This window comes from Streptomyces narbonensis (assembly GCF_014649015.1).
Lineage (GTDB): Bacteria > Actinomycetota > Actinomycetes > Streptomycetales > Streptomycetaceae > Streptomyces > Streptomyces narbonensis.
In genome coordinates, this window is the sequence record NZ_BMSF01000009.1 from 57,672 (window position 1) to 115,342 (window position 57,671).

The following is a 57,671-nucleotide window of genomic DNA, read 5'->3' on the forward strand; positions in this document are numbered from 1 at the left end:
GGACGACGAGTACGGCGTGCTCCGCGGCCACGTCGAGACGGTCCACTCGTTCACGAACGACCAGAACCTGCTCGACAACTACCACAAGGCCGACCGTCGCGGCCGCTCCGCGCCGCTCAACATGGTGATCACCGAGACCGGTGCCGCCTCGGCCGTCGCCAAGGCTCTGCCGGACCTCAAGGCCCCCATCACCGGCAGCTCGATCCGCGTCCCCGTCCCGGACGTCTCGATCGCCATCCTGAGCCTGCGCCTGGGCCGCGAGACCACCCGCGACGAGGTCCTCGAGTACCTCCGCGACGTCTCGCTGCACTCTCCGCTGAAGCGCCAGATCGACTTCACCACGGCCCCCGACGCCGTCTCCATGGACTTCGTCGGCTCGCGCCACGCGTCCATCGTCGACGCCGGTGCGACCAAGGTCGACGGCGACAACGCGATCCTCTACCTCTGGTACGACAACGAGTTCGGCTACTCGTGCCAGGTCATCCGGGTCGTCCAGCACGTCTCCGGCGTGGAGTACCCGACCTTCCCGGTTCCGGCGGTCTGATCCCCCGGCACCGACAGCACGACGGCGCGCCGCACTCCCCGCGTGGGGGGTGCGGCGCGCCGCGTTTCCGTCGGGCGGGTAGCATCGTGCCCGCCGCGACTGGCGAAGGTGGATCACCACCGGGGAGCGGCAGTTGGCCCCGCTCTTCCCGCGTACGCGTCGACCGCCTGGGCGCCTGCGTCAGTGATGTCCCGCTGACCCAGGAGGTCTTGAGATGGAACTGCGTTACGGCATCAATCCCCAGCAGCTGGTGGCGACCGCCTTGCCGGTGGAGTCCGGGAGGCGACCGGTCCGGGTGCTGAACGGCAGCCCGTCCTACATCAACCTCCTCGACGCGCTGAACAGTTGGCAGCTCGTACGGGACGCGGACCGCGTCCTGGGCCGGCCGGCCGCCGCCTCCTTCAAGCACGTCTCGCCGGCCGGCGCGGCCGTGGCAGGGCCGGTCGACGAGGTGACCGCCGAGGCGTACGGCGTCGACCGGGCCCGCGTCGGGACGCTCACCAGCGCCTACCTGCGGGCGCGGGACGCCGACCCGAAGTCGTCCTACGGCGACTTCGCCGCCGTCTCGCAACCGGTCGACGCCGAGCTCGCCGAGGTGCTGGCCCGGGTGGTCTGCGACGGCGTCATCGCCCCCGGCTTCGCTCCCGGCACCGTCGGGATCCTCAGCCGGAAGAAGAGCGGCCGTTTCCTGGTCATGGAGGCCGACGAGACCTTCACCCCGCCGGGTCAGGAGGCCCGGGAGGTGTTCGGCCTGCGGCTGACGCAGCAGCGCGACGACGTGCCGCTCTCCCCCGCCCTCCTGGACGACGTCGTCTGCGGCGCACTCGACGCCTCGGCCACGGAGGACCTGCTCCTCGGACTCGCGGTGCTGCGCCACACCCAGTCCAACTCGGTCTGCTACGTGCGCGGCGGGGCGACGCTGGGGATCGGCGCCGGGCAGCAGTCCCGGGTGGACTGCACCCGCCTGGCGGGCGCGAAGACCGACACGTGGTGGCTGCGCCGCCACCCCGCCGTCCGCGCGCTCGCCTTCCGGCCCGGCGTCCGCCGCCAGGACCGGATCAACTGGCGGATCCGGTTCGTCGAGGGCGATCTCACCCCGGACGAGCGCGCGCGCCTGTCCGGGGTCCTGTCCGTGCCCGCCCCCGACCTGACCGACGAGCAGCGCGCCGAGTGGCTGGCGGAGCTGACCGGGGTGGCGTTCGCCTCGGACGGCGCACTGCCCTTCCGTGACAACGTCGACCACGTGCACCGGCACGGAGTCGGCTTCATCGCCGAACCCGGCGGGTCGATCCGCTCCGACGACGTGGAGGACGCCTGCCGCGAACACGGCATCACGCTCGCGCGCACCGGACTGCGGCTCTTCCACCACTGATCGGCGCCGCATCCCCTACGGCTCTACGGAACCCAGTGGTTGCCCGAGGCCGTGATCATGACCTGGAGCTGGATGCTGGCCGAGAAGTAGCTGCTCGTGTCGACCGGCGTGGTCAGCATCTTGTTCCAGAGGGCGTCCAGCCAGGCCTGGCTGCCCGGGTCGGTCATGGCCGCCACGGCGAACGGCGCGAAGAACGCGGCCTCGCTGCCCGCCGATATCTGGGTGCCGTTGAGCTTGTAGCCGATGGCGATCTTGTTCGGGTCGCCGCCGGTCTTCGACTTGATCCAGCTGTTGAGCTTCCGCGCCGCCGCGAGCGACGTGGCGTCGCCGCTGGTCACCGCGTCGTCCGCGATGCGCCACGGGGTACGGCACGCGTTCCACCAGTACGCGCCGTCGTTCGGGTCCTCCAGGACCTGGCCGGGGGCGGGCCTGGGCGTGGTGTTCGTGTCGACGACGAAGTCGGGCAGCAGGCCCGTACCGGAGGCGTAGGTCGACTGGAGCCGCGAGATCTGCGTCTGGTGCGCGCTGCGCACGGCGTCCCAGGTGGTGTCGCCGGAGGCCGTACGGAAGGTGCGGAAGTGGTCGACCATCCAGTCCGAGGTGCGGGAGATGTAGTAGTACTGGTCGCCGGAGCTGCTCCAGTCGCCCAGCTTGAGGAGCTTGGTCGTCGGGTTGAGCTCGTCCTTCTTGATCGCGGCGATGTGCTTGAGCGCGAGGTCCTTGTAGTTGTAGGTGCCGGTGCTGCCCCACTGCTTGTCGGCGAGGAGCAGGCCGTAGGCCACGTCCATGTCGCCGTCGGTGGCGCCGTCGCCGCCGTTGACGCTCCGACAGGCGGTGTCCTGTTCGGCCGCGAGGAGGTTCGGGTTGATCGAGGACGGGTGGTCGATCTTCCACTTCACGAGGCCGTCGAAGATCTTCTTCGCGTCGGGGTCGGCACCCGCCATCGTCGCGGTGACGACCATGCCGTAGCCCTGCGCCTCGGCGACGTACGGGTGGTCGGCGTCCGGGGAGATGATCTGGTACCAGCCGTTGCCGCAGTTCTGCCGCACGAAGGCGGCCTTCCACTTGTTGTAGTACTCGACGACCTTCTGGTCGAGCGTGGCCTGGGCGCCGGAGGGCTTCAGGGTGCCCGCCGCGTAGGGCCTGAGGTGGCTGCCGAAGGGGACGGCCGGCCCGCCGGGGACACCGCCGCCGCTCGGGGCGCCGTAGACCTCGAACTCCCAGAGAGAGTAGCCGTACGGGGTTCCGCGCGAGGTCCCGTGCATGCGGAGGTACCGGCCGCTGCCGGAGACCGTGAGGTCGTCGACGCCGCCGTCTCCGGTCGTGGTCGCGTAGACGTCGGTCCAGTTCGTGCCGTCGGCCGAGGTCTGGATCCGGTAGGCCTTGCCGTAGGCGGCCTCCCAGTTGAGCTTCACGCGCGAGACGGTGTGCGTCGCGCCGAGGTCGATCCGGACCCACTGCGGGTCGACGCCCTCAAGGCTGGCCCAGCGCGTGGCGGTGTTGCCGTCCACCGCGCGGCCGGCCTCGAAGCCGGCGCCCTCGACCGAGGAGGCCGTCACCGGCTTTCCGGCGGAGACGAGACCGTCGGCGGCGGCCTGGTCCTGTGCCTGTGCGCGCGGCTGCGCCTGTACGTGTGCCTGTGCCTGCGGGATCGACGTGAGGGGCAGCACCAGCAATCCGGCGAGCCCGAGAAGCGAGACGCTTCTACGACGCATGACAACTCCCTTTCCTTCGCGGCTCATTCGTTAGGAAGTTTTCCTAACCATTGAGCCGCGAGGGTAGAGAGGGTCGGGGGCCCGCGCAAGACCCCCGGCGCCGTCGTGTGCGTCCTACGGGACGAGCCGCAGCAGGCGGTTGGGCGAACCGCTGCCCGGGCTGGTCACCTTGTTCGGGGTCGAGCCGTTCACCAGAGCGGTCGCGACCTGCGCCGGAGTGGCGGAGGTGTGGCCCGCGAGGTAGACGGCGGCGGCGCCCGCGACGTGCGGGGTGGCCATCGAGGTGCCCGAGATCGTGTTGGTGGCCGTGTCGCTCGTGTGCCAGCCCGCGGTGATCGACACGCCGGGGGCGAAGAGGTCCAGCACCGAACCGTAGTTGGACCAGCTCGCCTTGGCGTCGGTGTTGCTCGTGGCGCCGACCGTGATGGCGGCGGCGACCCGGGCGGGCGAGGAAGAGGACGCGTTGACGCCGGAGTTGCCCGCGGCGACGGCGTAGGTGACGCCGTCCGCGATGGAGTTCTTCACCGCGTTGTCGAGGGCGGTGGAGGCGCCGCCGCCGAGGGACAGGTTGGCGACGGCCGGGGCCCCCGCCGTGTGATGGGAGGTGACCCAGTCGATGCCCGCGATGACGCCGGCGGTGGTGCCGGAGCCCGCGTTGTCGAGGACCCGGACGGCGACGATCTTCGCGGCCTTGGCCACGCCGTAGGTCGATCCCGCGATGGTGGTGGCGACGTGCGTGCCGTGGCCGTTGCCGTCCTGGGCGACGGTGTCGCCGTCGACCGCGTCGTAGCCGTTCACGGCCCGCCCGCCGAACTGCGCGTGCGAGACGCGGACGCCGGTGTCGATGACGTACGCGGTGACGCCCGCACCCGCCGGGTCGGGGTACGTGTACGTGCCGTTGAGCGGCAGGTTCGCCTGGTCGATGCGGTCCAGACCCCAGGGCGCGCCGGTCTGCGTGGCGTCGGCGCGGAAGACCTGGTTCTGCTCGACCGAGGCGACGGCGGGGTCGGCGGCGAGGCGGCGGGCCTCCGTCGCTCCGAGGGTGGCCGTGTAACCGTTGAGGGCGGAGCCGAAGGTCTTGCGGACCGTGCCCCCGTAACCGGATATCAGGTCCCGGCCCTTGGTGGAGGCGGCCCTGAAGCCCGCACCCTGCTTCAGGGTGACGATGTAGCTGCCGGGCACCGCGTCGGCCGAACCGGCCGCGAGGACGACGCCCTCGGCGGGGGCCGCCTGGGCGGGGACGGCGGCGAAGGTACCGAGCAGGGCGGCCGCGGTCGCGGCGGACACGGTCAGCGCGAGCCGGGCCCTGGTGTGCTGAGGGAGTGCCATACGAGGGAGTCCTCCTCTTCGGCGTCGCGCCTCGTGTGGGGCGGCGCGACAGTGGGGGCGCGTGTGGGTCACACGCACGGCCGGGAGCCGTGTGGGGCGCTCCGGGTGATCAGCAGACTGTCCGGTCTACGGGCGTAGCTCAAGGGAGTTGGGGTCTTGTCATGCATCTGCCACACTGCCGCAATCGAACTCCCGTCGAACCCATGGAAAACGCCCACGGCCCCGCCCGAGAACACCTCCGGACCCGCCGGGAATCCACTCGGCCCGCGCCCTCATACCTGAGAGCCAGACGGGAGAATGGCTCTGCAGAGGGAGGCCGACAAACAGTGCCGCGACCTAGCCTCATGCCCGGACGAGCCGGTGTGGCCTGAGGGCGATCCGGCTTCGTTTCCGGACGATACTGAGCCTATGGACAGGGCGGAGCAGGGCGGCGTGCGCGGGGCGCTGATCACGATGGGGGCGGATCTCTTCCCGCCGGGCCCGCAGCCGATGCCGCCCATGGGCGGGCCGCGCGCCCTGCGGTGGCTGCCGCATCTGGCGATCACCGCGGTGGCCGTCTTCGCCGGGGTCTCCGCCACCGAGGACATGGCGTACAGACTCCTCGGGATCGCCCACGCGGCCCTGCTCGTCGTCGCGTTGCGCCGGCCGCTGCCGGCCTGGTGGCTGTCGCTGGTGACGCTGCCGCTGTTCTCGCTCCACCCGCCCCTTGCCCCTTATCTGGGATGGGCCTGGGCCGTCCACGCCGGGCTGCTGTTCCTCCTCGCGCTGCGCAACCCGCCGCGGGTCATGGCCGAGACGGTGACGGCGAGCACGGTGTCGCTCCTGGCCGTCGAGGTGGCGGTCGGCAGCGGGACCTGGCCCCGGCGCTTCACCGTGCTCGTCCTGCTGATGTTCGCCCTCGCGGTGGCCGCCGCGACCGGGGTGCGCCGGACGCGTGAGGTCCACGCCCGGCTCGCCCGGCAGGAGGCGGACCTGGCCCGGGAACGGGCGCGCCGCACGGTGCTCGAGGAACGCGCCCGTATCGCCCGCGAGCTGCACGACGTGGTCGCCCACCACATGTCCGTCATCTCCATCCAGGCCGACGCCGCCCCCTACCGGGTCGCCGACCCGCCCGGGGAACTGGTCGCGGCCCTGGCCGACATCCGCACGGGCGCCCAGCAGGGACTGACCGAGCTGCGCCGCCTCCTGGGCGTGCTGCGCTCCGAGGAACACCCCGACGGCACGGCCTTCGGGGCCCCGCAGCCCACCCTGGAGCGGCTCGACGACCTCCTCGCCGGGGTGCGCGCGGCCGGGCTCGACGTGACCGCGGCCCGCACCGGAGCCAGCCGCCCGCTGCCCGACGGTGTGGAACTGTCCGCCTACCGCATCGTGCAGGAGGCACTCAGCAACACGCTGCGCCATGCCCCCGGCGCCACCGCCCGCGTCGAACTCGCCTACACGGGCTCGGCTCTGCGCCTGCGGGTCCTCAACGGCCCCGGGCACGGGCCCGTCCGTCCCTCGCCAGGGGCCGGACACGGCGTCCTCGGGATGCGCGAACGGGCCGCGATGCTCGGCGGACGGCTCGCCACGGGCCCGACCCCCGACGGCGGCTACGAGGTCACCGCTCTCCTGCCGGTGCCCCCGACCGCCGGCCCCCGCGCAGACACGGACAAGGAACAGACCGCATGACGATCCGAGTGATGATCGCCGACGACCAGGCGATGGTCCGCGAAGCCTTCTCGGTGCTCCTGGGCGCCCAGCCCGACATCGAGGTGATCGCGACCGCCGTGGACGGCCTGGAAGCGGTGGTGAAGGCGGAGGAACTCCGCCCCGACGTGATAGTCATGGACATCCGGATGCCCGGGCTGAACGGCATCGACGCCACGCGGCGGATCACCGAGCAGCCCGACCAGGCCGCCAGGATCCTGGTCCTGACCACCTTCGACCTCGACGAGTACGTGTACGAGGCGCTGCGGGCGGGAGCCGGAGGCTTCCTCCTCAAGGACGCCTCCGGGGTGCAACTGGCCGAAGCCGTCCGTGTCGTCGCCGCGGGGGAAGCCCTGCTGTCCCCGGAGATCACCAAGCGGCTCGTCCTGGAGTTCGCGCGGCTGAGCACCCCGGCGAAGCCCCCCGCCCAGGTGCGGATCGAGGGCCTGACCCAGCGCGAGACCGACGTGCTCAGGCTCGTCGCGCAAGGCCTGTCGAACGCGGAGATCGCCGCCGAACTCGTCGTCGCCGAGCAGACGGTCAAGACCCACATGGGCAACGTCCTGCGCAAGCTCCAGCTGCGGGACCGCACGCAGGCGGCCGTCTTCGCCTACGAGACGGGGCTCGTCGCACCCGGCCGGACGCACCTGTGACCGCGGCGACGCGGGGAAGCGGCCCCCGGCGTCCGGGCCGGCCCCCTACCTGAGAGCCATGCCCGCGGATGGCTCCGCGGCGGGAGGTGCCGTCGGGCGTCCGGTTCCTACGGTTGTTGCTCCGTGAGCCGGTGCCTCGCCGCCCCGACGGCGACCGTCAAGTGCCCCGCTCGCAACCGCCCCTTCCCGGACGGCGGAAGCCGCCCCACGCCATCACAGGAGCCTCGTCATGACCACACGCCACGATCCCGGCGGTCCGACCACCCGGCGGGTCCGGATCCTGCGGGCCACGGCCGCCGTCCTGGCCTCCTTCCTCGCGTTCCCGACCCTCGCCGTCGTCCTCGGCGCGTACGTCCCCGCCGTTCCCAAGGCGGGGGTGATCGGACCGGTTCTGGGCGGGCAGTACCCCTTCCACATCGCCCTGATCGCCCTCGTCGCGGCCGCGTTCGCCGCGCTGGCCCGGCGCGGCGGCCTCCTTCGCTGGGGACGCGCGGTCACCGTCATCGCGGCAGTGTGCACCGTGGGCGCGCTGGTCATCGGCGCGGTCCAGTTCCGGGCCGCCCGGAAGGCCGGCACCGACATCTCCCTCGCCCAGGTCTTCACGGAACTCGGCTACCCGTCGGCCGAGCCGGACACCACGCGGACGTACGCGACCCTCGACGGCGAGACGCTCCGTGTGGACGCGTACCTGCCCGAGAAGAACCCGGGTCGGAAGGCCCCCGCCGTCGTGCTCGCCCACGCCGGCGGCTTCCACACCTTCGACAAGTCCGACCTGCGGGGCACCGGCCGCTGGCTCGCCGACCACGGCGTCGCCGTCTTCGCCGTCGACTACCGGCTGGCCCGCCCCGACCGGCCCACCTGGAACAAGGCCCCCCAGGACCTCGCCACCGCCCTGGGCTGGGTCCAGGACCACGCGGACACGTACGGCATCGACCCCTCCCGGATCTCGCTGGGCGGCATGTCCGCCGGCGGCACCCTGGCCATGAACACCGCCTACCGCCTCCACAACGGCACCATCACCCCCAGTCGGGGAACCACCCCCGAGGCTCCGGCCTCCGTGATCGGCTTCTACCCCGGCACCGACGTGAACTCCATGTGGAAGACCGACGTGGCCGGCACCCGCGACGCGGCGCGGATGTTCACCGGCGGCACCCCCCGACAGCACCCGGACCGCTACCGCGAGGTGTCCCCGACCTCCGACCTCCGCCCCGGCCTGCCCCCGACCCTCCTGGTCGTCGGCGATCGCGACCGCAGTGCCCGGCCCGAGACCGTCAACGACTTCGCCGACGCGCTCAGGAAGCACAACGTCCGCACCGACCTCAGGGAACTCCCCTTCGCCGAGCACGCCTTCGATGACGCCTACGGGAGCCTCACCTCCCAGACCAGCCGACAGATCCTGCTGGACTTCCTCACCGAGAACATCTCCTGACCCTGCTGCCGCACAGGCACCCCGAACCACCCCACAACCCTGCACCACCCGCTCAGGCTCCCGGGAGGACCAGGACCTCGACGTCCGCCCCGGCCGGCACTCCGCCGGGCGGGACGACCGCGAGGCCGTGGGCGCGCGCGAGGCCTCGGAGCGTCCTCGCCGGTTCGTCGCACGGGACCGGCCCGACCCCGTGCGCCACGCGCCGCACCGGCAGCAGCCGGGTGTCGTGCGGGTGCCCGGGGAGCGCCGTCACGGCGGCAGTCCGGTACGAGTCCGGGGCCGGGTCCGTGTGGCCACCGAGGCGGCGCAGCAGCGGTACGACGAGGGTGACCGCGCCGGCGACGGCGGCCGTCGGGTCGCCGGGCAGGCCGACCAGAAGGCGGGGCGAGCCGTCGGGGTCCGGTGACAGTTCGGCGAGCCGCATGGGGTGACCGGGCCGTACGGCGACGGAGTCGACCAGGAGGCGTGCGCCCGCGCCGAAGCCCGAATCGGTACCCGTACCCGTACCGCCGATGGTGACGACGACGTCCGCGGTGGAGCCGCGCACGGCCTCCCGCAGGAGGCACCCCGGGTCGCGCGCCACGGAACGGCGGCCGATCACCTCCGCGCCGTGGTGGGCCGCCCACGACGCGAGGAGCGGGCCGGTCCACGGGAACTCGTCGCCGAGGAGCAGGAGTTCCAGACGGGGACGGCGGTGCACGACCAGCCGGTCGTGACCCGCGGCGGCGGCCAGTGCGGCGACGACCGGAGTCACGGTCGCCCCTGCGGGGAGCAGGATGTCCGCCGACGCGGCGAGGGCCGTCAGCGGTGCGGCGAGGGCGTGCCCGAGGGCCTCGTCGAGCGCGCGGCCGACGACGGGCAGCGGCTGCCCGGCGCTGTCCCGGGCCCGGTCACGGGCCTGCTCCCACGACAGTGGCCCGCCCGCGGGCCCGGTCGCGAGAACCGGCGCGGGCGACCGTACGCCGCTCGTCCCGAGGAGCCGTTCGAGGGCGAGCTCCCCGTCCAGTTCGGCTTCGGCGGCGGCGATCCACTCGCGCATCTGGTACATCCGGCTCCCCTTCTCCCCGCGTTCTCGGGGCCCGCCCTCGTGCGGCGCCGGACCGTCGGCGGCGCCCATCCGACCACAGAACCCCTGTACAGAGCCGTGCGACACATCGGAGACACCTCTTTGACATTGCCCGGGAGGTCCCGCGAGGCTTCCCGTGACGTCTGTGCCGGAACGACGAAAGGACAAGTCATGCCCCTCGAAGGCGAGTACGAGCCCAGCCCGACGGCCTGGGTGCGCAACCAGGTCGAGCGGTACGAGTCGTCAGGCGGGACGAAGGGGACCACGATGCGGGGCCTGCCCGTGGTCCTGGTGACGAGCGTCGGCGCGCGCAGCGGCAGACTCCGCAAGACGCCGCTCATGCGGGTGGAGCACGAGGGCGCGTACGCCCTGGTGGCGTCGAACGGCGGGGCGGTGAAGCACCCCGTCTGGTACCACAACCTGGTCGCCGATCCCCTGGTCGAGCTCCGCGACGGCACCCGGACCTGGGACATGAAGGCCCGGCTGGTCACGGGCGAGGAGCGGCAGGCGTGGTGGGAGCGGGCGGTCGAGGCCTTCGCCGACTACGCGGACTACCAGCGGAAGACGGACCGCGAGATCCCGGTCTTCGTGGTCGAGCCCATCGGCTAGTCAGCCGCACTCCGCTCCACAGCGCGACGAGAACACCACCGAGTCCCGCGCGGTGACCCGGCGACCCGGCGACCCGGTGACCCGGCGTCAGCCGAGTGCCGCGCGGGCGCGGTTGAGGAGGTCGCGGAAGACGGCGCGCTCGCGGGCGGTGAAGCCGGTGAGCATCTCGTCCTCCAGGTGCTGGACGGCCGGCGCGTGGAGGGCGAGCAGCTCGCGGCCCTCGTCGGTGAGGCTGATGACGTGCCGCCGCCGGCTCGCCGGGTCCGGGGACCGGGCGATGAGGCCGCGCCGCTCCAGGGCGCCGACCAGGTCGGACATCGACTGGGGCGTGACGAAGGAGTTGCGGGCGAGCTCCGCCGAGGACATGCCGTCCCGGCGTTCCAGCACGGTCAGGGCCGTGTACTGGAGGGCGGTCACGCCCGAGGGCCTGAGCAGCTCGTCGAGCCGGGCCCGGGTGGCCAGCTCGACCTGTTTCACCGAGTACAGCAGAGACGGCGGAGCGGCGTCCGTCACATCCCCTCCCCTTCTCACCATCATCAGGAATCCTGTCGAAAATTCTAGCGCAAACCCCCTTGCGTGACGGCGGGGCGCCCTCTGATACTCAGGATTCCTGATGATTGAGGAGCCCTTCTTGAGCACGCTTTCGATCGACCGCCGCGACGGAGTGGCGGTCCTGACGCTCTGCCGCCCGGCCAAGCGCAACGCCCTCGACGACGCCACCGTCCTGCGCATCGAGGAGTTCTTCCGCAAGCCGGGCCCGGACGTCCGGGCCGTCGTCCTGGACGCCGAGGGCGACCACTTCTCGGCCGGGCTCGATCTCGGCGAGCTGACCGAGCGGTCCACCGAGGAGGCCCTGGAGCACTCGCTCATGTGGCACCGCGTGTTCGACACGATCGAGGGCGGGCGGGTGCCCGTGGTGACCGCGCTGAAGGGCGCGGTCATCGGCGGCGGTCTGGAGCTGGCGGCCGCCGCGCACCTCCGCGTGGCCGACCCGACCACGTTCTACGCCCTGCCGGAAGGGCAGCGGGGCCTCTTCGTCGGCGGTGGCGGCTCGGTCCGCGTGCCCCGGCTGATCGGGGCGCACCGGATGGCGGACATGATGCTCACCGGCCGCGTCCTCGACGCCGCCGAGGGCCAGGCCGTCGGCCTCTCGCACTACCTGACCGAGGAGGGCGGGGCACGCGCCAAGGCCCTGGAGCTCGCGGAGCGGATCGCGGCCAACGCGCCGCTGACCAACTTCGCCGTCCTCCAGGCGCTCCCCCGCATCGCCGAGGCCTCGCCCGCCGGCGGCCTCCTGCTCGAGTCCCTCATGGCCGCCGTCGCCGCCGGCAGCACCGACGCCCAGGAGAGGATGCGGGCCTTCCTCGACGGCCGCGCCGGAAAGGTCACCCGATGAGCGAGATCCTCAGCACCCCCGGTCCCCGGGTCAGGGAAGAGTCGGAGATCGGGCGCTACCTCCGCTGGCTGGAGGCGGAGCGGCAGCTGTCGTTCCCGGACTACGACAGCCTGTGGCAGTGGTCCGTCACCGACCTGGAGGGCTTCTGGTCCTCCGTCTGGGAGTTCTTCGACGTCCGTCCGCACACCCCGCCCACCGCCGTCCTGGGCCGCAGGTCCATGCCGGACACCGAGTGGTTCCCGGGCGCGACCCTCAACTACGCCGAGCACGCCCTCGGGCGCGAGGATTCCGCCGAGGACGCCGCCGCCGTCGCGGTCGTCGCCCACTCCCAGACGCGGGCGCCGGTCGAGCTGACCTTCGGCGAGCTCCGCGACCGGGTCGCCCGGGCCCGCGCCGGGCTCCTCCGCCTCGGCGTCCGCAAGGGCGACCGGGTCGTCGCCTATCTGCCGAACATCCCCGAGACGCTCGTCGCCTTCCTCGCCACGGCGAGCATCGGCGCGGTCTGGGCGGCCTGCGCACCGGAGTTCGGGCCGCGCAGCGTCGTCGACCGCTTCGCCCAGCTCGAACCGAAGGTGCTGCTCACCGTCGCCGGCTACCACTACGGGGAGCGGGACGTCGACCGCCGTACCGAGGTCGCGGAGATCGCGGCGCAGCTCCCGACCGTGGAGCGGGTCGTCCACGTCCCCTACGGCCCGCACACCGTGCCCGACGCCCTGGGCTGGGCGGAGCTGCTCGCGGAGCCGGCCACCGGTCCCCTCGTCTTCGAACCGGTGCCGTTCGACCACCCGCTGTTCGTGCTGTTCTCCTCCGGCACCACGGGCATCCCCAAGGCGATCGTCCACCGCCACGGCGGGATCCTCCTTGAGCACCTGAAGAACAACGCACTGAGCTGGGACCTGAAGCCGGGCGACCGCATGCTCTGGTTCAGCACGACCGCCTGGATGCTGTGGAACACCCTGGTCTCGGCGCTGCTCGTGCGCGCCTCGATCGTCATGATCGACGGCAATCCGGTCCACCCGGAGCTGCGGGAGCAGTGGCGGATCGCCGAGGAGACGGGGGCCACGCTCATGGGCGTCAGCCCCGGCTATCTGATGGCCTGCCGCAAGGCCGGCGTCCGGCCCGCCGAGGAGTTCGACCTGTCGAAGCTGCGGCAGCTCGGCGCGGCGGGCAGCCCGCTCGCGGCCGACGGGTTCCGCTGGGTGGCCGAGCAGTTCGGCGACCGGGTGCTCCTGAACGTCGGCTGCGGCGGCACCGACGTGTGCACCGGCATCCTCCAGGGCAGCCCGCTCCAGACCGTGCGCGCCGGGGAGATCTCCGGCCCGTGCCTCGGGGTCGCGGCGTACGCCTACGACGGCGAGGGCAAGCGGGTCGTCGGCGAGCTGGGCGAGCTGGTGATCACCGAGCCGATGCCCTCGATGCCGGTCGGCTTCTGGGGCGACACGGACGGCTCCCGCTACCGGGCCGCGTACTTCGAGGAGTACCCGGGTGTGTGGCGGCACGGCGACTGGGTGCGGTTCGCGCCCGAGGGCCACTGCATCGTCGCCGGACGTTCCGACGCCACCCTCAACCGCGGCGGGGTCCGGCTCGGCACTGCCGAGTTCTACGCCGTCGTCGAGGACCTGCCCGAGGTCGACGACAGCCTCGTCGTCCACATCGAGGACCCCGAGGGCGGCAACGGCGAGCTGCTGCTGTTCGTCGCGGGCCCCGTCGAACTCGACGACGCCCTCCGGACGAAGATCGCCCGGACGCTGCGCTCGGCGCTGTCGCCGCGGCACGTCCCCGACGTGATCGAGCGGGTGCCGGCCGTCCCGCGCAACCGCACCGGCAAGAAGCTGGAGGTGCCGGTCAAGCGGATCCTCCTCGGCGCGGCCCCCGAGGCCGTCGCGAGCACCGACGTCCTCGCCGACCCCCGCTCCCTCGACACCTTCGTCGCGTACGCCGCCACCCGCGGCGGCACGGTGGAGCCCGGGAGCGCGTCGTGAAGGTCGCCGTCGTCGGGACCGGCGTCATCGGGGCCTCCTGGACCACCCTCTTCCTCGCCCACGGGCACGAGGTCGTCGCCACCGACCCGGCGCCCGGCGCGGAGGACCGGCTGCGCGCGGCCGTCACCGCCGACCAGACCCGGCTGACGTTCACCCCGGACCTCGCCGAGGCCGTCGCGGACGCCGGTTTCGTCCAGGAGAACGGCCCCGAGCGCCCCGACCTGAAGGACGAGGTCTTCGCCGCCCTCGACGCGGCAGCCCCGCCGGAGACGGTCCTGGCGAGCAGCTCCTCCGGGCTGCTCCCGTCACGGATCCAGCGGGCCTGCGCGGCCCACCCCGAACGGGTCCTCGTCGGGCACCCGTTCAACCCGCCGCACCTCATCCCGCTGGTCGAGGTCGTGCCGGGCGAGCGGACGGGCGAGGCCGCCGTCGAGGCCGCCATGCGGTTCTACCGCGGTCTCGGCCGGCGGCCGATCCGGCTGCGCCAGGAGCTGCCCGGGCACGTCGCGAACCGGCTGCAGGCGGCACTGTGGCGCGAGGCGTACTCCCTGGTCGACCGGGGCGCGGCCACCGTCGCCGACATCGACACGGCCATCGCGCACGGACCCGGCCTGCGCTGGGCGCTGCTCGGGCCGTTCCTCAACCAGCACCTCTCGGGCGGCGCGGGCGGCATCGCGCACGTACTCGAACACCTCGGCCCGCCCATGGAGGAGTGGTGGGCGGACCTCGGCTCGCCGCGCCTCACGCCCGAGCTGGCCGACAAGATCACCCAGGGCGTCGCGGAGGAGCTGGCGGGGACCGCCGAGGCCGGACTCGTCGCCGACCGCGACGCGCTCCTCGCCCTCCTGCTCGACGCCAAGAACCGGACCGACCACCTGTGAGCACGCCGATGAACCCCCAGACCCCCCTGAGCCCCCGGACCCCGCTCGACCCCACCGGGCTGACGGCGATCGACTTCCACGTCCATGTGGAGCAGGACGCCCACGGCCATCTCGCGCTCGACGCCGAGCTGATGGACGCCTCGGCCGCGTACTTCAAGTCCGGCCAGGACCGCACCCCGACCGTCGAGCGCCTCGCGGCCCACTACCGCGAGCGGCGGATGGCCGCCGTGATCTTCACGGTGGACGCCACGACGGGCCTCGGCCACCCGGGCCTGTCCAGCGAGGAGATCGCCGCCGCCGCGGCCGGGCACCCCGACGTCCTCATCCCGTTCGGCTCGGTCGACCCGCACCGTCCCGACGCCGTCGACCGGGCCCGCGCGCTCGTCCTCGACCACGGCGTCCGCGGCTTCAAGTTCCACCCGAGCCTCCAGGCCTTCGCGCCGAACGCCCCCGAGCACTACCCGCTCTACGAGGCGCTCCAGGAGCTGGGCGTCCCCGCGCTGTTCCACACCGGGCAGACCGGCATCGGCGCGGGCCTGCCCGGCGGGCGGGGCATCAAGCTGCGCTACTCGGACCCGATGCTCCTGGACGACGTCGCCGCCGACTTCCCCGGCCTGACGATCATCCTGGCGCACCCGTCGGTGCCGTGGCAGGACGAGGCGATCTCCATGGCCACGCACAAGGCCAACGTCCACATCGACCTGTCGGGCTGGTCGCCGAAGTACTTCCCGCCGCAGCTCGTCAGGGCGGCCGGCTCCTTCCTCCGGCACAAGGTGCTGTTCGGCTCGGACTTCCCCGTCGTGACGCCGGACCGGTGGCTGGCCGACTTCGACGAGCTCGACATCAAGCCCGAGGTCCGGCCGCTGATCCTCAAGGAGAACGCCGTCCGTCTCCTCGGCCTCTGACCTGCCGGCCGACCGCGCCTCAACCCCCCCTGCACCCGGGTGAGTACGCGTACTCAGGCGCCGTCGGCCGGGCTCGCCCATGCTGGTGCGCGAACACCGGATCTTCACAGGGGAGCGCATGGACCGCACGAACCGCGGCGAACACACCGGCCACGCCTTGCAGGTGCGTGTCGCCACGCCTCAGGACCGCGACTGGATCCACGAACTCCGCCATCGCGTGTACGCGGAGGAGCTCGGACAGCATCCGGTGGCCCCGTCGGGGCGGCTGTCCGACGGCCTCGACGACGAGAACGTCTGTCTCGTGGCCGCGCGCGGCGAGACCCGGATCGGGTTCGTCAGCCTCACCCCGCCGTGGGTCGGCCGCTACTCGCTGGACAAGTACCTGACGCGCGAGGAGCTGCCGGTCCTGACGGACGAGGCGCCGTTCGAGATCCGCATCCTGACCGTCGAGGAGCGGTGGCGGTCGACCGCGGCGGCGCCGCTCCTCATGTACGCGGCGCTGCGCTGGGCCGCCGCACGGGGCGGGCGCCGCGTGGTGGCGATGGGACGCACCGAGCTGCTCGACATGTACCTCGCCACCGGGCTGCGGCCGTCGGGGCACACGGTCCGCTCGGGCGCCGTCTCCTTCGAGGTGCTGAGCGGCTCCGTGGCCGAGCTGACGCGGACGGTCGGGGAGCGCCACGGCCGGGCCCTGGAGCGGCTGCGGGCGGACCTCGACTGGCGGTTGGACGTGCCGTTCGCGCCGCGCGCGGACGGCTGCGAGCACGGCGGCGCCTTCTTCTCGGCGATCGGTACGGACTTCCGGACGCTGCCCCGTCGTCACGAGGTCGTCCCGGCCGACGTGCTGGACGCCTGGTTCCCGCCGTCCCCGGAGGTCCGCGCGGTCCTGTCGGAGGATCCGGGGTGGGCGGCCCGGACCTCTCCGCCGACCGGCGCGGAAGGGCTGCTCGCGGAGATCGCCGCGGTCCGCGGGCTGCCCGTGGAGTCGCTGGCCGTCGGGGCGGGTTCGTCCGACCTGATCTTCCGGGCGTTCGGCCGGTGGCTGACACCGGCGAGCCGGGTGCTTCTGCTGGACCCGAGCTACGGCGAGTACGCCCATGTCACCGAGCGGGTCATCGGCTGCCGGGTCGACCGGCTGCGGCTGCGCCGGGAGGACGGCTGGGTCATCGATCCGGCCCGGCTCGCCGCCGCGACCCGCGGCGGACGGTACGACCTCGTGGTGGTGGTCAACCCGAACAACCCGACCGGCCGCCACGCTCCCGCCGAGGCGCTGCGCGCGGTGATCGCGGACTCGCCCGCCACGACCCGGTGGTGGATCGACGAGGCGTACCTGGGCTACGTCGATCCGGCGGACTCGCTGGCCGAACTCGCCTCCGTCGACCCCCGGGTCGTCGTCTGCACCTCGCTGTCGAAGATGTACGCGCTGTCGGGGATGCGGGCCGCGTATCTGGTGGCCGACCCGGAGACCGCCGCGGAGCTGCGCCGCTGGACGCCGCCGTGGCCGGTGAGCCTGCCGGCCCAGCTGGCCGCCGTGACCGCGCTGCGCGACCCCGCGTACTACGCGGAGCGCTGGGCGCGCACCGCGGTGCTGCGCCGCGAGCTCGCCGCCGGTCTCCTGGAGCTCGACGGCTTCGCCTCGGTCGACGAGGGCGTGTCGAACTTCCTGACGGTGACGCTGCGGCGGGGCGGGCCGAGCGCGGCCCGCATGGTGGGCGAGTGCCGCCGTCACGACGTGTACCTGCGGGACCTGTCGCCGATGTCCCCCTCCTACGAGGGGCGGACCGTCCGCATCGCCGTCCGCGACCGGGTGGAGAACGCGCGGATCGTCGCGGCGTGCCGGAGCGCCTTGGATGCGCTGGAGGCGGAGACGCCGGCGCCGTCGGCGGCGGTGGGCGGGCGGGGCGCTCTGTGACGACGACCGTCGCCGGTCTCGTGCCGTACCTCGGCGGGGCGCTGGCGGCCGGCGGGCTCGCGGTGGCGGCGACCCGGCGGCGCGAGCTGATGGTCCGGTGGTGTGTGTGGGCGCTCGGAGTGCCCCTGGTCACCGCCGCGTTCTGGCTCGGCCCGGCGGGGACCGCGGTGCTCTCGGCGGTGGTCGGGGTGGTCGCGGTGGTGGAGTACGGGGCGCTGCTGCGGCTGGGTCCGGTGGACCGGGTGGCGCTCGGCGCGGCGGTCGTCGCGCTCGTCCTGAGCGCCTGGCTGGCCCCCGATGAGGTCCTGCGGGTGGCGGCCGTCGGGGCGCTCGTGATCGCCGGGGTGCCGCTGCTGGCGGGCGACGCGGAGCACGGGCTCCGCCGCCTCGGGGCGGGCCTGCTCGGGCTCGTGTGGCTGGGCGCTCTGGCCGGGCTCGTGCCGTCCGGGGCCCTGGGGCTCGTCCTGTTCGTGGCCGTGTCGATCGCCGACATCGTCGCCTTCGCGGCGGGTCCCCGCCTCGGCGGCCCCCGGCTCTCCCCGCTCTCGCCCGCCAAGCGGTGGAGCGGCACGCTCGCCGGGGCCGCGGCCGGTCTCGGGACGCTCGCCGCGCTGTCGTCCCTGACGTGGCAGACGGCGGTGGCCGTGGCGGTCGGCGGGCCGCTCGGGGACCTGCTGGAGTCGATGGTCAAGCGCGGTGCCGGCGCGAAGGACTCCGGCCGGTGGCTCGCCGGCTCGGGCGGCCTGCTGGACCGGATCGACTCCCTCCTCATGGCTCTGGCGGTGCTGCTGGTCCTGAGCTGAGCGGACGCCGCCGCGAGCCGAGCCGCCGCCGACCGCCGGCGGAACCGCGACAACTTGCTGAAATTTGCGGCAAGTTCTTGCTTCGCTCCGGGTCGGCTGCTTGACTCGCCTCCGTTCGGCGGGAGTCGCGCCACCCCTCCGACCACAGCGCCAGTCGAGAGGAACAGCGATGACCAGCGAGTACGACGTCCTCGTCCTGGGAGGGGCCGGCGTCGACACGATCGTCCACGTCCCCGAACTGCCCCTGCCGTACGCCGACAGCTACATGATCCGACCGGGCATCGAGACCCGCGCCGGGCAGACCGGCGACTTCGTCGCCCTGGGCCTGAGCGCCCTCGGCCTGCGGACGCACCACCTCGACATGATCGGCGACGACCCGTACGGCGACCTCGTCCGCGCCTTCCACCGCGACCGCGGCATCGGCTTCACCGAAGTGCCCCAGCCCGGCGGGACGAAGCGGGCCGTCAACCTCGTCGGCCCGGACGGCCGCCGGCTCTCGCTCTACGACGACACCCGCTCCCGGGAGTCGGACCGGCTCCCCGAGGAACTGGTCCGCTCCCTGGCAGCGGTGAGCCGGCACGCGCACGTCTCGATCACCTACCCGTGCGCCTTCGCCCTGCCCGCACTCCGCGACGCGGGGCTCACGATCTCCACGGACCTGCACAACTGGGACGGCGAGAACCCCTATCACGAGCCGTTCGCCTACGGCGCCGACCTCGTCTTCGTCTCCACCACGGCCCTGGCGGACAAGGAGAAGACCATGCGCCGGATCCTGGAGCGGGGGCGGGCCGAGGCCGTGGTCGCCACCGCCGGGGCGGAAGGCGCGTACCTGCTGACCGCCGACGGCCTCACGCACGTCCCCGCCGTCACGCCGCACGCCCCGGTGGTGGACTCCAACGGCGCGGGCGACGCCTTCGCCGCCGGCTTCCTCTTCGGCCGGCTCACCGGCGAGGACCTGGGCCGGTGCGCGCTGTACGGATCGGTGGCCGGCGCCTACGCGTGCACCGTACCGGCGACCGCCGTCGACGCCGTCGACCGCGCGGGGCTCCTCCGGGAGGCGGCCGGGCCGGCGCCGCGTCCCTGAGGCGCGGCCGGCCACCGGGCGGACCTCAGGCCTTTCCCGTCCGAGCTCGGTGCCCGTCCACGTACGTCGCCACGATCTCGATGTCGCCGATCCGCGCCGGGTCGACGCGCCTGGGGTCGTCTCCGAGGACCACGAAGTCCGCGCGCTTGCCCGGGCTCAGGCTGCCCGCGGTGTCGTCCCAGCGGCAGGCGTACGCGCCGGCGACGGTGTAGGCGTGCAGGGCCTCGTCGACGGTCACGGCCTCGTCGGGGCCGATCCGGCGGCCGGAGAGGGAGGCCCGCTCGACCATGAACTGCACGGCCCTCAGCGGCGAGCCGTCCGTGACCGGGCGGTCCGAGCTGCCGACGAGGGTGACGCCGTGGTCCAGGAAGCCCCGGCCCCGGTACATCCACGGTGCCCGCCGCTCCCCCATGATCCGTGAGTAGTCGTCGCCGAAGTAGCGCAGGAAGTTGGGCTGGACCACGGCGCTGAGGCCGAGTCGCGCGAAGCGGGGCAGCTGGTCGGGCCGGATCAGCCCGGCGTGCTCGATCCGGTGCCGGGCTTCGGGGCGGGGCCGCAGGTCCTGGGCCCGCTCCAGGGCGTCGAGGGCGAGGTCGGCGGCGCGGTCCCCGATGGCGTGGACGGCGAGCTGCCAGCCGGCGAGGTGGCCGTCCACGATCAGTTCCGCGATCCGCTCGGGTTCGTCCTGGAGCTGCCCGGTGGTGGTCATGCCCTCGTACGGGGCGGTGAGCGCCGCCGTACGGGCCATCATCCCGCCGTCCGTGTAGATCTTGAGCGCGCCGAGGGACAGCCAGTCGTCGCCGAAGCCGGTCCGCAGGCCGAGGTCGAGGGCGCGGGGGATGCCGTCGTCGCGGTGCGCGGCGCGCGGGCTCAGGGTGTCACCCGCGGCCATCAGCTGGACCCGCAGGGGCAGCCGCCCCTGGTCCCTGAGCAGTTGGTAGGCGCCGAGCTCGACCGGGCTGTGGCCGAGGAGCCCGCCGCCGATGCCGGCCTCGGCGACGGCGGTGATGCCCTCGGCGAGGCAGACGCGGGCCGCGTGCTCGACCGCGTCGGCGATCTCCTCCTGGGAGTAGGGCAGCCGGAGGCGGCGTACGGCGGTCATGGCGCTCTCGACCAGGAAGCCGTCCTCGTGCGGTACGTCGGCCGGAAGGAGCTCCAGGACGGCGCTGTTGACGACACAGGCGTGGCCGGAGTCGTGCATGAGGAAGAGTCTGCGTCCGTGGCCGACCCGGTCGAGCTCGGCCGCGGTGAGGTGCCGGCCCAGGGCCCGCTGGTCGTAGCCCGCGATGTCCACCCAGGCGCCGGGCGGCTTGCGCTCGGCGGCGTCCGCGACGACGGCGAGCACGTCCTCGACGCGCTCGCACGGGGCGATGCTCGGGGTGTTCGCCTTCAGGCCCGCCCACGCCATGTGCACATGGCTGTCGATGAAGCCGGGCAGCACGGTGGCGCCCTGGAGGTCGACGACCTCACGGGCGGTCAGCGAGGTCACGGCCTCGTCGAGGCCGACGATCCGGCCGCGCCAGATCCCCAGGTCGTGGGCGACGGGATGGTCCGGGTCCATCGTGAGGATGTGCGCGTTCGTCAGCCTCGTACAGAGCATGGGCGGTCCGTCCGGGTCGGTGGCGGCGGTGTCGGGGGCGACAGCGTCAGGGGGCCGGGGCGAGTGCGGTGGCGCCGGGCGCGGGCGCGTACCGCTTGGGCGCCGCCGGCACCATCAGCGGGGTGCCCGTCTCCGGGTCGTCGATGATCCGGCAGGGCAGGCCGAACACGTCCTCGACGAGCTCGGCGGTCATGACGGTCGACGGGTCGCCCTGGGCCGCGATCACGCCCCCGGGCCGCATCACGATGAGGTGCGTGGCGTAGCGGCACGCCTGGTTGAGGTCGTGGAGGACCGCGACGACGGTGTGGCCCCGGCGGGCGTGGAGTTCGGCGCACAGGTCGAGGACCTCGACCTGGTGGGCGATGTCCAGGAAGGTCGTCGGTTCGTCGAGCAGGAGGATCGAGGTCTGCTGGGCCAGGACCATGGACAGCCACACGCGCTGGCGCTGGCCGCCGGAGAGGTCGTCGACGGGCCGGTCGGCGAGTTCGAGGACGCCGGTCTGCCGCATCGCCTCGACCACGGCCGCCTCGTCGTCGGCCGACCACTGCTTCAGCATGCCCTGGTGCGGGTAGCGGCCGCGGGCGACGAGGTCCCCGACGGTGATGCCGCCGGGCGCGGTGGAGGACTGCGGGAGCAGCCCGAGGCGGCGGGCGACCTCGCGGGAGCGGTAGGAGCCGATGGCGCGGCCGTCCAGGTGGACCTGTCCGGCGCGGGGCCTGAGCATCCGGGCGAGGGCGGTGAGGAGCGTGGACTTGCCGCAGGCGTTCGGGCCGATGATCACGGTGAAGGAGTGGTCGGGGATGTCGACGCTCAGGCCGGTGGCCACGGTCCGCTGGTCGTAGGAGAGGGTCAGGTCCTCGGCGCGCAGGCGGGATGCCGGAGGGTTCGCCGGACCGGTCGCGGTCGGGTTCGTCGGACGCTTCGCTGTTGCTGTCATGCGCGGCTCTTTCGCGACTCGGTGACCAGTAGCCAGATGAGGTAGAGCCCGCCGACGCAGCCGGTCGCCGTGCCGACGGGGAGGAGCGCGGGGGCGAAGAGGCGCTGCACGGCGAGGTCGCTCAGGGCGAGCATGACCGCGCCCATGAGGGCGGACGGCAGCAGGGCGGGCCCGGACGAGCCGGTGAGTCTGCGGGCCACCTGGGGCGCGGCCAGGGCGACGAACCAGATGGGGCCGGTGACGGCGGTGGCGAAGGCGGCGAGGGCGACGCTGATGACCAGGAGCAGGGTGCGGGTGCGTGCCACGTCGACGCCGAGGGCCATGGCCGTGGTGTCGCCCATCTCCACCATGGAGAGGCGGCGGGAGAGGAGGAGGGCGAGTGGCAGCAGGACGGCGACGGCGATGCCGATGGCGGTGGCGTGCGTCCAGAGCCGGTTGCCCAGGCTGCCGATGAGCCAGGCCTGCGCCTCCAGGGCCTCCTGGAAGGTGGCCCGGGTGATCAGGTACGAGTTGACGGCGAGGAGGAGGGCGCTGACGCCGATGCCGACGACGACCAGCCGGAATCCCTGGATGCCCCGGCCGAGCATGAGGAGGTGGACGGCGAGGGCGGTGGCGAGGCCGCCGGCCAGCGCGCCGATCGCGATCTGCGTCATGCTGCCGTGGAGCACGACGATGACGACGAGCGCGCCCACGGCCGAGCCGTTGGTGAAGCCGATGATGTCGGGGCTGCCGAGGGGATTGCCGGTGATGCTCTGCAGGATGGCACCGCTGACGGCGAGGGCGGCGCCGACGCAGAGCGCGGTCAGGAGCCGGGGCATGCGCAGGGTGTTGACGACGAAGTCGGCGATGCCCGAGCCGTTGCCGGTGAGCGCCTCGACGACCTCTCCGACGGTGAGGTCGAAGTCGCCGGTGGTGAGGGTGATGCCGGCGACGGCGAGGAGCGCGGCGAGGAGGGCGGCGGTGACGGCGACGGTCCGGCCCCGGACGAGCAGGGAGACGGCCCCCGAGGGCGTACGGAGGACCCGGCCGCTGACCACCCGGGACGGGGCCGGGGCGGAGTCGGAGGCGGTGGCGGACCCGTCCCCGGAGCCGGGCGGGGGTCCGGAGGCCTTCGCCTCCCGTACGGCAGTCACAGCATGACCAGCTTTCGGCGGCGGCACAGGGCGATGAAGAGGGGCGCTCCGATGAACGCGGTGACGATGCCGACCTGCACCTCGCCGGGGGCTCCGAGGATCCGGCCGAGGACGTCGGAGCCGATGAGGAGGACCGGGGCGATGAGCATCGAGTACGCGAACACCCACCGCTGGTCGGGGCCGACGACGAAGCGGGCGACGTGCGGGACGGCGAGCCCCACGAAGCCGATCGGTCCGGCGGCGGCGGTCGCGGCGCCGCACAGGAGCATCACGGCGACGGCGCCGAGGGCTCGGGTCCGGCCGACGTTCACGCCGAGGGCCCGGCCCATCTGGTCGCCCATGGCGAGGGCGTTGAGCGAGGGGGCGAGGACGAGGGCGATGACCAGGCCGGCCCCGATGAAGGGAAGGGCCATCAGGACGATCTCGTAGTAGCGGCCCGCGAGGGAGCCGACGGTCCAGAAGCGGAACTGGTCGAAGGCCCTGGGGTCCAGCAGCAGGATCGCCCAGTTGAAGGCGTACAGCACCGCCGTGACGGCGGCGCCGGCGACGACGAGCCGCTCGGGCGAGGCGAGTTTCCGGCCGGAGGAGCCGAGCAGGTAGACCCCGACGGACGCGGCGGCGGCGCCGGCGAGCGCGAACCAGACGTAGCCGAGGGGTGTGCCGATGCCGAAGAAGGCGATGGCCACCACCACGCCGGCGGAGGCGCCGAGGTTGACGCCGAGCATGCCGGGGTCGGCGAGCGGGTTCCGGGTCAGGGCCTGCATCAGCGCGCCGGCGAGACCGAGCGCCATGCCGACGAGCATGCCGAGGAGAGTCCGGGGGATGCGGTAGTCATGGACGATCACCGACGTCTCCGAGCCGTCGGGGTTCCACAGGACGTGCCAGGTGGCGGTGAAGGGGATGCCTCGGGTGCCGACCCAGACGCTGACGAGGGAGACGAGGACGAGAGCGGCGACGCCTAACAGGAGGCCGAGGCTCCGGAGCGTGACCCCGGTGCGGCCCGAGTGGGGTGCGGCGTCGTCGGCCTTCCCGACCTGTTCGCGGGACTGGACGGACAACGACAGCTCCCCTTACGGCAGTTGGCGCGTGGGGCGGGCCCCGCGGTAACGACCTGACAAGCCGGTACTTAGGTGAGCCTAACTGACCAACTGCGGCCGGTCAACGCTCGACAGGTCAGAGTAGGCTTACCTAACCATTCACTCGTCTCCGTGGAGGAGTCACATGCCAACGGCCGTACCGACAGGGGCAGTTGTCCTCGGTCGAGCGATCAGAGGGCAACGCCCCCGCGTCATCGCGGCTTCCCTGCTCGGCATGACCCACCAAGGCTGCGAGGCCCTGGTCCCGGTCGTCATCGGTGTCATCATCGACTCGGCCGTGGCGACCGGCTCCTCCGCGTCCCTGCTGCGCTGGCTCGTCGTCCTCGCGGCCCTCTTCCTCGTCCTCTCCACGTGCTATCGCACGAGCGCGCGGATCACCGAGGGCGCCGGCGAGCAGGCCGCGCACCGGCTCCGCCTGGAGCTGGCCACGCGCGTCCTCGACCCCCGGGGCGGCGCCGAGACGAACCGGCTCCCCGGCGCCCTGACCAGCATCGCCACCAACGACGCCCGCCGGGTCGGCTCGGTCGCGACCGCCATCTCGTACGGGGTGTCGGCGGTCGCCGCCCTCGTCATCAGCGCCGTCGCCCTGCTCCGGATCTCCGTCCCGCTCGGTCTGCTCGTCCTCCTCGGCATCCCGCCGCTGCTCTGGCTCGGGCACCGCATCAGCCGCCCGCTGGAGCGGCGCAGCGAGACCGAGCAGGAGCGCGCCGCCCACGCCTCGGGCGTCGCGGCGGACCTCGTCGCGGGGCTGCGCGTCCTCAAGGGCATGGGCGCCGAGTCCGCGGCCGTCGCCCGCTACCGCACCACGAGCCAGGACTCGCTGGCCGCCGCCCTGCGCGCGGCCCGCAGCCGGGCCGGGCACGAGGGCGCGGTCCTCGCCCTGACGGGCGTCTTCATCGCCGTGATCGGCCTGGTGGGGGCCTACCTCGCCATGGACGGCAGCATCAGCGTCGGCGAGCTGGTGGCCGCCGTGGGTCTGGCGCAGTTCCTCCTCGGACCGTTCCAGCTCCTCACGTACGTCAACGCCGAGATCGCCCAGGGGCGGGCCTCCGCCCGGCGCATCGCGGAGGTGCTGGCCTCGCCCGTCACCGTCGAGGGCGGCGACGCCGTCCCGGCCGACGCGGCCGCCGGACACCTCGCGCTGCGCGGGGTGTCGCTCGGCGCCCTGCGCGGGGTGGACCTCGACCTGCCCGCCGGCGGGCTGACCGGCATCGTCACCAGGGACCCGGCGGCCGCCGCCGACCTGCTGCTCTGCCTGGCCCGCGAGAAGGACCCCGCCGAGGGCACGGTCGAGCTCGACGGCGTACCCCTGACCGGGCTCGACCCCGACGCGCTGCGCCGGGCGGTCCTGGTCGCCCACCACGACGCGGACCTGTTCGAGAGCACCCTCCTCGACAATGTCAGGTCCGGGGCCGACGGCGACACGACGGCGGTCGAGAGCGCCCTCGCGGCCTCCGCCGCCGACGACGTGGCCCGGCTGCTGCCGGACGGCGTGGACACCCTCCTCGCCGAGCGCGGCCGGTCCCTCTCCGGCGGCCAGCGCCAGCGCGTGGCGCTCGCCCGGGCACTCGCCGCCGACCGGTCCGTGCTCGTCCTGCACGATCCGACGACCGCCGTCGACACCGTCACCGAGTCGCGGATCGCGCACCGCCTGCGGGAGGTCCGCCGGGGCCGCACGACCGTCCTCGTCACCACCAGCCCCGCGCTCCTCGCGGTGACGGACCGGGTGGTGGTCCTGGAGGACGGCGCCGTGCGGGCGGACGGCCACCACAACGAACTGCTCGCCGCCGACGAGACGTACCGAGCGGCGGTGCTGGCATGACGACCGACGAGGACGCGCGTACGACGACGCCAGAGGAAACGGAACAGACCATGAGCGGAACCACCCAGGACCGCGCGCTCCTGCCGACCGCCACCGGCGCCGAGTGCGTGGCGGCGCTGCGCACCATGCTCCACGGCCACCGGCTGCTGGCCGTGGGCGCGCTCACCGTCCTCGTCGCCGGGACCGCCGTCGGGCTGCTGACCGCGCCCCTGCTCGGGCGCATCGTCGACCTCGTGGTGGAGCAGCGGGGGGCGCAGGCCCTGACCGTGCCGCTCGTCCTGCTCATCGCCGTCGCGGTCGCCCGTGGCGCGGCCACCGCGATCGGCGGCACGCTCGTCGCCCGGCTCGGCGAGACCGTGCTGGCGGCGCTGCGCGAGCAGTTCATCGAGCGGGCGCTGCGGCTGCCGCTCGAACGCGTCGAGGCGGCCGGCTCCGGCGACCTCGTCTCCCGGGTGACGAGCGACGTGACCATGATCGCGAAGTCGGTGCGGCAGGCCCTGCCCGAGTTCAGCCGGTCCGCGCTCACGATCCTGCTCACCTTCGCCGGACTCGCCGTGCTCGACTGGCGGTTCCTGCTCGCCGCGCTGCTCGCCGCGCCGGTGCAGGTCTTCTCCGTGCGGTGGTACATGCGCCGCTCCTCCCCCGTGTACGGCGAACACCGCATCGCCACCGGCGCCTTGCAGCACCAGCTGCTCGACAGCGTCGGCGGCGCGCGGACCGTCCGCGCCTTCCGGCTCGGCGGGACGCACTCCGGCCTCCTGGAGGAGCGGTCGGCGGCGGCGCGCGACCTCGGGCTGCGGGGCATCCACCTCGTCTCCGGCTTCTTCTCCCGGCTGAACCTCGCCGAGTTCATCGGCCTGGCCGCGATGCTCGCCACGGGCTTCGTCCTGGTCGACGGCGGCTCGGCGACCATCGGTACGGCCACGGCCGCGGCGCTGTACTTCCACAGCCTCTTCAACCCGATCAACGCCACGCTGTACCTCCTGGACGACGCCCAGTCCGCGGGCGCGAGCTTCGCCCGCCTGGTGGGCGTCTCGGCCCTCCCGGCCGAGCCCGCGCCGCAGGGGGCCGACACGCCCGTGGACGGCTCGATCACGGTCTCGGGGCTCAGCCACGCCTACGGTACGGGCGCTCCCGTGCTGCACGAGATCGACCTCACCGTGCGGAGCGGGGAGAGGGTCGCCCTGGTCGGCGCGAGCGGGGCGGGCAAGACGACCCTCGCGAAGGTCATCGCCGGGGTCCACGAGCCGACCTCCGGCTCGATCGCCCTCGGCGGCGTGCCCGTCGGGAAGCTCGGCCCGGCCGGGGTCCGGCGTGCGGTGACCCTCATCAGCCAGGAGGTCCACGTCTTCGCCGGCCCGCTCGCCGAGGACCTGCGCCTGGCCCGCCCCGAAGCCGACGACGAGGAACTGCGCGCGGCCCTGGCCAAGGTGGGCGCCCTGGAGTGGGCGGAGGCGCTGCCCGAGGGCCTGGCCACGGTCGTCGGGGAGGGCGGCCACCGGCTGACGGTGACGCAGGCACAGCACCTCGCCCTGGCCCGGCTGGTCCTCGCCGACCCGCCGGTCGCCATCCTCGACGAGGCGACGGCCGACGCGGGCAGCGCGGGCGCCCGGGTCCTGGAGGACGCAGCGGCCCGCGCCCTGGAGGGCCGCACGGCCCTGGTGGTGGCCCACCGCCTCCCCCAGGCGGCGACCGCCGACCGCGTCGTCGTCCTGGACGGGGGCCGCGTGGTGGAGAACGGCACCCACGAGACGCTGACCGCGGCCGGCGGCCACTACGCCGAGCTCTGGACGGCCTGGTCGGCCACCCGCCGCCACCCGGCGGAGAAGATCCCGAACCCCGCCACGACCACGGAGTCCCCGGTCTCACCGGCCGCCTGACACACAGCACGAAGGAGGGGCGTCACGACGGATCGTCGTGACGCCCCTCCTTCTTCGCTTCTCGCCGAGACCTTCCTCAGGCCTGCCCGGTCAGCCCTGCCGGGCGACCAGGCCGGCCGGCCGGAGGTCGGTCCAGTGGGACTCGACGTACGTCAGGCACGCTTCCCTCGTGTCCTCGCCGAAGGCGGTCCGCCAGCCTGCGGGGACCGCGGCGAAGGCGGGCCACAGTGAGTGCTGGTTCTCCTCGTTCACCAGGACCAGGAAGCGGCCCTGCGGGTCCTCGAAGGGGTTGGTCGTCATGCGTTGTCGCTCCTCATGGGTGTGGCGGGGAACAGCTCGGAGAGCGGCTGTCCGGGGTCGGCTGCCACGGTGCGCAGCAGGGTCTGGAGTTCTTCGGCCAGGCGGCGGGCCTGCCTGTCGCTGATCCGCTCGGGCGCGTGGACGATGCCGCAGTGCACGGGTCCGTCGCCGAGCGGCTCGTAGAAGGACAGCGTCAGGTCCGCCCTCGTCTTTCCGGTGGGTACGGTCAGGAGGGCGCCCACGCCGCCCTCCAGGCGGTCGAGGTCGGCCTGTTCGTGGTGGATGACCATAACCTGCGGGCCCTCGGGGCGCAGGCCCGCCGCCTGGACCACCGCGTCGAAGGGGACGTCCTGCCGGTCGAGCGCGCTGAGCGTGGTCTCCCTGACGCGGGCCAGCAGTTCGCCGAAGGTCGGGTCGCCCTCGGTGTCGGTGCGCAGCACGACCGTGTTGAAGAAGCAGCCCACCAGGTCGGCGAGTTGGTCGTCGGTGCGTCCGGCGACCATCGTGCCGATGGGCAGGTCGGTGCCCGCCCCGTGGGCGGTGAGCAGGGTCGCCAGCGCCGAGTGCAGGACCATGAACATGCTCGTGCCGGTCGCCCGGGCGAGACGGTCGACGTCGGCGTGCAGGCGGTCGTCGAGGGTGAACTCGACGACCCCGGCCGCCGCCTTCGCGGAGGCGTCGCTGCCGGCCGGCAGCGGCAGTTCGCGCGGGGAGCCGCTCAGTGTGCGGCGCCAGTAGGCCAGTTGACGGCCGCCCCGGCTCTCCCGGTCGTCCAGGTCGCCCAGTACCTCGTGCGCCCAGCGGGTGTAGTCGCTGTACGTCACCGGCAGCGGCTCCCATGCCGGTGCCCGGCCGGCCGTGCGCGCCGCGTACGCCGCCGTGAGGTCGCGGAAGAGCGGGACCACGGACCATTCGTCCACCGCCAGGTAGTGCATGGTCAGCAGGACCGCCTGCGTCCCGTCGGGGGCGGTGAGCAGCCGGGCCCGGACTGCGGGTTCCTCCGTCAAGTCGGTTGTGTGTGAAGCCAGTTCGGAGAGGCGGGCGTCAAGGTCCGCGCATTCCTCCGAGGCGAGGGCCGGGGCCTCGACGGTCCGGCGCAGTACCGTCCCGTCGGGCTGTTCGGTGAATGCTGTGCGCAGCGGCTCGTGCCGGGCCGTGACGTCGGCCAGCGCGGCGGCGAGGGCTTCGCCGTCAAGCCCGCCGGGCGAGCGCAGCACCAGGGCGTGGTCGAAGCCGGGGTTCGTGCGGTAGGTGTTCCACTGCCATCGCTGAACCGGGGCGACGGGGAGGCCGGCCGCCGTCTCGGGTGCGGTGGCCGCCGCCCGCAGGGGCGGGCGCGCGGCCGTCGCGCCGTCCAGCTTGGCCGCGATGCCGGCGACCGTCAGGGCGTCGAAGACGTCCCTGATGCTGAGCTCCGCGCCGAACTCGGCGCGGATCCTGCCTAGCAGCCGCATCGACGCCATCGAGTGGCCGCCGAGCGCGAAGAAGCTGTCGTGGACGCCGACGGCGTCCAGCTTGAGGATCTCGCAGAACAGCTCGGCGAGCCGGGCCTGCGTCGGTGTCACCGGGTGGGCGTCGCCGGTCATCGCCGACCACTCCGGCGCGGGCAGCGCCTTGTGGTCGAGCTTGCCGTTCGGCGTGAGCGGCAGCGGACCGTCCAGGGCGACGACGAGCGCGGGGACCATGTACTCGGGCAGCAGCCCCGCGACGTGGGCGCGCAGTTCCGCCGGGTCGAGCTCCCCCGGCGCGCCCTGGACCGTCTCCGGTACGGCGTAGCCGACGAGCCGGACGATGTCGCCGTCGCGGTCGGGCAGGACGGCCGCCTGGGCGACGGACGGGTGGCCGGCGAGTGCCGCCTCGATCTCGCCCAGCTCGATGCGGAAGCCGCGGATCTTCACCTGCGTGTCGACCCGGCCGAGGAAGTCGAGGTTGCCGTCGGAGCGCCAGCGCGCGCGGTCGCCCGTGCGGTACATGCGGCTGCCGGGCGCGCCGAACGGGTCGGTGACGAACCGCTCCGAGGTGAGCCCCGGCTGCGCCAGGTAGCCCCGGGCGAGACCGCGCCCCGCGACGTACAGCTCGCCGACCACACCGGGCGGCACCGGTCGCAGGTGCTCGTCGAGGACGTAGCAGCGGGTGTTGGGGTCGGGGCGGCCGATCGGGACCCGGCCGGGGGCCCGGCCGCCGTGCTCGCGCGCGGGCCAGAGCGTCGAGTTGACCGTCGCCTCGGTGAGTCCGTACGCGCAGATCAGGTTCGCCGTGGCGCCGAACCGCTCGAAGAGGTCCGGCGGCACCGTCTCGGTGCCGACGAGGACGGTCGAGCCCTCGGGCAGGGCGCAGCCCGGGGGCAGCGCCGACACCAGCGACGGCGGAAGGATCATGTGGGTGATCTCCTGGTCCGCGAGGAAGTCGGTGAGCGCGGGGCCCGCGACCCTGGCCTCGTCGGCGATCAGGACGAGCCGGCCGCCGTGGCACAGGGCCATGGCCAGCTCGAAGGCGAAGACGTCGAAGCCGATGGACGCGAACTGCAGGACGTGGCTGTCGCGTTCGAGACCCATCCGGTCCACGGCGGTCGCGACCAGGCTGGCGATGCCCTCGTGCGGGACGACGACGCCCTTGGGGCGGCCGGTGGAGCCGGAGGTGTAGATCACGTACGCGGCCTGGTGCAGGCCGATGGGGCCGACGGACGGCAGCGGTCCGTCGAGTGCCTGCAGTTCGGCCTTGGTCTCCGGGGCGTCGAGCAGGAGCACCGGGACGCCCCGCACGTCGGGGATCTTGCCGGCGACGGGCTCGGTGCCGACGACGACCGCCGCGCCCGAGTTCTCGATCATGTACGTGAGCCGGTCGCCCGGGTGGACCAGGTCGAGCGGCAGGAAGGCGGCGCCGAGCTTCAGCGCGGCGAGGACCGTCGCGATCATGTCCGCCGAGCGCGGGACGGCCACGCCGACCACGCTCTCGGCGCCGACGCCACGGGCGGCGAGCAGCCGGGCGAGGCGGTCTGCACGGGCGTCGAGCTGCGCGTACGTCACCGAACGGGAGCGGTCGACGACGGCGACGGCGTCCGGGCGCTCGGCGAGCCGGCGGGCGAACAGCGCGGGCAGCGTCTGCTCCTCGACCTCGCGGGGCGCGCCGTTGAAGCCTTCGAGGACCAGCCGGCGTTCCTCGGCGGAGAGGATCTCGGCCCGCGACACGGGCTGGTCGGGGGCCGCGACGAGGGCCTCGACCAGCCTGCGGAGGCGGTCGGCGACGAGCTCGGCGGTCTCCCGGTCGAAGAGTTCGGCCGCGAACTCCAGGCGGCAGCCGAGGGAGCCGGCACCGCCGCCTCCGTCGGTGTGTTCGGTGAAGCTGAAGACCAGGTCGAACTTGGCGGTGCCGATCCTGAAGGGCACGTAGGAGGCCTGGAGGTCCGGCAGTCGCAGCTCGTCGTCGGTACGGGCGTGGTAGCCGACCATCACCTGGAACAGCGGGTTCCGGGAGAGCGAGCGGGTCGGGTTGAGCTTCTCCACGACCGACTCGAAGGGGACGTCCGCATGGGAGAACGCCGCCAGGTCGGTCTCCCGCACCCGGCCGAGCAGCTCGGTGAAGGTGGGGTCGCCGCCGAGGTCGGTCCGCAGCACGAGCGTGTTCACGAAGAAGCCGACCAGCTCGTCCAGGGCCTCGTCACCCCGTCCGGCGATCGGTGCGCCCAGAGGGATGTCGGTGCCCGCGCCGAGCCGGTGCAGGAGGGCGGCGACGGCCGCGTGCACCACCATGAACATGCTGGCGCCGGTCTCGCGGGCGAGCCGCCTGAGGCCCTCGTGGACCGTCCGGTCGAAGGCGATGTCGACCTCGGCGCCGGTGAACGCCGGACGGGCGGGGCGCGGCCGGTCGGTGGGCAGCTCCAGCTCCTCCGGGGCGCCGGCCAGCGCCGTGTCCCAGAACTCCAGCTGTCGCGCCGCCAGGCTGTCGCCGTCCGACGGGTCGCCGAGGAGGCTCCGCTGCCACAGGGCGTAGTCGGCGTACTGGACGGGCAGCGGCTCCCAGTCGGGGGCGGCGCCGTCGAGCCGGGCCGTGTAGGCGGTGGTCAGGTCCCGCAGGAAGGGGCGGTCGGACCACTCGTCGGTGGTGATGTGGTGCAGGAGCAGGGCGACGACGTGGTCGTCGGGCGCCACCTCCACGATCGTGGCGCGGACGGGCAGTTCGGCGGCGAGGTCGAAGGGCCGCCGGACGGCGGCGTCCACGATGCCCGGCACCTCGTCCTCGGTGGCGCGCAGATGCTCCACCGCCGGGAGGACGCCGGCGGGCAGGACCCGCTGGAAGGCCTGCCCCTCGCGCTCGCCGAAGACCGTGCGGAGCGCCTCGTGGCGGGCGGTGACGTCGGCGAGGGCGGCGCTCCAGGCCGCGCGGTCGAAGGCGCCCCGCAGGCGCATGACGAGCGGGAAGTTGTACGCGGCCGAGGTGCCCTCGATCTGCTGGATGACCCACAGGCGCTGCTGGGCGTGCGAGAGCGGCAGTTCGGCCGGCCGGTCGGCCTCCGGGGAGTCCGCGGACGCCCCGGAGGCCGCCGCGAACGCCGTCAGGGACGGGCGGGCCGCGCCGCGCGACGCGTTCGCGCGCTCCACCAGCTCGGCGACGGTGGGCGCCTCGAACAGGTCGCGGATCGCCAGCTCGGCGTCGAGCGCGGTACGGGCGCGGCTGACGAGCCGGGTGGCGAGCAGCGAGTGGCCGCCGAGGTCGAAGAAGTCGCCGTCGATGCCGACGCTGCCCTCGGCCAGGCCGAGGACCTCCGCGAAGAGCGCGCACAGCGTCTCCTCCTGCGGGGTGCGCGGCGCCCGGGTCTCGCCGCTGCCCATGCCGGCGATGTCGGGGGCGGGGAGGGCCTTGACGTCCAGCTTGCCGTTGACCGTCAGCGGCAGGGTCGCCACGGTGACCAGCGCGGACGGCACCATGTAGTCGGGCAGGCCGGCCTTGAGGTGCTCGCGCAGCCGCCGGCCGAACGTCTCGTCGGCGGAGTCGGTGGAGTCGGTGGAGTCGGGGTCGCCGGAAGCAGCGGAGTCGGCGGCGCCGGCAGATGCGGCGGACGTGGCGGGGCCCGCGGACTCCTCCCGTACGACATAGCCCACCAGGCGCTTCGTCCCGGCGGTCTCGTGGACGACGACGGCGGCGTGCGCCACCTCCGGGTGCGCGGACAGGGCCGTGGCGATCTCGCCGAGCTCGATGCGGTAGCCGCGGATCTTCACCTGGTCGTCGGTGCGGCCGAGGAAGTCGAGGAGGCCGTCGGGGCGCTGCCGGACGAGGTCGCCCGTGCGGTACATGCGCTCGCCGGGCTCGCCGAACGGGTCGGCGACGAACCGCTCGGCAGTGAGGCCCGCGCGGTCGTGGTAGCCCCGGGCGAGGCCCGTGCCGGCGATGTACAGCTCGCCGGGGCAGCCCGGCGGCACGGGGCGCAGCATCGTGTCGAGCACATGGGCGCGGGTGTTGCGGATGGGGACGCCGACGGTCGACGTCGGGCTGTCGGCGGTGGAGCCTCCGAGGGTGTTGATCGTGTACTCGGTCGGGCCGTACAGGTTGTAGCCGTACGTGTCGTCGGTGTCGCGCAGCCGCGACCAGACCGTGTCGGACACCGCCTCGCCGCCGAGGAGAACCAGGGCGGGCCTGTGCCGGCCGCCGGTCTCGTCCTGGTCGTCCCGGTCGAGCAGGCCCTCCTCGATGAGGAGTTGGGCGTAGGTGGGGGTCACGTTGACGACGTCGACGCGGTGCTCGTCGCAGTACGCCACGAGGGCCTCGGCGTCACGGCGGAGCTCCTCGTCGCAGACGTGGACCTCATGGCCCTCGACGAGCCAGAGCAGCTCCTCCCAGGACATGTCGAAGGCGAAGGAGACGGTGTGCGCGATGCGCAGACGCCGTCCGCCGGCCGAGGCGATCGCCGGGTCGAAGATCTCCTTCTGGTGGTTGAGCTGCATGTTCGTCAGACCCCGGTAGGGGGTGACGACGCCCTTGGGGCGGCCGGTGGAGCCGGAGGTGTAGATGACGTACGCCGGGTGCTCCAGGCGGTCCGGAACACCGCGCGCGAACGCGGGTCGCTCGGCGTCCGTCAGGTCGTCGCCGGACAGTGCGGCCAGCTCCGCCGCCAACGCCGGTTCGTCGAGGAGGAGTTCGGGGGCCACCGGACCGTCCTGGCCGCGCAGCGTCGGGGCGACGGCGGTCGTGGACAGCAGGCACAGCGGCCCGGTGTCCTCGGCCATCAGACGCAACCGGTCGGCGGGGTGGTCGAGGTCGAGCGGCAGGTAGGCGGCGCCCGTCCGCAGGACGGCGAAGAGCGCGGCCACCATCTCGATGGACCGGGGCAGCGCGAGCGCCACGACCGTCTCGGGTCCGGCGCCGCGCGCGAGGAGCAGCCGGGCGAGCCTGTTGATCCGCGCGTCGAGTTCGGCGTACGTGAGGGCGCGGTCGCCGAAGACGAGGGCCACGGCGTCGGGGGTACGGGCGACCTGCGCCGTCAGCATGTCGGCGACGGTCTCGTCCGGGACATCCTCGCGGGTGGCCGCCCGGCCGGACTCCAGCGCGGCGCGCTCCTCCGGCAGCAGCACGTCCACCCCGGCGGTCCGGGCGGCGCGGGCGCCTTCCGTGGACTCCAGGGCCTCACCCAGCCGGTCGAGGACCGCCGTGAAGCGGGCCAGGATCGTCGCGGCGGCCTCGGCGTCGAAGAGGTCGGGCCTGGCCGCCAGGGTCACCCGCAGGCGCGCGCCGGGCGTGACGATCAGGGTGAGCGGGAAGTGGGTGCCGTCGACGTTGGAGACGCCGGTGATGCCGTGGCGCGCCCGGAGCTCCGCCGCGCGGTCCTCGCCGTCGGCGGAACGGAGCACGAAGAGGGTGTCGAAGAGCCGGCGGTGGCCGGTCTCCTGCTGGAGCGTGCCCAGGCCCACGTACTCGTACGGCATGACGGCGGCGCGCTCGGACTGCATCCGCCGCAGCAGGTCGAGCAGCGGCTCGTCCGGGGCGAAGGCGATGCGGGCGGGGACGGTGTTCAGGAACATGCCGATGATGCCGGCCACGTTCGGCACGTCCGCCGGGCGGCCGGCGACCGCCGTGCCGAAGGCGACGTCGCCGCGGCCCGTCATCGCCGACAGCACCAGGCCCCAGGCGGCGTTCAGGACGGTGTTCAGGGTGAGTCCGTGGCGCCGGGCGAGGGCGCGGAGCCGGTCGCTGCTCTCCTGGCCGAGGAGGGCGTCGAAGTCGGCCGGGATGACCGGGCCGGCGTCGCGTCCGGACGGGGCGACCAGCGTCGGCTCGTCGAAGCCGTCGAGCGTCCCGCGCCAGGCGTCCAGGGCGGCGGCGGTGTCCTGGGCGTCGAGCCAGGCGAGGTAGTCGCGGTACGAGCCGGGCAGCGGCAGACCGGTGGCGTCGCCTGCCCGCTCGTACAGCGTGAACAGCTCCTCCAGGAACAGCCAGGCGGACCAGCCGTCCCAGAGGATGAGGTGGTGGGTGACGACGAGCCGGTCCCGGCCGTCGCCGAGGCGGATCAGCAGCAGGCGGCAGAGCGGCGCGGCCGACAGGTCGAAGCGCTGCCGGCGGTCGGCGGCGAGCAGCTCCTCCACCCGGGTCCGCCGCTCCTCCTCGGGCTGGTGGGCCAGGTCCTCCACGGACAGCGGGATCTCGGCGCCGTCCGCGATGAACTGCACGGGCCGGGGCAGACCGTCACTGGTGAATCCCGCGCGCAGGCTCGCGTTGCGCGCGAGGAGCGCGCGGCAGGCGGCCCTCAGCCGGTCGGCGTCGACCTCGCGGTCGAAGTCCAGGACCTCCTGGGACTGGTAGACGTCGAGGGCGTCTCCCGCGTCGTAGGTGGCGTGGAAGTACATGCCCTCCTGGAGCGGGGAGAGCGGCCAGACGTCCGCCACCGGGAGCCCGGCGGCGGCGTGGACGCGCGCGGTCTCCTCCTCCGTGAGGGCCAGTCCGCCCAGCGGGCCCTGCTCGGGTGCCGGGGCGGGCGCCGGGGCCGCGGGCGCTGCGGCGGTCAGTTGGTCGAGCAGCGCCTTCAGGGCCGGGTCGACGGCCGCGCCGGACTGCTGCTGGAGCGCCAGGACGGCCTGGAGGGCGGCGGCCGCCTGCCCGGCGTCGTCGGCGGAGACGGTCACGCCGTCTGAGTGCACGGGTACCTCGGGTGTCTGGGGTGTCACGGGTGTCTGGGGTGCGGGGGGCTCGGCCGGGGCCGCGGCGGCGGCCGCCTCGGCGAGAGCGGCGGGCGTCCGGCACACGAACACGTCGCGCGGGCCGAGCGTCAGCCCGCGCTCGCGGGCGCGGGTGGCGACGGTGATCGAGCTGAGGCTGTCACCGCCCAGGACGAAGAAGTCGTCGTCGACTCCGATCCCGGGGATGCCGAGGACGTCGGCGAAGATCGCGCACAGGTCCCGCTCGCGCTCATCGCGGGGCGCGCGGCCGTCCGCCCGGGGCGCGGCCTCAGGGGCCGGCAGGGCGTTCTGGTCGAGCTTGCCGCTGGGTGTCAGCGGCAGTTCCGCGAGGACGACGACGGCGCCGGGCACCATGGGCGCGGGAAGCGCATCGACGAGCGCCGCGTGCAGCGCCCCGCTCTCCGGCGCGGCACCGGCGTCCGGGACGGCGTACCCGACGAGTGCGCCGTCGCGTACGACCACGGCGGCGCGGGCGACGCCGGGAAGGGCGGCCAGGGCGGTCTCGATCTCGCCCGGCTCGATGCGGTTGCCGCGGATCTTGACCTGGCGGTCGGTGCGCCCGAGGTACTCGACCGCCCCGTCGGCACGCCGCCGCACCAGGTCGCCGGTGCGGTACATCCGCTCACCCGGCGCTCCGAACGGGTCGGCCACGAACCGTTCGGCGGTCAGCCCGGGCCGCTCGTGGTAGGCCCGCGCGAGCTGGACGCCGGCGAGGTACAGCTCGCCGGGCACTCCGTCGGGCACCTGCCGCAGGAACGGGTCCAGGACGTGGAGCCGGGTGTTCCACACGGGGCGGCCGATCGGCACGGCCGGCTCGTCGTGTCCCTCGCCGCCGCCCTCGTACGGGAAGTACGTGACGTCCACGGCCGCTTCGGTGGGGCCGTAGAGGTTGTGCAGCGGTACGGGTCCCCGCCCGTCGCGGGAGGCCCGCGAGGTGAGGTCCCACCAGCGGCGGGCGTCGGCGCCGGTCAGTGCCTCACCGCTGCAGAACACCCGGCGCAGGCCGGCGGCCCAGTCGGGGAGGTCCGTGGCGGCCTCCATGACCTGGACGAACGCGGCCAGCATCGAGGGCACGAAGTGGGCGGTGGTGACGGCGCTGTCGCGGATCAGGCGGGCCAGGTAGGCCGGGTCGCGGTGGCCGTCGGGCCGGGCGAGGACGACGGCCGCGCCCTCGGTCAGCGCCCAGAAGAACTCCCACACCGACACGTCGAAGCTGGACGGGGTCTTCTGGAGCACCCGGTCGTCGGCGGTCAGCCCGTACGCGTGCTGCATCCAGGCGAGCCGGTTGACGATGGCGCGGTGGGTGACGGCGACGCCCTTGGGGCGGCCGGTGGAGCCCGAGGTGTAGATCAGGTACGCGGGGTGGTCGGGTCCGGCGACGGCCGGCACGGGCTCGGCGGTGCCGGGCTCCTCGTCCGGCCCCGGCCCCGCGTCCACCAGGACCCGGTCGAGGCCCGGGACGGCGGGCAGCCGTCCGGCGGCCTCAGCGGTCGTCACGACCGTGCGGGCGCCCGAGTCGCCGAGCATGAACGCGACCCGGTCGGCCGGGTAGTCGAGGTCGACGGGAAGGTAGGCGGCCCCCGACCTGAGGACGCCGAGGAGCGCGACCATCAGCTCGGCCGAGCGCGGCACCGCGACGGCGACGTACCGCTCGGGGCCCGCGCCGCGTGCCCGGAGCCTTCGGGCCAGGGCCTCGGCGCGCCGGTCCAGTTCGGCGTACGTGAGGGTGGTGTCCTCGAAGACGACGGCCGGGGCGTGCGGCGTGCGCGCCACGCTCGCGGCGAAGAGGGAGGCGAGGGTCGCCTCGGGCACGGGGTGCCCGGTGGCGTTGAGCTCCGTGAGGTGTTCCCGCTCGCGGAGGGAGAGCAGTCCGGTCCGGCCGACGAGCCGCGAGGGTTCGGCGACGACGGTCCGCAGCAGGGCGGCGTACCGGCCGGCGAGGACCGCGACGGCCACCTGGTCGAGGCGGGCCGCGTCGTGCTTGAACCGCAGCAGCAGGCCGCCGTCGGCAGGCTCGACGACGAGCGCGAGCGGGTAGTGCACGGCGTCCAGGACCTCGGTGCCGGTGATGAGCGGTTCGTCCGGCCGGGCTCCGTCGGAGGGTTCGGCTGTCGGGTAGTTCTCCAGGACCACGAGGGTGTCGAAGAGCTCACCGCCTCCCGCGATCCGCTGGATGTCGGCGAGGCCGAGGTGCTGGTGGTCGAGCAGGGCCGTGTGTTCGTCCTGGACCCGTCGCAGGAGGTCGGTGAGCGACTCGTCGGCGCGCAGGGAGACGCGGGCCGGGACGGTGTTGATGAAGAGGCCGACGGCGGAGGCGAGGTCCGCGACCTCCGTGGTGCGACCGGACACGGTGGTGCCGAAGACTACGTCCTGGCTGCCGGTGAGCGCGCCGAGGAGGAGGCCCCAGGTGCCGTGGAGGACGGTGCTCAGGGTCAGGCCGTGGGTCCGGGCGTAGGCGGACAGCCCGGCGGTGAGGTCCTGGGGAAGCCGGGTGTCGACGTGCTCGGGCCGGACCGGCGCGTCCGCCGCGACGGAGGCGGCGGGTCCGGACGGGGCGGAGGCCTCTCCGGACGCTTCGGACGGTGTCGACGCGGCCGGCGGTGTGGACGCTCCCGACGGTGCGGATGCTCCGAACGCCCCCGACGGTGCGGCCGGTTCGGTCAGTCGGGTCGGCCCGTCGAGTCCCGCGAGGGCCTCGCGCCAGGCCTCGCGCGCGGCGGACCGGTCGCGGCCCGCGAGCCACGCCAGGTACGGCTCCGGCGACACGGGCTCCGGCAGGGCGGCTCCCCGGTAGGCGGCGGCCAGTTCGCGGAGGAGGACGGAGACGGACCAGCCGTCGGCGACGATGTGGTGCAGGGTGAGGAGGAGCCGGTGGCGCTGCCCGTCCCTGACGAGGGTGGCGCGCAGCAGCGGCGGCCGGTCGAGGGCGAACCGCTCGGCGCGGTCGGCGCGCAGGAGTTCGTCGAGCGGGGTGGTGGCGGTGTCTGCCTCCCGCCACGGCAGGGTGACGTGGTCGGCGAGCCGCTGGACGATCTCGCCGCCTGGCAGCTGACGGTACGAGGCGCGAAGCAACGGATGCCGGTCGAGCAGGAGTTGGAGCGAGCCGCGCAGCCGGTCGGGGTCGACGGGGCCCGCGAGGTCGAGCAGTTCCTGGACGACGTAGAGGTCCGGGGCGCGGTCGTCGAACTCCGCGTGGAAGAAGAAACCTTCCTGTAGCGGGGAGACGGGGAGTGCGTCCGCATCGAGCCGTACCCGAGGAGCCGGGATGGTGACCGTCTCGCCGGCGATCCGGGCGAGTGCGGCGACGGTCCTGTTCCGGAACACCTCGCGCGGGGTGATCGCGAGACCGGCCTCGCGGGCGCGGTTGACGAGCTGGATGGCGACGATGCTGTCGCCGCCCAGCTCGAAGAAGCTGTCGTGGACGCCCACCGACGGCAGACCCAGGACCTCGGCGAACAGCGCGGCGAGCGCGGTCTCGGCCGGGGTGCCCGGGGTGTCGGCGCCGGTCATGGCCGTCCACCGGGGCTCGGGCAGCGCCTTGCTGTCGAGCTTGCCGTTGGGGGTCAGCGGCAGCGGTCCGTCGAGGACGACGACGGCCGACGGGACCATGTGGTCGGGCAGCGCCTCGGTCACGTGGGCGCGCGCGGCGGTCACCGCCTCCTCGGCCGGCTCGCCACTCGCCTCCGCGACCAGATAGGCGACGAGACGCTTCACGCCCCGGTGGTCCTCGCGGGCGAGTACGGCGGCCTGCGCGATGCCCGGGCAGGCCATGAGGGCGCTCTCGATCTCGCCGGGCTCGATCCGGTGGCCGCGGATCTTGAGCTGGCCGTCCGCACGGCCCAGGAACTCCAGATTGCCGTCGGCGCCCCAGCGGACCCGGTCGCCCGTGCGGTACATCCTGGTGCCGGGCTCGCCGTACGGGTCGGCGACGAAGCGCTCGGAGGTCAGCCCGTGGCGGCCCAGGTAGCCGCGGGCGAGGCCGCGCCCGGCCACGTACAGCTCGCCCTCCGTGCCGACGGGCACCGGGCGGAGCGCCGTGTCGAGCACGTAGGCGCGGGTGTTGGGGTCGGGCCGGCCGATGGGCGCGGGGCCGGGGCGGTCGGGCGCCGCGAGCCAGAGCGTGGAGTTGACGCTCGCTTCCGTGAGGCCGTACGCGACGACGACGCGGAGCCTGCCGTCCCAGCGGGCGATCAGTTCGCCCGGGACCGCCTCGGTGCCGACGACCAGCACGGCGCCGGCGGGGAGTTCGCACTCCTGCGGCAGCGCGGAGACGAGCGAGGGCGGCAGGATCATGTGGGTGGCGCGGTGGTGGGCGATGTAGTCGGTGAGCGCGGGGCCCGCGACGCGTCGCTCGGCGGGGACCAGGATGATCCGGCCGCCGACGCACAGCGACATGACGAGGTCCCACACCGTCACGTCGAAGCCGACGGAGGCGAACTGCACGACCCGGCTGTCGGCGGTGATGCCGATCCGGTCGGTCGCGGTGGCGATGAGGCTGCCGACACCGTCGTGCGGGACGACGACGCCCTTGGGGCGGCCGGTCGAGCCGGAGGTGTAGATGACGTACGCGGCCTGGTCGAGGGCGACCGGGACACCCGGGTCGGTGTCGGCCTGGACGGCGAGGGCGGCTTCGGTCGCCGGGTCGTCGAGCAGGAGGTGGGTGACGTCGGCCGCCTCGGGGAGTCCACCGGCGACGCCGGCCTCGGGGAGTCGACCAGCGCTTCCCGCTTCCGGGAGTCCACCGGCGCCTCCCGCCTCGGGGAGTCCACCGGCGCCTCCCGCCTCGGGGAGTTCGCCGGCGAGCTCGCGCACGGTGAGGACGGTCCGCGCCCCCGCGTCGCCGAGCATGTAGGCGATGCGGTCGCGGGGGTGGTCCGCGTCCAGCGGCAGGTAGGCGGCACCGGCCTTCATCACGGCGAGCAGGGCGACGACGAGCTGCGGCGAGCGGGGCAGGGCGACGCCCACGACGTCCTCGGCGCCCACGCCACGGGCGGCGAGGAGGTGGGCGAGCCGGTTGGCGGAGGCGTTGAGTTCGGCGTAGGTCAGCTCGCGGTCCTCGCAGACGAGGGCGACGGCGTCCGGCCTGCGGCGGACCTGCCGCTCGAAGGCGGCGGGCCAGGAGAGCTCGGGCACCTCGCGCGGTGCGACGCCGAACTCGGCCAGCACCAGGTCCTGTTCGGCCGCGGAGGCGATGTCGAGGTGGCCGATGGGGCGGTCGAGGTCCTCGGTGAAGGCGTGCAGCAGGGCGAGGAATCGCCGTTCGTGGTCCGCGAGCGCGGTCTCGTCGCAGACGTCCGCGTCGGCGTCGAGATGGACGGCGAGACCCCGGCCCTGCCGGGTCTCGGCGAAGCTGAAGGCGAGGTCGCTGACGGGCCCGAGCCACTCCGGGCGCAGCTCGGCCTCGAGCTCGGCGCCGTCGGCCGCGAAGCGCAGGCCGTCGGGGCGCGGCAGGATGTTGACGGTCGGGCCGACGAGCTCCGGTACGCCGTCGACGAGGCCGAGGTCCCTGGCCAGGTCCTCGGCGCGGTAGCGGCCGTGGGCGACGGCGTCGGCGACCGTGTCGCGGACGTGGGCGACCAGGTCGGCGCCGGTGACGGCGGGACCGGCGGCCAGGCGCAGGGGAACGATGTTGGACACCATGCCGGGGACGGTCGCGGAGACCTCGTCCCGGCGGGCGGTGACGGGCAGGCCGAGGACGAGGTCCTGCTCGCCGCTGACGCGGTGGAGGTAGGCGGCGACGGCCGCGACGAGCACGCGGGACGGGCGGACGCCCGCGCCGCGGGCGGCGACGTGCAGCAGGTCGACGTCCCGCGGGGTGAGTTCCGTCGTACGGCGCAGGCGCCGCGTCATGGGGGACGTGCCGCGCTCGACGAGGCGCACGGGCTCGGTCCTGCCGGCCATGCGGTCGGCCCACCAGTCACGGTCCTCGCCGTGCTGCTGCGACGTCCGGTACGCGCGGTCGGCGGCGACCAGGCGGGCGAGGGACCGCTCGCCGGGCGGCGGCGCCTGCTCCCCCGCCGTGTAGAGCTCACCGGCCCGCCGGGTGACGAGGGCGGCGCCCATGCCGTCGGCGACGATGTGGTGGTAGCGCTGGACCCACAGGACGTGGTCGTCGGCGAGCCGCAGCAGCGCGTGGCCGGTGAGCGGACCGCGGGCGAGGTCGACGGGCCGGTCCCGGTCGGCGGCGGTCCACGCGGCCGCGGCCTCCTCGGGGTCGGTGACGGCGCGCAGGTCCACGACGGTGACGTCGACGGGGAGGGTACGGAGCGTCTGGCGCGGCCCGTCGCTCCCGTGGACGACGGTGACCCACAGGCACTCGGCCTCTTCGACGGCCCGGCGGACGGCCTCGGCGAGCCGGGCGGGGTCGACGTCGCCGCGGAGGCCGAGCGTGAAGACGATGTTGTAGGCAGAGCTGTCCGGCTCCAGTTGCTGGGCCAGCCAGATACCGGACTGCCCGCCGGTGAGGGGGATCCCGGAAGCGGACGTCCGGTCCGACTCGACGTCAAACATCGTACGAAGTGGCCTTTCCCTGGAAGTGCGTCAGGTGTGGGGGTGGTCCCGGGCGCGACTCGACGGCGTGGCGGACCGCCACGCCGTCGGTCGGTCGACGCTCCCTGACGGTGCGTCAGTGGCGTGTCGTCACTTCACGGCCGCGAGCAGCGGCTCGATCTCGTCGATGGCGTACGGGATCGACAGGACGGTGTTGAAGGAGAACGCGGCGCCGATGTCCGGGTCCTGGTAGGGCACGAACAGGTCGCGCTTCTCCTGGTTGACCTTCAGCTTCTTGTAGAGCGGCTCGGCCTTGATGCGGTCGTTGGCCTCGGTGCTGGAGGTCACCCAGACCAGCCGGTCGACGTCGAGGATGTTCAGCTTCTCGGCGCTGAGTTCGGCGACGTTCCAGCCGGGCTTGGCCAGGCCGTCGATCTCGGGCTTCAGCTTGAAGCCGAGCTCGGAGAAGAAGATCGCCTTGGGGTCGGTCTTGGTGAAGGCAGAGTACTTTCCGGCCTCGAAGGAGTCGGCGACGGCCAGCGTCTTCGTCGCGAACTCGGGGTGCTTCTCGCGGACGGCCTTGAAGCGGGTGCCGATGTCGGCGATCAGCTTCTCGGTCTCGGCGTCCTTGCCGAGGGCCTTGCCGATCTGCCGGGTCATGACCTGCCACGGCGCCCCGTAGTCGGGGTGCTCCTTGGGCTGGGCGACGACCTTGGTGAACTTGGAGAGCGTGTCGTACTGCTCCTTCTTCATCCCCGAGTACTGGGCGATGACGAGGTCCGGCTTCAGCTGAGCGATCTTCTCGATGTTGTACTCGTCGCGCTCACCGACGATCACCGGCTTGACGGAGCCCCACTTGTCCTTCGTCCAGGGCCACTTTCCGTACGGCTGCTCCTTGAACCAGTCGACCGAGCCGGCCGGCTTGATGCCGAGCGCGAGCACCGCGTCCTGGTCGGAGAGACCGAGGGTGACGATCGTCTTCGGCTCCTTGTCGATCGTCGTGCTGCCGTACTTGTGCGCGACGGTGACGGGGAACGCGGCGGGCTTGTCCGCTCCGCCGGACGAGGCCGGGGCGGAGGGCGAGGAGGACGACCCGGTTTTCTCCGTACCGCCCCCACAGGCGGCGAGCGCGAGGGCCGCCACCGCGAGGACGGCCACACGGGGAGCGGATCTGGCGAACCGCACGAGGGCGGTGGGACGTGCACCAGTTGACACGGACTTTCCTTTCACGGGGATTCACAGTGCTTGCCGCGCCCGCCGGGGCCGATGGCTCGGCCCGGCGGAGGCGCGGCGGGTGCCGCGTGGGGGGTCGGCGGAGAGGTACGAGAGGTGTGACGGAGGCCCTAGGGGGTGTCTTGCCGATCAGGTCGGATCAGGGAGCGGGGTCTGATCGGCAAGACACCCCCTAGCGGGCCGTGCCGACGCCGTCGACGACCGGGCGCCCCTCACCCACGGCCGGGGCCGTGGCGGGCGCGGGGACCGCCACCGGGGCGGAGGCAGCGGAGGCCTGGCGGTGGCCGACGACCGATTCGAGGATCTCCCCCACCCTGATCGCGGTGTTGGACAGCAGCGAGGACGTGATGCCGTGGGTGTGCTCCGTGCCGCCCTGGAGGTAGATGCCGCAGCGCAGTTCGGGGTCGGTGGCGACGCGGTAGTCGCGTTCGACGCGGATGCGGCCCTGCTCGTCGCGGTGGCACTTCCGGGCGACGTCACCGAGGAGGCCGAGGGGGTCCGCGGGGCTGTAGCCGGTGGCGAGCACGACCACGTCGGCGTCGAGGGTCGTCTCCTCGCCGCTGACCAGGGACCTGACGATGGCGCGGGCCCCGTCAGGGCCGTCCTCGACGCCGACGAGCCGGGAGATGTTGAGGAAGCGGAGGCGCTCGGTGCCGAGGACCTTCTCCTGGTACGACTGCCGGTACAGGTCGTCGATGAGGTCGATGTCCACCACGGAGTAGTTGGTGTTGCCGTGGTACTCCATCAGCTTGCGCTTGATGTCCTCGGGGGCGGTGAAGTACTCGTCGACCGCCTCGGGGTCGAAGATGCGATTGGCGAAGGCGCTGTCGTCGGCGGGGCTGTAGCCGTAGCGGGAGAAGACGGCGCAGATCTCGGCGTCGGGGAAACGGCGGTGCAGATAGGCCACGTTCTCCGCGGCGCTCTGCCCGGCGCCCACGACGACGAAGCGCTCGGGGGCGGTGCCCTCCAGCCCGTCCACCTTCGCCAGCAGGTCGGAGTTGTGCCAGACGCGTTCGCTCCGCTCGATGCCCTCCGGCATGCGGGGGCGCAGTCCGGTGCCGAGGACGAGGTTGCGGGCGCGGTGCACGACGAGCTCGGTGCCGGCGCGGGCGGTGACCTCCAGGTACTCCACCACCCCGTCCTGGACGACGGGTTCGACGGCGATGATCTCGTGGCCGTACGAGACCATGTCGTCGACCTTCGCCGCCGCCCACTCGAAGTAGTCGTGGAACTCCACGCGCAGCGGGAAGAGGTTCTTGTGGTTGACGAAGTCGATCAGCCGGCCCTTGCTCTGCAGGTAGCAGAGGAAGCTGTACTCGCTGGCCGGGTTCCGCAGCGTCACGAGGTCCTTGAGGAAGGACACCTGCATGGTCGCGTCGTCGATCAGCATGCCGCGGTGCCAGCCGAAGGACGGCTGCCGCTCGAAGAAGTGCGCGGTCACCGCCTCCTCCCTGTCGACCTGTGCGTTGTGCTCGCTGAGCGCCAACGCCATGGCCACGTTGGACGGCCCGAAGCCGATTCCAATGAGGTCGTGGACCAGAGGTGTGTCGCCAGGAAGAACCTGAGACATGTCACTCCCATCGTGCGTGCCGCCTGTGGGGGGCGTGGAACGGGAACAGGCCATCGGGGCACACCGGAGACGGCGACCCGAGTCGAACTTAGGTAAAGCTAACCTGATCTGACGGTGCCTGTCGACGGGCAACTGCGAACGATGGTGAAGAAATGGCCCTGAACAGCCTTGAATCACGGCCCAGTTGTCATGTTAGGTAAGCCTTGCTTTACTGGCGTCGATCAATCGCTCTTCCGAGGAGGAAGCCCATGCGGGTCGTCATGTTCGGTTATCAGACCTGGGGCCATCGGACCCTCCGAGCGCTCCTGGACTCCGAGCACGACGTGGTGTTGGTCGTGACGCACCCCAAGAGCGAGCACGCCTACGAGAAGATCTGGAGCGACTCGGTCGCCGATCTGGCGGCGGAGCACGGCGTCCCCGTCGTCATCCGCAACCGGCCCGACGACGAGGAGCTGTTCGAGCGCCTCAAGGAGGCGGATCCGGACATCATCGTGGCCAACAACTGGCGTACGTGGATCCCGCCGCGCATCTACACCCTGCCGCGCCACGGCACGCTCAACGTCCACGACTCGCTGCTGCCGAAGTACGCCGGATTCTCGCCCCTCATCTGGGCGTTGATCAACGGCGAGCCCGAAGTGGGCGTCACCGCACACATGATGGACGAGGTGCTCGACGCCGGCGACATCGTCCGGCAGGAGTCGGTGGCCGTGGAGCCGACCGACACGGCGACGGACCTCTTCCACAAGACGGTCGACCTCATCGCCCCGGTCACCATCGGCGCCCTCGACCTGATCGCCTCCGGGCAGACCGAGTTCACGCCACAGGACCGGTCCCAGGCCACCTTCTTCCACAAGCGGGCCGAGGAGGACATCCGGATCGACTGGAGCTGGCCCGCCGAGGTCCTGGAGCGCCTGGTACGCGCCCAGTCCGAACCGTATCCGGCAGCCTTCACCTTCCATCGCGGCCGGCGCCTGGAGATCCTCTCCGCGGTCGTCTCCACGGGCCGATACGGCGGAACGCCCGGCCGGATCTTCTACCGCGAGGGCGACGGCGTCGTCATCGTCGCCGGCGCGGACGCCCGCACGGGCCGCAACCACGGACTCGCCGTCACCCGCGTACGGACCGACGACGGCCGCGAGTTGGCGGCCTCCGAGTACTTCACCTCCATGGGCGGCTACCTCACCGGCCGCCCCTGACCCCTGTCCCCCGACCACGAGGACCCCTTCCATGCGTACCGCACGGCCTCGGCACTACCTCATGTGCCGGCCCACCCACTTCGACGTGGTCTACTCCATCAACCCCTGGATGGACCCGGCGAAGCCCGTCGACACCCAACTGGCCATCACCCAGTGGGAGAAGCTGCGCGAGGTCTACCTGAGCCTCGGGCACACCGTCGACACGATCGACCCCCTCCCCGGCCTCCCCGACATGGTCTTCGCCGCCAACGGCGCCACCGTGATCGACGGCCGCGCGCTCGTCGCGAGGTTCCGCGACGCCGAGCGCATCGCGGAGGGCCCCGCCTACCACGACTGGCTGCGCGACAACGGATTCCCGGATCTCCGCACCGCCAACGTCGTCAACGAGGGCGAGGGCGACTACCTGTTGGCCGGCGAGTGGCTGCTCGCCGGTACGGGCTTCCGCAGCGACCCGCGCTCCCACGACGAGGCGCAGGAGTTCTTCGGCCGCCCCGTCATCGGGCTGACGCTCGTGGACCCGGACTACTACCACCTCGACACCGCACTCACGGTGCTCGACGAGCAGACGATCGCGTACTACCCGGCGGCCTTCTCACCGGGCAGCCTCGCCGTGCTCCGGCGCCTGTTCCCGGACGCCGTCATCGCCACGGCCGAGGACGCGGCCGTCTTCGGACTCAACGCGACCTCGGACGGCCACAACGTCGTCCTGCCGCACAACGCCACAGGCCTGACCGAGCAGTTGCGCGATCGGGGCTTCCACCCCATCGGCGTGGACCTCTCGGAACTCCTCAAGGCGGGCGGCAGCGTCAAGTGCTGCACCCTGGAACTGCGCCCTGCCGCGCCAAGCCACGGCCCGGCATAGCCCGGCATAACCGCTGACGTGCCCCGGACGGTCCCGGGGTGCGTCAGCGGACGAATATTAGGTTCACCTAACCCAAGGATCACTCGATGGAGCAGCCGGTCGTCTCGGGGACGGCACAGGACCCGGAAGGCGAGCGCTTCGCCTTCGTCGCCATCTCGAACGTACCGACCGACTGGGCACGGGTCCTCGCGGCACTCTCCGATTCCGGACTGGCCCTCGGCAATCTCCCGAGCGAGCCCCCGGCCGCACCCCCCGCCGCCCCTCCCTCCACGACGCCGGCGACGCGCATGACACCGCCGAGCGTCCTCGACCTCCACGCCTACCTCCTCACGGCGATCGGCAAGGCCGCGCGCCGGCGCCTGACCGACCGACTGACCGCACGCGGGCTCCGCCTCTGGCACCTCACCGTGATGGCACTGCTCGGCGACCTCGGCCCGCAGATGAAGACGGCCCTGGCCACCCGGCTCGACATGAACGCCAGCGACCTCGTGAAGATCGTCAACGACCTGGACCGGGCCGGGCACGTCGACTGCGTCCGCGACACCGTCGACCGGCGCCGCGTCGTCGTGAGGCTCACGGACGAGGGCAGGTCCGCACTGGCCGAACTCAGCGCGGACATCGCGTCGGCGGACGACGACATCCTCGCCCCGCTCAGCCCGGCGGAACGCGAGCAACTGGGCTCCCTCTTACGTCGCGTCCACCGCCATCTCGAACCGGAACCGGCCGGAGTCGTCCACGAACGAACGACCGCCACCCGCCGCCCCCGTGAGCAGGGCCCCGACACGTCCCCGCGGACCCGTAACGTCGAGGACGGCCGGATCGACTGGTCGCTTCCGGCGGAGTCCATCGCGCCCTTCGTCGCTTCCCGGCGCGAGGCCTACCCGGCCGCCTACACCCACCACCACGGCCGCCGACTGGAGATCCTCGCGGCCGAGGTCACCCGCCGCACCTACGCCGGGACACCCGGCCTCGTCCTCCACACCGAGGACGAGGGCGTCGTCATCGTCGCCGGACCCGCCGCCCACACCGGCCGCAACCGCGCCCTCGCCCTGACCCGCGTCCGTACGGAGGAGGGCCGGGAGTGCGCGCCCGAGGAGTGCTTCGGCCCGGCGGACACCTGAGGCGCACGGGGCCCGCGCGTCAACCCGGACGGCAGGAGTCCACCGGGAGAGTGTTCCTGTTTGCCACCAAGATCCGCCGCGCCCTACGCTTCTGACCTGCTCGAACACCATTTGCCCCCCCTGCGAAGGGCGCCACCATGGCTGCCGACCGGGCTGACGACCAGGACCCGGCGCGCGCGCTGGGCAGGGCGCTGCGCGACCTCCAGCGACGCTCGGGACGCACACTGCGGGACCTTGAGACGAGCGTGCGCATCAGCGACTCGTCTCTGTCCCGCTACTTCCTCGGCACCACCGTTCCCCCGTGGGCGACGGTGCGGGACCTGTGCGAGGCGCTGGGCGGCGACCCCTCCGAGTACCGGCTCCTGTGGCAGGCCGCCGACCGCGGCCAGCGCAAGCCGGTCCGGCGGCAGCGGGCCACGGACGGTGAACCGGCCCCCGGCGAACAGGGGCACGGCGAGCCGGCCCAAGGTGGACGTGCCCCGGGTGACCGGGTCCCGGGTGAACCGGTCCAGGGTGAACCGGTCCCGGGTGAACCGGTCCAGGGTGAACCGGTCCGGGAAGGACCGATCGTCAGCGGGAGCGAAGGCGCTCCGGTGCAGAGCGAACCGGCCCCGGCCGACCCGGTCCCGGCCGAGCCAACTCCCGGCGAAGCGCCCGTCACCGCGCCTCCAGCCGGGACCCGTCGGGGCAGCCGTACCGTCTGGGCCCTCGCCGGGGCCGTGATCGGCCTGATCATCGGGGCCCTGAGCACCGTGCTCGTGCAGCCGCATGCCCCTCCGTCCTCCGGCGGCGACGCCCCGCCCGGCACCCACGGCGTGCAGGGCGCGGCCGACTCCTCGAACAGTCCCAGGATCTTCGTGAGCCGCGCGACGGGTGCCTGCCTCGACGACAGTCTCGACCAGGGCACCCGGTCCTTCGCGTGCAACGGCATGTCGTACCAGCGCTGGACCGTCCGCACGGCACCCGACGGCAGCGCCCAGCTCAGGAACCACGCGACGGGCGAGTGCCTCGACCACCTCCCCGGCGGACTGTCGACGACGCCCTGCGGCCAGGCCGCGTCGCAGCGGTGGACCGTCAGCGCACGGGACGACGTGGCCGTCGAGATCCGGAGCACCACCGCCCGCAGCTGTCTGGCCGACAGCGCGGGCGGTCTGCGGGTGGCGCCCTGCGACGGGACGACGCGTCAGAAGTGGGCCTGAGCCGGACGGTGGCAGCGACAGCGACAGCGACGGTCGCGGCACGGTCACGGGTCGGGGCTACGCCACTTCCACGGCGTCGAGCTCCGCGTAACGCTCGCCCTTCGTGAGTCGGAGGGTGTTCCACCCCGCCCGCAGGTCCACCGGGACCTCGGTCGAACGCCACTCGTCCCACCCGGTGTACGGGTAGTCGACGGCCCCCGCGGCCGTGCCGTTGACCGTCAGGCCGTGCGAGGCCGCGGCCGGTGCGTCCGAGGCGTCCAACGAGCCGTTGCCATAGCGCACGCTCATCGTGTGACGGCCCGGAGAGGCGGCGAAGACCCGGAACTCCACGAAGCTGCCGGGCTCGTCGATGTGCCCGACGGCCCGGCCGCCCCAGGCGTCCCGCGCCGCGCGGACGGACGCCAGGTGCACCTGGGCGAGCTCCGCCTCGTACGCCGTCCTGCTGCCGCGCACGACCGGACGGCCGCCGTCGGCGAAGCCCAGGTCGGCGGCGTACAGCACCCGTCGTGAGCCGTCGGCGCCACGGCCGTGGAAGAGGACGCGGTCCTGGCCGCCGGGGCCGGTCACGACGTCCTGGCCGCCCGGCCCGCCGATCGCCCCGGCGAAGGACTCCGTGGTCATGAAAGGGCCGTCGCCCTTCACATACGGCCCGGTGAGGGCGGCGGAGGTCGCCCAGCCCGTCGCGTACCCGTTGGTGCGGTAGTCGCCGCCCGAGAAGAGGAGGACGTAACGCCCGTCCCGCTTGACAAGCGTGGGCGCTTCGACGAGGCCCTGCTCCCAGTTGTGGGGGTCGTCCTGCTTGACGAGCCGGACGGGGGCGCCGGTGACGCGGGTGCCGTCCCACGAGACGGGCTGGAGGTGGAGCCAGGTGTCCAGTCCGCAGCAGTTGCCGTCGCTCTTCCAGAGGAGGTGGCGGACGCCGTCCTCGGTGTAGCTCGACGCGTCGATCGCGCCGCCCTGATCGGTCGGGCAGACCAGCGGGCCGTCGCCGGCCGGCCGGAACGGGCCGCCGGGCGAGTCCGCGAGCGCGACGCCGATGCACTGGCGTCCGCCGGCCCGGTCGCGGGCCGTGTAGTGGAGCGTGAATCCGTCGCCGTTGTCGAAGACCTCCGGCGCCCAGACGTGGCCCGGCGGATCGAGCGTGACCCACGCACCCACCTCGGGCAGCACGTCCGTGGCGTCGACCGTCCAGCGGACCAGGTCGGTGGAGGTGGCGTGCTGGATGTTCCTGCCGTGGGCGTTGGTGGCGTAGGCGTGGTAGACGCGGCCGACCCGCACGACGTCCGGGTCGGCGAAGTCCTGGTCGAGCACGGGCGCGGGCCGCGTGGGCGGCACGGCCGGCACGGGCACCCGGGCCGCGGCCGGGGCGAGGACGGGCGGTACGGCTCCGGGGGCGAGGACCTCCACGCGCGGCGGGGTCGTCACGGGGGTGCCCGCGCCGCCGGCGGCGAGCGCGGCGAGGCAGGCGGCCCCGCCCAGCGCCAGGGTCGCGACGAACCCCCGGCGGAAGGCGGCCCGTTCCCGTGCCCGTTCGGGTTCGCGCTCCCGCGCCCGCTCCTGGGCCCGGGCGGTCGGCAGGTCTTCTCTGCGGCATGTCGCGTCCGCGCCGTGGGGAGGTCCGTCCCCTTGCTCGTTCCGGTGGTCCACGGATCCGCTCCCTCGGTTCTGGCCGGTCCGCCGCCCGCGGACGGCGTCGGTGCCGGCGGTCGGCACACCACGAGAACGACGCGACGCCCGTCACGTTGCGCCGGTCCGAGCCGTGTCCCGGCGTCGTTCCTGTCCCGGGACAAGCGAGTTACCGCAGGTCAGGAGGGTGGGGATCCCGACTTCGGCGAAGTGGCCGGGACACGGTTGCGGACGGCTTCCCGCCCGCCGCAGACTTCCGTTGTCCGACCGGGACGCCGCTCGACAGCGGCACCCGGGGCGGGTGCCCCGCCCGGTGCGCCCCCGCGCCGTACGTCGGAGCCACGCACCGCACGGATGCCGTAGACGCCTCCTGACTCCCGCCTCCACGGGTCCCATGCCCAGGTCTCGTCGTCGCTTCGCTCGTCCTCGACCACCGCAGGAGATTCCCCATGCCCCGGCACAGCCCTGTCCGCCGCACCTCACTCGTCACGGCCGTGGCGGTCACCGGCGCCACCCTCGCCCTCGCCCTCGCCCTCGCCCTCGCCCTCGCCACGACCCTGCCGGCCGGCCTCGCTCGACCACCCGCCGGCGAACGCCCGCCTCCCGTACGCACCGCTTCCACGGGGGCGGTCACCGCGGGCGACCGGCTCCTCCACGACGCCGAACAGCGGCTGCTGCGCGACTGCATGCGGCGGCACGGATTCACGTACGAGGTGTTCCCGCTCGACGAGGACTCCGGGGCCACGGCCTTCGTGTACGTCCTCGACGACGCGGACCGGGCCCGACGCCACGGCTACGGCTCCGAGCTGCGCCGGGAGCGGGACGCCCGCGCCGCGAACGACCCGAACCGCGCCTACTTCGCCGCGCTGCCGGCGGACCGGAAGGCCGCGGCGCTCGCCGCCGCCAACGGCACCTCGCCCACCGGACTGACCGTCACCCTCCCGGGCGGCGGAAGCGTGCGGCGCAGCGACCGGGGCTGCGTCGCGGAGTCCCAGAGGGGTCTCTACGGAGACCTCGGCGCCTGGTTCCGGGCATCGACCCGGGTGGACGCGCTGGTCCAGATCCGCCGTGGCCGTGTCGTGACCGACCCCGGCTACCGGGGACGGCTCGGTGCGTGGCGGGAGTGCATGCGGCGCGCCGGACACGCGTTCGCGGCGCCGGCCGACGCCAGGGCCGCCGCGCTCTCCCCCGTACGCCCCCTGGGCAAGGACCGCGAGGTGGCCCTCGCCCTGACCGAGGTGCGGTGCGGCGGGGAATCGGGACTGACCCGCACGGCCCGGGACCTCGACGCGCACCACGGCCGGCTGCTGGCCGACGAGTACCGCGCGGACATCGAGACGCGGGAGCGCCTGAGGTCGGCGGCGCTGACCCGGGCCCACCGGGTCGTCGGCGCCGACGAGCGGGCCTGACCGCCCGCCGCTCCCCCCAAGACTCCGCCGCGTGCCCCGTGCACCACGGCGGCCCCCAACGCCCGCGCCGCGAACGGCGGTACGGCGACCCCCCCAGAAGGAGACACACCATGCGTATCAAGCGCGCCCTCGCGACGGCACTCACCGCCGCGGCCCTCACCCTGCCGACCGCCCCGGTGGCCGACGCCCGGGCCGCCGCCCCCGGGACCGAGGCGGCCGCCGCACCGGCGGCGGTTCCCGCACCGGACGGCTTTCTCTACGCCTGGGAGCACCCGCACGCAGGCGGATTCCACTGCAAGTGGAGCGGGCCCAACGGCAACTGGGCCGGCTGCCGGGACAAGGTCTCGGACATCTGGAACAACGGCTTCCCCGGACGTGCCGAGGACGTCAAGCTCTTCCGCGGCACCTCCTGGAGCGGCTCGTGGGTCTGCCTCCACCAGGGCCACTCCATTCCCGACCTCGGCGCCCACGGCCTGAGGTTCTTCGGCCCGGGCGAGGGCCAGGGCGAGCCCGTGAACGACCGGATCGGCTCCCACCTCTGGGTCGACGCCTGCTGACACCGACCACCCCGACCCCGGCCCGACGGGACTCCCCCGCCGGGCCGGCGCACATGCCCGTTCGACCGGCCGGCGACGGAAACCGGTGGCTGCGGGTCTGCGGCGCGGCTATCGTCCGGGGTCCCTGTCGGCCGAACCTTCGGCCGCCCCTGCCGAGAGAGAGCGACGCGCATGACCAGCCGCCAGGCGACGACCACCCTGTGGCGCCCCACCGGCCCGGCCGAGCTTGACCTCGTCCGCGGGCTGAACTGGCGTGCGTGGCCGCCGCGTCTGCCCGAGCAGCCGATCTTCTACCCGGTCCTCGACGAGGACTACGCGATCAGGATCGCCCGGGACTGGAACGTGAAGCACGACGGCGCGGGGTTCGTCACCCGGTTCGAGGTCGACTCGGAGTTCCTGCGCCGGTATCCCGTCCAGCAGGCCGGCGGACGGACGATTCTCGAGCTCTGGGTCCCGGCCGAGGAGCTGGACGACCTCAACGCGCACATCGTCGGCGAGATCCAGGTGATCCACGAGTTCCGCTGAGGACCACCACGGGTGCCGGTGCCGGTGCCGATGCAGGTGTCGGTGTCGGTGTCGGTGTCGGTGTCGGTGTCGGTGTCGGTGTCGGTGCAGGCGTCCATGCCGGTGCCGTCATGCTCCTGATTCGCCGGCCGCGCCGAGTGGTTCGGCGGTCCGGTAGTTCTCGTCGGCGACGAGCACCGAGGTGAAGTGGGTCGGGAGGCCCGTCGCGTCCCGTGGGACGTTCTGGGAGGTCGTCCGGGTGAAGGCCAGGGTGACTCCGGGGACGTACGGGGCTTCCGGGTCCTCGTTGTCGATGCGCCGGCCGTTTCGCGCGGCGTGCGCGAGGATCTCGTCGGCCGGGGTGCGGAAGACGTCCAGGCCGTCCAGCAGGACCTGTACGTCCAGGGCCTCGTCCTCGTCGGGTCCCCACACGGTGACGGCGGTGACACGGTGGTCGCGCTCCATGGCCGCCTGGAACCCGATGCCGTGGTACTCGGTGGAGACCAGGTCGAAGTCGCGTACCGCGTCGGCCCGGTACACCCGTGGCCGGCCCCACCCGGACACCGCGGCGACCGCTTCGTCGAGCGTCATCCCCAGCCGGACGGGGGCCACTCCGCGGGGCGGGTCGAGTACGAACTGCATGCCTGATTCCTTCTGGTCGGTTGCGGCCACTTCACCATGTCGGGCGGCCTGCGCACGGCCCGAGTCATGAGGTCCAGAGGCGGAGGAGCGCGGTGACGGCCACTGCTCCCAGGAGGGTCACCGGCAGCGGTGCCCGGAAGTGGCGGAGGACGGCCACGGTCGCGAGGCCGGCGAACAGGGTGAGGTCCAGGGCGCTCCAGCCCGGTCCGGCGAGGGCCGTCACGATGAAGCCGGCGAGCAGGGCCGGTGCCACGAGCGCGAGCACGGACCGGGTGCGCCCGGGCAGTTCGCGGCCACCCAGGACCGCGGGCCCGATGGCCTTGAAGGCGAAGCTGATCAGGGCGATGGCGCCGATGGCGATCCAGAGGCTCATCCGGTCACCTCGGCGGCGGAGTCGGCGTCGGCCTGGTGGGCGGAGTCGGCGTCGGCGGCCCGGGCAGGCGTCTTCGGGGCGGGTCCGGCGAGCGCGACGAGGGCTGCGGCCGCCGCGCCGATCAAGGCCGGTCCTGTGGGCAGGACCAGTATCAGCGCCGCCGCGATGACCGCGCCGAGCAGGGCCGGCAACCGGTTGGCCCGCTCCTTGCGGAGCTCGTCGATCAGGAACGTCACGAGCAGGGCGGGTGTGATGACGTCCAGCCCCAGCCTGTGCATGAGCTCCGGTTCGGGGGCGACGGCGACGCCGAGCGCGGTCCCGGCGACCCAGGCCGGCCACTGGATCGCGGTAGCGCCGAAGAGCACGTACCGGTCGAACCGTCCCCCGCCGAGGTGCGCCGCCGCCCAGGAACCGTCCACCACTGCCTGGCCTTCCAGGGCCCTGCGCAGTCGGCCGCCGCGCAGGTCGCCGGCGACGGCCATGCCCATGGGGAGGAAGCGGCTGTTGATGAGGGCCGCGGCGGTGACCGCCGAGGCCACGCCCCCGCCCGTCCCCAGGGCCGCCACCAGGGCGAACTGCGCGGAGCCGGAGAAGACGACCACGGAGCACAGGATCGGCGCGAGGGTGCCCCAGCCCTGTGCCTGTGTCAGCGCGCCGAAGCTGGTGGCGAGCAGGAACGAGGCGGCCGCCAGTCCCGACCCGACCGCGAGTCCGGAGCGGAAGCGCTCTCGGGGGGTGGCGACGCCCGGCGGCGTCGGCAGGGAGTTGTTCATGGCCCACAACCTAACAGGCATAAGTCGTTAAGCCCGTTAGGTGGCTACACTGGCGGGGTGACAGTGGAGAACGTGGAGAAGCGCGGACCCGACGCCCCCGAAGCGGGCGCGGGCGTGACGCTCATGGGCGGGCATCCGGTGCTGGACTTCGCCAACACCGTCGCCTGGCGGACGGACCCCGACCGCCGCGCCGAGCGGATCCAGGGCGCCACGGCCTGGGCGAGATGGGCGGTCGCCGCCGGGCTGCTCACCCCGCAGCAGTCGGCCGGGCTCCAAGAGGCGTCGGCAGGGGCCGGGACGGAGGAGACGCAGCGCGAGCTGTCCGAGCTGCGACACCTCCGCGCCCTGCTCTGGCCGGTCCTGGACTCGCTCACCGCAGGCGAGCCCCCGCCACCCACGGAGTGGAGCGAACTCCGTCAGGTGATGCTTCGGGCCCGCGAGCACGCGGAGCTGCCGCCGGCGTTCCCCCTGCGCTGGCAGCCCGGCACGGAGCGGCTCGCCGATCTGGGTCACGCCCTCGCGCTCCAGGCCGAGGCACTGCTCGGCGGCCCGGGCCTCGAACGGATCCGGCGCTGCGGTGGACCCGGCTGCGGGTGGTTCTTCCTCGACCGCAGCCGCAGCGGCACCCGGCGATGGTGCAGCTCGGGCGACTGCGGCAACCGCGACCGCGCCCGCCGCCACTACGCCCGTACGAGGAACGCCCAGTGACTCCCCGAGGCCCCGACGTCCGACTCCGGCTCCGGCTCCGGCTCCGGCTCCGGCTTAGGCTGAGGACCGGACGAGCGCGACAGGCGCGACACGCGGGACGGGAGGTCCGAGGTGAGCGGGACGAAGGCGGCCGAGGCCGTGGTGACCGACGCGACGGTGGCCGATGTGCTGGCCGAGCTGGCCGGGCTCGAGGACCCGAAGATCCGCGCGGTGAACGAGCGGCACGGCGACGACCACGGCGTGAACCTCGGCAAGCTGCGGGCGCTCGCGAAGCGGCTCAAGACCCAGCAGGAACTCTCCTACCGGCTGTGGGCGACGGACGACACGGCGGCGCGCCTGCTGTCGCTCCTGATCTGCCGCCCGAAGGCGTTCGGGCTGGAGGAGCTGGACACCATGCTGCGCGAGGCGCGCACGCCGAAGGTGCACGACTGGCTCGTGAACTACGTGGTGAAGAAGAGCCCGCACGCCGAGGAGCTGCGCCTGGCCTGGACCGCCGATCCGGATCCCGTGGTCGCGAGCGCCGGCTGGGCGCTGACCACCGAGCGCGTGGCGAAGAAGCCCGAGGGTCTCGACCTCGCGGGGCTGCTCGACGTCGTCGAGGCGGAGATGAAGGACGCCCCGGACCGGCTCCAGTGGGCGATGAACCACTGCCTGGCCCAGATCGGGATCGAGCACCCCGAGTTCCGCACCCGTGCGATCGGCATCGGTGAACGCCTGCAGGTGCTGAAGGACTACCCCACTCCCCCGGGCTGCACGTCGCCGTTCGCGCCCGCCTGGATCGCGGAGATGGTGCGCCGACAGCACGCCGAGTAGCCCGTCCCGAGCACACTCCGCGGGGGCGAGCCGCCACCACATGGCGCAGGTTGACGCAGGTTGGCGCCACACGGCGCCATATGGCGCCACAGGGACTTGCAATGGCGCCACAGTGGTGCCACTATCTCCTCATGGACCTGACTCCCTACGTCGAGCACCTCCGCAGCGAGCTCGCGGTCGCCGCCAACGCCGGCGGCGACGAGGCGCGCGCCCTGGCCGAGCGGCTGACCGCCCCCCTGGAATCGGCCGCCCGCCTGACGCTCCTGAACGCCCTGTCCGCGGCCTCGGAGGAGATC

At 73.4% G+C, this 57,671-nt stretch carries 41 protein-coding genes and 1 riboswitch (2 of these 42 cut by a window edge); of the genes, 25 read left to right on the top strand and 16 right to left on the bottom strand.

The window, feature by feature from the left end; genetic code table 11:
- Together IE124_RS18545 and IE124_RS18550 are read left to right on the top strand one after the other, a co-directional pair.
- Positions 1 to 544, top strand: partial view of a glyceraldehyde-3-phosphate dehydrogenase gene (locus tag IE124_RS18545; RefSeq protein ID WP_189508881.1) — the final stretch only. 902 nt of this gene lie to the left of the window's left edge; the window shows 544 of its 1,446 coding nt (coding positions 903–1,446); its start codon lies off the left edge, out of view; the stop codon is at positions 542 to 544.
- Positions 545 to 629: 85 nt separating this feature from the next.
- Positions 630 to 724, top strand: a riboswitch (ZMP/ZTP riboswitch).
- Positions 725 to 758: 34 nt separating this feature from the next.
- Positions 759 to 1,916, top strand: a complete 1,158-nt coding sequence (locus IE124_RS18550) for a phosphoribosylaminoimidazolecarboxamide formyltransferase (protein ID WP_189508882.1) — start codon at positions 759 to 761, stop codon at positions 1,914 to 1,916.
- Between the two features lie 23 nt (positions 1,917 to 1,939).
- Here the strand turns inward: IE124_RS18550 and IE124_RS18555 are convergent, their stop codons facing one another.
- Together IE124_RS18555 and IE124_RS18560 are read right to left on the bottom strand one after the other, a co-directional pair.
- Entirely contained in the window at positions 1,940 to 3,631 is a 1,692-nt protein-coding gene (locus IE124_RS18555; RefSeq protein WP_189508883.1) for a glycosyl hydrolase family 8, read from the bottom strand.
- 114 nt (positions 3,632 to 3,745) lie between these two features.
- Positions 3,746 to 4,960: a S8 family peptidase gene (locus IE124_RS18560; RefSeq protein ID WP_189508884.1), complete on the bottom strand. Its 1,215-nt coding sequence runs from the start codon at positions 4,958 to 4,960 to the stop codon at positions 3,746 to 3,748.
- A gap of 408 nt (positions 4,961 to 5,368) precedes the next feature.
- On the opposite strand from IE124_RS18560, the gene IE124_RS18565 reads away from it, so the two are divergent.
- The 3 genes from IE124_RS18565 to IE124_RS18575 all read left to right on the top strand — a co-directional run bounded on the left by IE124_RS18565 (position 5,369) and on the right by IE124_RS18575 (position 8,728).
- A complete protein-coding gene (locus IE124_RS18565) occupies positions 5,369 to 6,628 on the top strand; it encodes a sensor histidine kinase (protein ID WP_189508885.1) in 1,260 nt (419 codons plus the stop codon).
- On the top strand, positions 6,625 to 7,299 hold the full coding sequence (locus IE124_RS18570; protein WP_189508886.1) for a response regulator: 675 nt from the start codon (positions 6,625 to 6,627) through the stop codon (positions 7,297 to 7,299). Before IE124_RS18565 ends, IE124_RS18570 begins: the two co-directional genes overlap by 4 nt.
- A gap of 229 nt (positions 7,300 to 7,528) precedes the next feature.
- Positions 7,529 to 8,728 carry an alpha/beta hydrolase gene (locus IE124_RS18575; RefSeq protein WP_189508887.1) on the top strand — a complete coding sequence of 400 codons (1,200 nt, stop codon included), beginning with the start codon at positions 7,529 to 7,531 and terminating at the stop codon, positions 8,726 to 8,728.
- Positions 8,729 to 8,780: 52 nt separating this feature from the next.
- Here the strand turns inward: IE124_RS18575 and IE124_RS18580 are convergent, their stop codons facing one another.
- Positions 8,781 to 9,776 carry a molybdopterin-binding protein gene (locus IE124_RS18580; RefSeq protein ID WP_229832563.1) on the bottom strand — a complete coding sequence of 332 codons (996 nt, stop codon included), beginning with the start codon at positions 9,774 to 9,776 and terminating at the stop codon, positions 8,781 to 8,783.
- A 189-nt stretch (positions 9,777 to 9,965) separates the two neighbouring features.
- Between IE124_RS18580 and IE124_RS18585 the strand changes: the two genes are divergently transcribed.
- A complete protein-coding gene (locus IE124_RS18585; RefSeq protein WP_189508888.1) occupies positions 9,966 to 10,403 on the top strand; it encodes a nitroreductase family deazaflavin-dependent oxidoreductase in 438 nt (145 codons plus the stop codon).
- Between the two features lie 87 nt (positions 10,404 to 10,490).
- Here IE124_RS18585 and IE124_RS18590 read toward each other — a convergent pair whose 3' ends face one another.
- A complete protein-coding gene (locus tag IE124_RS18590; RefSeq protein ID WP_229832565.1) occupies positions 10,491 to 10,916 on the bottom strand; it encodes a MarR family winged helix-turn-helix transcriptional regulator in 426 nt (141 codons plus the stop codon).
- Between the two features lie 118 nt (positions 10,917 to 11,034).
- On the opposite strand from IE124_RS18590, the gene IE124_RS18595 reads away from it, so the two are divergent.
- The 7 genes from IE124_RS18595 (at position 11,035) to IE124_RS18625 (ending at position 19,366) form a co-directional block, all read left to right on the top strand.
- Positions 11,035 to 11,799 carry a crotonase/enoyl-CoA hydratase family protein gene (locus IE124_RS18595; protein WP_229832567.1) on the top strand — a complete coding sequence of 255 codons (765 nt, stop codon included), beginning with the start codon at positions 11,035 to 11,037 and terminating at the stop codon, positions 11,797 to 11,799.
- On the top strand, positions 11,796 to 13,781 hold the full coding sequence (locus IE124_RS18600) for an acetoacetate--CoA ligase (RefSeq protein ID WP_189508890.1): 1,986 nt from the start codon (positions 11,796 to 11,798) through the stop codon (positions 13,779 to 13,781). The genes IE124_RS18595 and IE124_RS18600 overlap by 4 nt, the downstream gene beginning before the upstream one ends.
- Positions 13,778 to 14,662, top strand: a complete 885-nt coding sequence (locus tag IE124_RS18605) for a 3-hydroxyacyl-CoA dehydrogenase NAD-binding domain-containing protein (RefSeq protein ID WP_189508891.1) — start codon at positions 13,778 to 13,780, stop codon at positions 14,660 to 14,662. The genes IE124_RS18600 and IE124_RS18605 overlap by 4 nt, the downstream gene beginning before the upstream one ends.
- Before the next feature lie 8 nt (positions 14,663 to 14,670).
- Positions 14,671 to 15,567, top strand: a complete 897-nt coding sequence (locus IE124_RS18610) for an amidohydrolase family protein (RefSeq protein ID WP_189508892.1) — start codon at positions 14,671 to 14,673, stop codon at positions 15,565 to 15,567.
- A 118-nt stretch (positions 15,568 to 15,685) separates the two neighbouring features.
- Positions 15,686 to 17,479: an aminotransferase class I/II-fold pyridoxal phosphate-dependent enzyme gene (locus IE124_RS18615; RefSeq protein ID WP_189508893.1), complete on the top strand. Its 1,794-nt coding sequence runs from the start codon at positions 15,686 to 15,688 to the stop codon at positions 17,477 to 17,479.
- Between the two features lie 62 nt (positions 17,480 to 17,541).
- Positions 17,542 to 18,282, top strand: coding sequence for a phosphatidate cytidylyltransferase (locus IE124_RS18620; RefSeq protein ID WP_189509181.1), 741 nt, complete (start codon positions 17,542 to 17,544; stop codon positions 18,280 to 18,282).
- Between the two features lie 169 nt (positions 18,283 to 18,451).
- Positions 18,452 to 19,366, top strand: coding sequence for an adenosine kinase (locus tag IE124_RS18625; protein WP_189508894.1), 915 nt, complete (start codon positions 18,452 to 18,454; stop codon positions 19,364 to 19,366).
- Between the two features lie 25 nt (positions 19,367 to 19,391).
- Here IE124_RS18625 and IE124_RS18630 read toward each other — a convergent pair whose 3' ends face one another.
- Genes IE124_RS18630 through IE124_RS18645 form a run of 4 tightly spaced genes read right to left on the bottom strand, consistent with a single transcriptional unit; the run spans position 19,392 to position 24,100 of the window.
- Positions 19,392 to 20,966: an amidohydrolase gene (locus IE124_RS18630; RefSeq protein ID WP_189508895.1), complete on the bottom strand. Its 1,575-nt coding sequence runs from the start codon at positions 20,964 to 20,966 to the stop codon at positions 19,392 to 19,394.
- Between the two features lie 46 nt (positions 20,967 to 21,012).
- Positions 21,013 to 21,903, bottom strand: coding sequence for an ABC transporter ATP-binding protein (locus IE124_RS18635; RefSeq protein ID WP_229832568.1), 891 nt, complete (start codon positions 21,901 to 21,903; stop codon positions 21,013 to 21,015).
- Positions 21,900 to 23,036, bottom strand: coding sequence for a FecCD family ABC transporter permease (locus IE124_RS18640; RefSeq protein WP_189508896.1), 1,137 nt, complete (start codon positions 23,034 to 23,036; stop codon positions 21,900 to 21,902). Before IE124_RS18640 ends, IE124_RS18635 begins: the two co-directional genes overlap by 4 nt.
- Entirely contained in the window at positions 23,033 to 24,100 is a 1,068-nt protein-coding gene (locus tag IE124_RS18645; RefSeq protein ID WP_370468785.1) for a FecCD family ABC transporter permease, read from the bottom strand. Before IE124_RS18645 ends, IE124_RS18640 begins: the two co-directional genes overlap by 4 nt.
- A gap of 157 nt (positions 24,101 to 24,257) precedes the next feature.
- Here IE124_RS18645 and IE124_RS18650 point away from each other — a divergent pair, with 157 nt between their 5' ends.
- Both IE124_RS18650 and IE124_RS18655 read left to right on the top strand, forming a co-directional pair.
- A complete protein-coding gene (locus IE124_RS18650; RefSeq protein ID WP_189508897.1) occupies positions 24,258 to 25,955 on the top strand; it encodes an ABC transporter ATP-binding protein in 1,698 nt (565 codons plus the stop codon).
- A 50-nt stretch (positions 25,956 to 26,005) separates the two neighbouring features.
- Positions 26,006 to 27,835 (top strand): ABC transporter ATP-binding protein, encoded by a 1,830-nt coding sequence (locus tag IE124_RS18655; RefSeq protein ID WP_229832572.1) that lies wholly within the window; start codon positions 26,006 to 26,008, stop codon positions 27,833 to 27,835.
- 90 nt (positions 27,836 to 27,925) lie between these two features.
- On the opposite strand, the gene IE124_RS18660 is transcribed toward IE124_RS18655, so the two are convergent.
- The 4 genes from IE124_RS18660 to IE124_RS18675 all read right to left on the bottom strand — a co-directional run bounded on the left by IE124_RS18660 (position 27,926) and on the right by IE124_RS18675 (position 45,592).
- The gene (locus IE124_RS18660) at positions 27,926 to 28,135 is read right to left on the bottom strand and encodes an MbtH family protein (RefSeq protein WP_189508899.1); all 210 of its coding nucleotides are present in this window, start codon (positions 28,133 to 28,135) and stop codon (positions 27,926 to 27,928) included.
- Positions 28,132 to 42,810 carry a non-ribosomal peptide synthetase gene (locus tag IE124_RS18665; protein ID WP_189508900.1) on the bottom strand — a complete coding sequence of 4,893 codons (14,679 nt, stop codon included), beginning with the start codon at positions 42,808 to 42,810 and terminating at the stop codon, positions 28,132 to 28,134. Before IE124_RS18665 ends, IE124_RS18660 begins: the two co-directional genes overlap by 4 nt.
- 129 nt (positions 42,811 to 42,939) lie before the next feature.
- Entirely contained in the window at positions 42,940 to 44,004 is a 1,065-nt protein-coding gene (locus IE124_RS18670; protein ID WP_229832573.1) for an iron-siderophore ABC transporter substrate-binding protein, read from the bottom strand.
- A gap of 190 nt (positions 44,005 to 44,194) precedes the next feature.
- Entirely contained in the window at positions 44,195 to 45,592 is a 1,398-nt protein-coding gene (locus IE124_RS18675; RefSeq protein ID WP_189508902.1) for a lysine N(6)-hydroxylase/L-ornithine N(5)-oxygenase family protein, read from the bottom strand.
- Positions 45,593 to 45,840: 248 nt separating this feature from the next.
- Between IE124_RS18675 and IE124_RS18680 the strand changes: the two genes are divergently transcribed.
- The 4 genes from IE124_RS18680 to IE124_RS18695 all read left to right on the top strand — a co-directional run bounded on the left by IE124_RS18680 (position 45,841) and on the right by IE124_RS18695 (position 49,970).
- On the top strand, positions 45,841 to 46,788 hold the full coding sequence (locus IE124_RS18680; protein ID WP_189508903.1) for a methionyl-tRNA formyltransferase: 948 nt from the start codon (positions 45,841 to 45,843) through the stop codon (positions 46,786 to 46,788).
- A gap of 31 nt (positions 46,789 to 46,819) precedes the next feature.
- Entirely contained in the window at positions 46,820 to 47,650 is an 831-nt protein-coding gene (gene ddaH, locus IE124_RS18685; protein WP_189508904.1) for a dimethylargininase, read from the top strand.
- A gap of 86 nt (positions 47,651 to 47,736) precedes the next feature.
- Entirely contained in the window at positions 47,737 to 48,771 is a 1,035-nt protein-coding gene (locus tag IE124_RS34950; RefSeq protein WP_229832575.1) for a winged helix DNA-binding protein, read from the top strand.
- Positions 48,772 to 48,908: 137 nt separating this feature from the next.
- On the top strand, positions 48,909 to 49,970 hold the full coding sequence (locus IE124_RS18695) for a helix-turn-helix domain-containing protein (protein ID WP_189508905.1): 1,062 nt from the start codon (positions 48,909 to 48,911) through the stop codon (positions 49,968 to 49,970).
- A 57-nt stretch (positions 49,971 to 50,027) separates the two neighbouring features.
- Here the strand turns inward: IE124_RS18695 and IE124_RS18700 are convergent, their stop codons facing one another.
- A complete protein-coding gene (locus IE124_RS18700) occupies positions 50,028 to 51,617 on the bottom strand; it encodes a family 43 glycosylhydrolase (protein ID WP_229832578.1) in 1,590 nt (529 codons plus the stop codon).
- A 428-nt stretch (positions 51,618 to 52,045) separates the two neighbouring features.
- Between IE124_RS18700 and IE124_RS18705 the strand changes: the two genes are divergently transcribed.
- The 3 genes from IE124_RS18705 (at position 52,046) to IE124_RS18715 (ending at position 54,087) form a co-directional block, all read left to right on the top strand.
- Positions 52,046 to 53,005, top strand: coding sequence for a hypothetical protein (locus IE124_RS18705; RefSeq protein WP_189508906.1), 960 nt, complete (start codon positions 52,046 to 52,048; stop codon positions 53,003 to 53,005).
- Between the two features lie 110 nt (positions 53,006 to 53,115).
- Positions 53,116 to 53,562, top strand: a complete 447-nt coding sequence (locus tag IE124_RS18710) for a peptidase inhibitor family I36 protein (RefSeq protein WP_189508907.1) — start codon at positions 53,116 to 53,118, stop codon at positions 53,560 to 53,562.
- A 171-nt stretch (positions 53,563 to 53,733) separates the two neighbouring features.
- Positions 53,734 to 54,087, top strand: a complete 354-nt coding sequence (locus IE124_RS18715; protein ID WP_189508908.1) for a hypothetical protein — start codon at positions 53,734 to 53,736, stop codon at positions 54,085 to 54,087.
- Positions 54,088 to 54,195: 108 nt separating this feature from the next.
- On the opposite strand, the gene IE124_RS18720 is transcribed toward IE124_RS18715, so the two are convergent.
- The 3 genes from IE124_RS18720 to IE124_RS18730 all read right to left on the bottom strand — a co-directional run bounded on the left by IE124_RS18720 (position 54,196) and on the right by IE124_RS18730 (position 55,854).
- Positions 54,196 to 54,708: a hypothetical protein gene (locus tag IE124_RS18720; protein WP_189508910.1), complete on the bottom strand. Its 513-nt coding sequence runs from the start codon at positions 54,706 to 54,708 to the stop codon at positions 54,196 to 54,198.
- A 64-nt stretch (positions 54,709 to 54,772) separates the two neighbouring features.
- Complete coding sequence (locus tag IE124_RS18725; protein ID WP_189508912.1) at positions 54,773 to 55,081, bottom strand: AzlD domain-containing protein; 309 nt, start codon at positions 55,079 to 55,081, stop codon at positions 54,773 to 54,775.
- Entirely contained in the window at positions 55,078 to 55,854 is a 777-nt protein-coding gene (locus tag IE124_RS18730; protein WP_189508914.1) for an AzlC family ABC transporter permease, read from the bottom strand. The genes IE124_RS18725 and IE124_RS18730 overlap by 4 nt, the downstream gene beginning before the upstream one ends.
- Positions 55,855 to 55,911: 57 nt before the next feature.
- On the opposite strand from IE124_RS18730, the gene IE124_RS18735 reads away from it, so the two are divergent.
- The 3 genes from IE124_RS18735 to IE124_RS18745 all read left to right on the top strand — a co-directional run.
- Positions 55,912 to 56,562, top strand: coding sequence for a CGNR zinc finger domain-containing protein (locus IE124_RS18735; protein WP_229832579.1), 651 nt, complete (start codon positions 55,912 to 55,914; stop codon positions 56,560 to 56,562).
- Between the two features lie 111 nt (positions 56,563 to 56,673).
- Complete coding sequence (locus IE124_RS18740) at positions 56,674 to 57,375, top strand: DNA alkylation repair protein (RefSeq protein WP_370468780.1); 702 nt, start codon at positions 56,674 to 56,676, stop codon at positions 57,373 to 57,375.
- Between the two features lie 131 nt (positions 57,376 to 57,506).
- A protein-coding gene (locus IE124_RS18745) for a hypothetical protein (protein ID WP_189508916.1) crosses the window boundary here: on the top strand, positions 57,507 to 57,671 show its 5' portion. The gene runs 372 nt beyond the window's last position; only the first 165 of its 537 coding nucleotides appear in the window; its start codon is at positions 57,507 to 57,509; its stop codon lies off the right edge, out of view.

Bases quoted from the DNA above. Each gene is read 5' to 3' on its own strand.
- IE124_RS18550 (WP_189508882.1), top strand. From the start codon at position 759: ATGGAACTGCGTTACGGCATCAATCCCCAGCAGCTGGTGGCGACCGCC.
- IE124_RS18555 (WP_189508883.1), bottom strand. From the start codon at position 3,631: ATGCGTCGTAGAAGCGTCTCGCTTCTCGGGCTCGCCGGATTGCTGGTG.
- IE124_RS18560 (WP_189508884.1), bottom strand. From the start codon at position 4,960: ATGGCACTCCCTCAGCACACCAGGGCCCGGCTCGCGCTGACCGTGTCC.
- IE124_RS18565 (WP_189508885.1), top strand. From the start codon at position 5,369: ATGGACAGGGCGGAGCAGGGCGGCGTGCGCGGGGCGCTGATCACGATG.
- IE124_RS18570 (WP_189508886.1), top strand. From the start codon at position 6,625: ATGACGATCCGAGTGATGATCGCCGACGACCAGGCGATGGTCCGCGAA.
- IE124_RS18575 (WP_189508887.1), top strand. From the start codon at position 7,529: ATGACCACACGCCACGATCCCGGCGGTCCGACCACCCGGCGGGTCCGG.
- IE124_RS18580 (WP_229832563.1), bottom strand. From the start codon at position 9,776: ATGTACCAGATGCGCGAGTGGATCGCCGCCGCCGAAGCCGAACTGGAC.
- IE124_RS18585 (WP_189508888.1), top strand. From the start codon at position 9,966: ATGCCCCTCGAAGGCGAGTACGAGCCCAGCCCGACGGCCTGGGTGCGC.
- IE124_RS18600 (WP_189508890.1), top strand. From the start codon at position 11,796: ATGAGCGAGATCCTCAGCACCCCCGGTCCCCGGGTCAGGGAAGAGTCG.
- IE124_RS18610 (WP_189508892.1), top strand. From the start codon at position 14,671: ATGAACCCCCAGACCCCCCTGAGCCCCCGGACCCCGCTCGACCCCACC.
- IE124_RS18615 (WP_189508893.1), top strand. From the start codon at position 15,686: ATGGACCGCACGAACCGCGGCGAACACACCGGCCACGCCTTGCAGGTG.
- IE124_RS18625 (WP_189508894.1), top strand. From the start codon at position 18,452: ATGACCAGCGAGTACGACGTCCTCGTCCTGGGAGGGGCCGGCGTCGAC.
- IE124_RS18630 (WP_189508895.1), bottom strand. From the start codon at position 20,966: ATGCTCTGTACGAGGCTGACGAACGCGCACATCCTCACGATGGACCCG.
- IE124_RS18635 (WP_229832568.1), bottom strand. From the start codon at position 21,903: ATGACAGCAACAGCGAAGCGTCCGACGAACCCGACCGCGACCGGTCCG.
- IE124_RS18650 (WP_189508897.1), top strand. From the start codon at position 24,258: ATGCCAACGGCCGTACCGACAGGGGCAGTTGTCCTCGGTCGAGCGATC.
- IE124_RS18655 (WP_229832572.1), top strand. From the start codon at position 26,006: ATGAGCGGAACCACCCAGGACCGCGCGCTCCTGCCGACCGCCACCGGC.
- IE124_RS18660 (WP_189508899.1), bottom strand. From the start codon at position 28,135: ATGACGACCAACCCCTTCGAGGACCCGCAGGGCCGCTTCCTGGTCCTG.
- IE124_RS18665 (WP_189508900.1), bottom strand. From the start codon at position 42,810: ATGTTTGACGTCGAGTCGGACCGGACGTCCGCTTCCGGGATCCCCCTC.
- IE124_RS18675 (WP_189508902.1), bottom strand. From the start codon at position 45,592: ATGTCTCAGGTTCTTCCTGGCGACACACCTCTGGTCCACGACCTCATT.
- IE124_RS18680 (WP_189508903.1), top strand. From the start codon at position 45,841: ATGCGGGTCGTCATGTTCGGTTATCAGACCTGGGGCCATCGGACCCTC.
- ddaH (WP_189508904.1), top strand. From the start codon at position 46,820: ATGCGTACCGCACGGCCTCGGCACTACCTCATGTGCCGGCCCACCCAC.
- IE124_RS34950 (WP_229832575.1), top strand. From the start codon at position 47,737: ATGGAGCAGCCGGTCGTCTCGGGGACGGCACAGGACCCGGAAGGCGAG.
- IE124_RS18695 (WP_189508905.1), top strand. From the start codon at position 48,909: ATGGCTGCCGACCGGGCTGACGACCAGGACCCGGCGCGCGCGCTGGGC.
- IE124_RS18705 (WP_189508906.1), top strand. From the start codon at position 52,046: ATGCCCCGGCACAGCCCTGTCCGCCGCACCTCACTCGTCACGGCCGTG.
- IE124_RS18710 (WP_189508907.1), top strand. From the start codon at position 53,116: ATGCGTATCAAGCGCGCCCTCGCGACGGCACTCACCGCCGCGGCCCTC.
- IE124_RS18715 (WP_189508908.1), top strand. From the start codon at position 53,734: ATGACCAGCCGCCAGGCGACGACCACCCTGTGGCGCCCCACCGGCCCG.
- IE124_RS18720 (WP_189508910.1), bottom strand. From the start codon at position 54,708: ATGCAGTTCGTACTCGACCCGCCCCGCGGAGTGGCCCCCGTCCGGCTG.
- IE124_RS18725 (WP_189508912.1), bottom strand. From the start codon at position 55,081: ATGAGCCTCTGGATCGCCATCGGCGCCATCGCCCTGATCAGCTTCGCC.
- IE124_RS18730 (WP_189508914.1), bottom strand. From the start codon at position 55,854: ATGAACAACTCCCTGCCGACGCCGCCGGGCGTCGCCACCCCCCGAGAG.